50 protein-coding genes and 1 tRNA gene (1 of these 51 only partly in view) are annotated in these 56,898 nt (G+C 67.7%); 20 read left to right on the top strand and 31 right to left on the bottom strand.

The genetic code is table 11. The features are described from left to right. Positions 1–467 carry the 3' portion of a DNA mismatch repair protein MutS gene (mutS, locus tag AC07WJ_RS11990; protein ID WP_494934825.1) on the top strand. The gene continues 2,248 nt to the left of window position 1, outside the view, so only the last 467 of its 2,715 coding nucleotides appear in the window; the start codon falls outside the window, past its left edge; it ends in the stop codon at positions 465–467. On the opposite strand, the gene AC07WJ_RS11985 is transcribed toward mutS, so the two are convergent. The 5 genes from AC07WJ_RS11985 to hpf all read right to left on the bottom strand — a co-directional run bounded on the left by AC07WJ_RS11985 (position 454) and on the right by hpf (position 3,916). After that, positions 454–1,236, bottom strand: a complete 783-nt coding sequence (locus tag AC07WJ_RS11985; protein ID WP_494934824.1) for a hypothetical protein — start codon at positions 1,234–1,236, stop codon at positions 454–456. The two genes, mutS and AC07WJ_RS11985, sit on opposite strands and share 14 nt — an antisense overlap. A 68-nt stretch (positions 1,237–1,304) precedes the next feature. Then, the gene (locus AC07WJ_RS11980; RefSeq protein ID WP_494934823.1) at positions 1,305–1,862 is read right to left on the bottom strand and encodes a tetratricopeptide repeat protein; all 558 of its coding nucleotides are present in this window, start codon (positions 1,860–1,862) and stop codon (positions 1,305–1,307) included. Positions 1,863–1,971: 109 nt separating this feature from the next. Next, positions 1,972–2,778 (bottom strand): ABC transporter substrate-binding protein, encoded by an 807-nt coding sequence (locus tag AC07WJ_RS11975; protein ID WP_494934822.1) that lies wholly within the window; start codon positions 2,776–2,778, stop codon positions 1,972–1,974. Then, positions 2,775–3,239, bottom strand: coding sequence for a PTS IIA-like nitrogen regulatory protein PtsN (gene ptsN, locus AC07WJ_RS11970; protein ID WP_494934821.1), 465 nt, complete (start codon positions 3,237–3,239; stop codon positions 2,775–2,777). Before ptsN ends, AC07WJ_RS11975 begins: the two co-directional genes overlap by 4 nt. A 74-nt stretch (positions 3,240–3,313) precedes the next feature. After that, on the bottom strand, positions 3,314–3,916 hold the full coding sequence (hpf, locus tag AC07WJ_RS11965; protein WP_494934820.1) for a ribosome hibernation-promoting factor, HPF/YfiA family: 603 nt from the start codon (positions 3,914–3,916) through the stop codon (positions 3,314–3,316). A 204-nt stretch (positions 3,917–4,120) separates the two neighbouring features. Here hpf and AC07WJ_RS11960 point away from each other — a divergent pair, with 204 nt between their 5' ends. Continuing rightward, positions 4,121–5,407 carry an adenylate/guanylate cyclase domain-containing protein gene (locus tag AC07WJ_RS11960; protein ID WP_494934819.1) on the top strand — a complete coding sequence of 429 codons (1,287 nt, stop codon included), beginning with the start codon at positions 4,121–4,123 and terminating at the stop codon, positions 5,405–5,407. Here the strand turns inward: AC07WJ_RS11960 and AC07WJ_RS11955 are convergent, their stop codons facing one another. The 12 genes from AC07WJ_RS11955 to AC07WJ_RS11900 form a co-directional block, all read right to left on the bottom strand. Continuing rightward, complete coding sequence (locus AC07WJ_RS11955; protein WP_494934818.1) at positions 5,408–6,121, bottom strand: Crp/Fnr family transcriptional regulator; 714 nt, start codon at positions 6,119–6,121, stop codon at positions 5,408–5,410. A gap of 94 nt (positions 6,122–6,215) precedes the next feature. After that, on the bottom strand, positions 6,216–6,530 hold the full coding sequence (locus AC07WJ_RS11950) for a hypothetical protein (protein ID WP_494934817.1): 315 nt from the start codon (positions 6,528–6,530) through the stop codon (positions 6,216–6,218). 395 nt (positions 6,531–6,925) lie between these two features. Beyond that, complete coding sequence (locus AC07WJ_RS11945; RefSeq protein ID WP_494934816.1) at positions 6,926–7,843, bottom strand: ABC transporter permease; 918 nt, start codon at positions 7,841–7,843, stop codon at positions 6,926–6,928. Beyond that, on the bottom strand, positions 7,843–8,919 hold the full coding sequence (locus AC07WJ_RS11940) for an ABC transporter permease (RefSeq protein WP_494934815.1): 1,077 nt from the start codon (positions 8,917–8,919) through the stop codon (positions 7,843–7,845). Before AC07WJ_RS11940 ends, AC07WJ_RS11945 begins: the two co-directional genes overlap by 1 nt. Continuing rightward, entirely contained in the window at positions 8,916–10,421 is a 1,506-nt protein-coding gene (locus tag AC07WJ_RS11935; protein ID WP_494934814.1) for an ABC transporter ATP-binding protein, read from the bottom strand. Before AC07WJ_RS11935 ends, AC07WJ_RS11940 begins: the two co-directional genes overlap by 4 nt. After that, the gene (locus tag AC07WJ_RS11930; protein WP_494934813.1) at positions 10,421–10,912 is read right to left on the bottom strand and encodes a nucleoside deaminase; all 492 of its coding nucleotides are present in this window, start codon (positions 10,910–10,912) and stop codon (positions 10,421–10,423) included. Before AC07WJ_RS11930 ends, AC07WJ_RS11935 begins: the two co-directional genes overlap by 1 nt. Before the next feature lie 106 nt (positions 10,913–11,018). After that, entirely contained in the window at positions 11,019–12,227 is a 1,209-nt protein-coding gene (locus tag AC07WJ_RS11925) for a CaiB/BaiF CoA transferase family protein (protein WP_494934812.1), read from the bottom strand. Positions 12,228–12,314: 87 nt separating this feature from the next. Continuing rightward, positions 12,315–13,394 (bottom strand): amino acid ABC transporter permease, encoded by a 1,080-nt coding sequence (locus tag AC07WJ_RS11920; protein ID WP_494934811.1) that lies wholly within the window; start codon positions 13,392–13,394, stop codon positions 12,315–12,317. After that, positions 13,391–14,554 (bottom strand): amino acid ABC transporter permease, encoded by a 1,164-nt coding sequence (locus tag AC07WJ_RS11915; protein ID WP_494934810.1) that lies wholly within the window; start codon positions 14,552–14,554, stop codon positions 13,391–13,393. The genes AC07WJ_RS11920 and AC07WJ_RS11915 overlap by 4 nt, the downstream gene beginning before the upstream one ends. Positions 14,555–14,671: 117 nt before the next feature. Continuing rightward, positions 14,672–15,706 carry an amino acid ABC transporter substrate-binding protein gene (locus AC07WJ_RS11910; protein WP_494934809.1) on the bottom strand — a complete coding sequence of 345 codons (1,035 nt, stop codon included), beginning with the start codon at positions 15,704–15,706 and terminating at the stop codon, positions 14,672–14,674. A gap of 146 nt (positions 15,707–15,852) precedes the next feature. Next, a complete protein-coding gene (trpS, locus tag AC07WJ_RS11905) occupies positions 15,853–16,890 on the bottom strand; it encodes a tryptophan--tRNA ligase (protein ID WP_494934808.1) in 1,038 nt (345 codons plus the stop codon). Between the two features lie 104 nt (positions 16,891–16,994). Further along, the gene (locus tag AC07WJ_RS11900; protein ID WP_494934807.1) at positions 16,995–20,954 is read right to left on the bottom strand and encodes a histidine kinase dimerization/phospho-acceptor domain-containing protein; all 3,960 of its coding nucleotides are present in this window, start codon (positions 20,952–20,954) and stop codon (positions 16,995–16,997) included. A 282-nt stretch (positions 20,955–21,236) separates the two neighbouring features. Between AC07WJ_RS11900 and AC07WJ_RS11895 the strand changes: the two genes are divergently transcribed. The 3 genes from AC07WJ_RS11895 (at position 21,237) to AC07WJ_RS11885 (ending at position 22,728) form a co-directional block, all read left to right on the top strand. Beyond that, entirely contained in the window at positions 21,237–21,623 is a 387-nt protein-coding gene (locus AC07WJ_RS11895; RefSeq protein ID WP_494934806.1) for a phasin, read from the top strand. A 228-nt stretch (positions 21,624–21,851) separates the two neighbouring features. Next, positions 21,852–22,373 (top strand): phasin, encoded by a 522-nt coding sequence (locus tag AC07WJ_RS11890; protein WP_494934805.1) that lies wholly within the window; start codon positions 21,852–21,854, stop codon positions 22,371–22,373. 279 nt (positions 22,374–22,652) lie between these two features. Further along, positions 22,653–22,728 (top strand) — tRNA-His (locus tag AC07WJ_RS11885). Positions 22,729–22,864: 136 nt separating this feature from the next. Here the strand turns inward: AC07WJ_RS11885 and AC07WJ_RS11880 are convergent. From AC07WJ_RS11880 to AC07WJ_RS11850, 7 genes are all read right to left on the bottom strand, one after another. After that, positions 22,865–23,209, bottom strand: a complete 345-nt coding sequence (locus tag AC07WJ_RS11880; protein WP_494934804.1) for a hypothetical protein — start codon at positions 23,207–23,209, stop codon at positions 22,865–22,867. Continuing rightward, a complete protein-coding gene (locus AC07WJ_RS11875; RefSeq protein WP_494934803.1) occupies positions 23,203–24,060 on the bottom strand; it encodes a colicin E5-related ribonuclease in 858 nt (285 codons plus the stop codon). Before AC07WJ_RS11875 ends, AC07WJ_RS11880 begins: the two co-directional genes overlap by 7 nt. A gap of 153 nt (positions 24,061–24,213) precedes the next feature. After that, complete coding sequence (locus AC07WJ_RS11870; RefSeq protein ID WP_494934802.1) at positions 24,214–25,899, bottom strand: TolC family protein; 1,686 nt, start codon at positions 25,897–25,899, stop codon at positions 24,214–24,216. A gap of 24 nt (positions 25,900–25,923) precedes the next feature. Further along, positions 25,924–28,008 carry an FUSC family protein gene (locus AC07WJ_RS11865; protein WP_494934801.1) on the bottom strand — a complete coding sequence of 695 codons (2,085 nt, stop codon included), beginning with the start codon at positions 28,006–28,008 and terminating at the stop codon, positions 25,924–25,926. Continuing rightward, positions 27,983–29,044, bottom strand: a complete 1,062-nt coding sequence (mdtN, locus tag AC07WJ_RS11860) for a multidrug transporter subunit MdtN (RefSeq protein WP_494934800.1) — start codon at positions 29,042–29,044, stop codon at positions 27,983–27,985. Before mdtN ends, AC07WJ_RS11865 begins: the two co-directional genes overlap by 26 nt. Continuing rightward, positions 29,044–29,370, bottom strand: a complete 327-nt coding sequence (locus AC07WJ_RS11855) for a YtcA family lipoprotein (protein WP_494934799.1) — start codon at positions 29,368–29,370, stop codon at positions 29,044–29,046. The genes mdtN and AC07WJ_RS11855 overlap by 1 nt, the downstream gene beginning before the upstream one ends. 217 nt (positions 29,371–29,587) lie before the next feature. Beyond that, positions 29,588–30,676: a TRAP transporter substrate-binding protein gene (locus AC07WJ_RS11850; protein ID WP_494934798.1), complete on the bottom strand. Its 1,089-nt coding sequence runs from the start codon at positions 30,674–30,676 to the stop codon at positions 29,588–29,590. Positions 30,677–30,958: 282 nt separating this feature from the next. On the opposite strand from AC07WJ_RS11850, the gene AC07WJ_RS11845 reads away from it, so the two are divergent. The 14 genes from AC07WJ_RS11845 (at position 30,959) to AC07WJ_RS11780 (ending at position 47,413) form a co-directional block, all read left to right on the top strand. Next, complete coding sequence (locus tag AC07WJ_RS11845) at positions 30,959–31,762, top strand: helix-turn-helix domain-containing protein (protein ID WP_494934797.1); 804 nt, start codon at positions 30,959–30,961, stop codon at positions 31,760–31,762. Between the two features lie 95 nt (positions 31,763–31,857). Further along, positions 31,858–33,021 (top strand): acyl-CoA dehydrogenase family protein, encoded by a 1,164-nt coding sequence (locus AC07WJ_RS11840; protein ID WP_494934796.1) that lies wholly within the window; start codon positions 31,858–31,860, stop codon positions 33,019–33,021. A 14-nt stretch (positions 33,022–33,035) separates the two neighbouring features. Continuing rightward, positions 33,036–33,695 (top strand): glutathione S-transferase family protein, encoded by a 660-nt coding sequence (locus AC07WJ_RS11835; RefSeq protein WP_494934795.1) that lies wholly within the window; start codon positions 33,036–33,038, stop codon positions 33,693–33,695. A 347-nt stretch (positions 33,696–34,042) separates the two neighbouring features. Continuing rightward, on the top strand, positions 34,043–35,665 hold the full coding sequence (locus AC07WJ_RS11830; RefSeq protein WP_494934794.1) for an acyl-CoA carboxylase subunit beta: 1,623 nt from the start codon (positions 34,043–34,045) through the stop codon (positions 35,663–35,665). Positions 35,666–35,676: 11 nt separating this feature from the next. After that, positions 35,677–37,692, top strand: coding sequence for an acetyl/propionyl/methylcrotonyl-CoA carboxylase subunit alpha (locus AC07WJ_RS11825; protein ID WP_494934793.1), 2,016 nt, complete (start codon positions 35,677–35,679; stop codon positions 37,690–37,692). 10 nt (positions 37,693–37,702) lie between these two features. Further along, on the top strand, positions 37,703–38,491 hold the full coding sequence (locus AC07WJ_RS11820; RefSeq protein ID WP_494934792.1) for an enoyl-CoA hydratase/isomerase family protein: 789 nt from the start codon (positions 37,703–37,705) through the stop codon (positions 38,489–38,491). A 94-nt stretch (positions 38,492–38,585) separates the two neighbouring features. After that, on the top strand, positions 38,586–39,449 hold the full coding sequence (locus tag AC07WJ_RS11815) for a beta-keto acid cleavage family enzyme (RefSeq protein WP_494934791.1): 864 nt from the start codon (positions 38,586–38,588) through the stop codon (positions 39,447–39,449). A gap of 82 nt (positions 39,450–39,531) precedes the next feature. Further along, a complete protein-coding gene (locus AC07WJ_RS11810; RefSeq protein WP_494934790.1) occupies positions 39,532–40,407 on the top strand; it encodes a branched-chain amino acid ABC transporter permease in 876 nt (291 codons plus the stop codon). Positions 40,408–40,411: 4 nt separating this feature from the next. Next, positions 40,412–41,488 (top strand): branched-chain amino acid ABC transporter permease, encoded by a 1,077-nt coding sequence (locus AC07WJ_RS11805; protein ID WP_494934789.1) that lies wholly within the window; start codon positions 40,412–40,414, stop codon positions 41,486–41,488. Continuing rightward, on the top strand, positions 41,485–42,273 hold the full coding sequence (locus AC07WJ_RS11800; RefSeq protein ID WP_494934788.1) for an ABC transporter ATP-binding protein: 789 nt from the start codon (positions 41,485–41,487) through the stop codon (positions 42,271–42,273). Before AC07WJ_RS11805 ends, AC07WJ_RS11800 begins: the two co-directional genes overlap by 4 nt. Further along, positions 42,270–43,043: an ABC transporter ATP-binding protein gene (locus AC07WJ_RS11795; protein WP_494934787.1), complete on the top strand. Its 774-nt coding sequence runs from the start codon at positions 42,270–42,272 to the stop codon at positions 43,041–43,043. The genes AC07WJ_RS11800 and AC07WJ_RS11795 overlap by 4 nt, the downstream gene beginning before the upstream one ends. A gap of 6 nt (positions 43,044–43,049) precedes the next feature. Continuing rightward, entirely contained in the window at positions 43,050–44,909 is a 1,860-nt protein-coding gene (locus AC07WJ_RS11790) for an AMP-dependent synthetase/ligase (protein ID WP_494934786.1), read from the top strand. A 117-nt stretch (positions 44,910–45,026) separates the two neighbouring features. Continuing rightward, positions 45,027–46,205 carry an ABC transporter substrate-binding protein gene (locus tag AC07WJ_RS11785; protein WP_494934785.1) on the top strand — a complete coding sequence of 393 codons (1,179 nt, stop codon included), beginning with the start codon at positions 45,027–45,029 and terminating at the stop codon, positions 46,203–46,205. A 71-nt stretch (positions 46,206–46,276) separates the two neighbouring features. Further along, a complete protein-coding gene (locus AC07WJ_RS11780) occupies positions 46,277–47,413 on the top strand; it encodes an acyl-CoA dehydrogenase family protein (protein ID WP_494934784.1) in 1,137 nt (378 codons plus the stop codon). Between the two features lie 9 nt (positions 47,414–47,422). Here the strand turns inward: AC07WJ_RS11780 and AC07WJ_RS11775 are convergent, their stop codons facing one another. After that, positions 47,423–49,282 carry an extracellular solute-binding protein gene (locus tag AC07WJ_RS11775; RefSeq protein ID WP_494934783.1) on the bottom strand — a complete coding sequence of 620 codons (1,860 nt, stop codon included), beginning with the start codon at positions 49,280–49,282 and terminating at the stop codon, positions 47,423–47,425. A gap of 91 nt (positions 49,283–49,373) precedes the next feature. Beyond that, positions 49,374–49,835 (bottom strand): Lrp/AsnC family transcriptional regulator, encoded by a 462-nt coding sequence (locus AC07WJ_RS11770; protein WP_494934782.1) that lies wholly within the window; start codon positions 49,833–49,835, stop codon positions 49,374–49,376. Positions 49,836–49,988: 153 nt separating this feature from the next. Between AC07WJ_RS11770 and AC07WJ_RS11765 the strand changes: the two genes are divergently transcribed. Further along, entirely contained in the window at positions 49,989–52,382 is a 2,394-nt protein-coding gene (locus tag AC07WJ_RS11765) for a thiamine pyrophosphate-binding protein (protein WP_494934781.1), read from the top strand. A gap of 94 nt (positions 52,383–52,476) precedes the next feature. On the opposite strand, the gene AC07WJ_RS11760 is transcribed toward AC07WJ_RS11765, so the two are convergent. The 5 genes from AC07WJ_RS11760 to AC07WJ_RS11740 form a co-directional block, all read right to left on the bottom strand. Next, positions 52,477–53,172 (bottom strand): ribonuclease T2 family protein, encoded by a 696-nt coding sequence (locus AC07WJ_RS11760; protein WP_494934780.1) that lies wholly within the window; start codon positions 53,170–53,172, stop codon positions 52,477–52,479. A 95-nt stretch (positions 53,173–53,267) separates the two neighbouring features. After that, entirely contained in the window at positions 53,268–53,804 is a 537-nt protein-coding gene (locus AC07WJ_RS11755) for a hypothetical protein (protein WP_494934779.1), read from the bottom strand. A 94-nt stretch (positions 53,805–53,898) separates the two neighbouring features. Next, positions 53,899–54,483, bottom strand: a complete 585-nt coding sequence (locus AC07WJ_RS11750; RefSeq protein ID WP_494934778.1) for a Smr/MutS family protein — start codon at positions 54,481–54,483, stop codon at positions 53,899–53,901. After that, complete coding sequence (mltA, locus tag AC07WJ_RS11745; protein WP_494934777.1) at positions 54,480–55,817, bottom strand: murein transglycosylase A; 1,338 nt, start codon at positions 55,815–55,817, stop codon at positions 54,480–54,482. Before mltA ends, AC07WJ_RS11750 begins: the two co-directional genes overlap by 4 nt. A 90-nt stretch (positions 55,818–55,907) precedes the next feature. Further along, positions 55,908–56,630: a Tim44/TimA family putative adaptor protein gene (locus tag AC07WJ_RS11740; protein WP_494934776.1), complete on the bottom strand. Its 723-nt coding sequence runs from the start codon at positions 56,628–56,630 to the stop codon at positions 55,908–55,910. Positions 56,631–56,898: the final 268 nt, after the last annotated feature.

Here is a 56,898-nt window from a genome sequence, read left to right as displayed (position 1 = left end):
CGGTCGAGCACCTGCATGAGACCAATCGCTGCCGGTCCCTGTTCGCCACCCATTTCCACGAACTGACCGTGCTGTCGAAACGGCTCAAGCGCCTGCACAACGCCACCATGCGGGTGAAGGAATGGCAGGGCGACGTGATCTTCCTGCATGAGGTGACCGAGGGTGCCGCCGATCGGTCCTACGGCATCCAGGTGGCCAAGCTCGCCGGCCTGCCGCCTTCGGTGATCGAGCGGGCCAAACATGTGCTCGGCGAACTGGAGGCGACCGACCGGGCGGCGCCGGTCCGGCGGCTGGTCGACGACCTGCCCTTGTTCGCGGCGGCGCCGCGCCCGCAGGCGGAACCGGCGAAACCGGACCCGGCGCTGGACCTGCTCGATACGATCGACCCCGACGACATGACGCCACGCCAGGCGCATGAGGCGCTTTATGCGCTGAAAGCCAGGCGAGCCAGCCTCAGGAAGGCTTGAGACGGTTCGCCGCCAGCAGCGCGAAGGACCACAGCACCGGGACGACGAAGCCAGCCAGCAGGCCGGCCCAGACGTGGCCGGCCCGGGCGAACAGATGGATCGCCAGCAGGAAGCCGACAAAACCGATCAACATGACCAAGCCGTTGACGACCGCGGCGGCGACCACCGGGCCGCCGAGCCGGCGGTGCATCAGCAGGATGAAGCTCGAATAACTCGCCGGGAACAGGACCGCGACGCCGGTGACCGCCGGGCCGATCCATTCCGACACGGTGACCACCAGCACCACCAGCGTGACCACCAGCGCCGCGCGCAACGGGATGTCATACCAGCTGCGACGCGGCGGCGGCCCCATCTTCGCCTTGCGCCACGCCCATGTGACGGGGATGGCGACGCCGAAGGCAACGAGGTTCAGCAGCAGCGCCGGCACCAGCGGCCAATCGGCCATCCGGACCAGCAGGGCGGTGACGAGCCAGGCCGACAGCAGGGCGCTGTACGAGGCCGTCAGGCCGAAGCCGCGCCGGGCGAACAGCGCATAGGCCACAGCCGCCGGCACGATCGCGACATTGGCCGAGAGACTGGACAGGCTTGCCGAGGCGATGAACGACGCATCGTGGTCGAGTGCCAGCAGGACATAGGCCGGGCCGGTGGAAACCGGCAGCGACAGAACCATGGCCGCCAGGAACGGCCGGGTCCGCTCGGCGACGACGGCGGCCGAAACGACGATCACGGCCGTCGACAGCGCCTTCAGCGCGAGGGGAAGCAGGGACAAGGAAATTCAAGCCGATGCGAATGCGGGACGACCCATGTAGCCGGTTCGCCGCCGCCGAGGCAGCCCGGTCAGTGCAGGACCCGCCCGCCCTTGGCGTGCATCTCGGCGACCAGCGCGGCAACACCTTCGAGATGCGGGTTGATGCCGAGCGCGACCTCGAAGGCGGCCAGCGCATCGGCTTCACGTCCGTGGCGCAGGCAGATCTGGGCGAAACCAGAGATCGCGCCGAAATGCCTGGGCTCGCGTTTCAGCGTTTCCATCACATCGGCGACGGCATTGGCATCGTCGCCCCGGATGAAATGCAACGTCGCCCGCTTGTTCCAGGCCTCCGACCAATCGGGCCGGGCGTCGACCAGCGCGTCGAGCACCAGATGCGCCATGTCGTAATGCTTGACCGCCATGGCGTTGATCGCCTGTTCCATGGCTTCGTCGGCATGGGGATCGCGATGATTGGTCCAGATCGCCCAGATCAGGTCCTGCAGCTCATAGGCCGGCCGGCGCGGCTCGAAGCGCGACAGATCGCGGAACAGGCCGTCCAGCCGTTTCGGCTGGGCCGATGCCGGCGTCGCCGCATCCAGCGACAGCACAAGTTTGAGGCAGTCCTCGAAGGCGATCGGGTCCGACACGACGTCTCCGCGCAATTGACCGGCGAACTCGAGGGTAGCTAAGCACTCGCCTCGCCCAGGCCAAGAGCTGAAACAACAACCATGGTGGAATTGCGCCGATGAACCGGCGTCAGCGGGTCGCAGCCGTGCGCGCGGCGGCGAGGCGCGCGATCGCCTCGACCAGTCCCGGACCAGGACAGACCGTCAGCACGTCGGGAACGACGATCCGCCGGCCGGCCGGATAGAGGCGGGCGAGCGCCGGATGGGTCAGCAGCGCCGTTCCCTGATCGTCGGCCCGTCCCGGCGCGGCGTTCAGCACCAGGACATCGGGCCGAAGCCGCACGATGGTCTCCAGGCTGACGAAACCGCCGAAGCCGATGTCCGGCCTGGCATGACGGAAGCCGGCACGGACCAGCGCGTCGCCCAGCATGGTGGTCGGTCCCGCGGCATAACCGCGTCGCTCGTAGGGCAGCGCGGTCGGTGCGGGCCCGGGCCCGGCGCGGGCGGCATCGAGGTGGGCTGCGAGCGCCTCGCCGCGTTCGGCATGGCCGAGGATCGCGGCGGTGCGGCGAATGATCGCCTTGGCGTCGTCGAGCGAGGTCGCGAGCGGCATGCGCTCGACGCGGATGCCGCGTCCGTCCAGCAACTGACCCGTGGCGAGCCGGTCGCGCGGGCCGAGGAAGACCAGGTCGGCGCCGAGTGCCAGCGCCTCTTCGGCCGATCCCGATGTCACCGGAAAGGCTTGGGCCGCGGCGGCCGCAGCCGAAATTCCGGGGTTGCGGGCATAAGGCGAAAGCGCGGCGATCTGGCCGGGATCGGCCAGAGCCAGCACCAGCTGATCGGCGCAGAGATTGAAGGAAACCACCCGTCGGGGCGCGGCCGCGGCCGCCGGGAGCAGAGCCAACAGCGCGAGCGCCGCCGCCCAGCCCCGCATCATGCGGCGTTCGAGGTGACCGGCTGGGCCAGCAGCAGGCGCAGGGACGCCTCGTCGCGGGCGGAGCGCAGCTTCTGGACATTGCCGGGGTCGCGGGTCAGCCGGGCGATCCGCGACAGGGCTTTCAGATGATCGGCGCCCGCACCTTCCGGCGCCAGCAGCGCGAAGACCAGGTCGACCGGCTGGCCGTCGATGGCATCGAAATCCACGGGGCGGTCGAGGCGCGCGAACAGGCCGGTGACGCGCTCGAGCTTCGGCAGCTTGCCGTGCGGAATAGCGATGCCGCTGCCGGCGCCGGTCGACCCAAGGCGCTCGCGCTCGTTCAGGGTGTCGTAGATCTCGCGCGCCGAACGGCCGGTCAATTCCGCGGCCTTCGCGGCAATCTCCTGGAGCAGCTGCTTCTTCGAGTCCACGTGGAGGAAGGGGATGATCGCGCCTTCGGCGATGATGTCATGGATCGGCATTGGCTGCCTTCTTGGGATAGCGTGTTGGACGCGGGCCTCTATCTCGGCCCATGCAATGACGATGCCATGACGGATCAGGTAGGTCCGCCAAGCGCCGCCGCAGCCGGAGGATCCACCCAACCGACATGCCCGTCGGCCCTCCGGTACACGACATTCACCCTTCCGTGGACAGCGTGATGAAACACGATGGTCCGCGCCCCCGTGACGTCCAGCTCCATCACGGCATCGGCCACCGTCATGCGCTTCAGGCTGGCGGTCTGCTCCGCGATGATCACCGGCTCGAATTCGCCGGTGCCGCCGTCATCCTCGCCCACCCCGTCGAGCGGCGATTCGATCACATAAGACCGCGCCTCGACGGTGGCGGACTGCACATGATTGCCGCCGGCCCGGTCCTTCAGCCGCCGCGCATAACGCCTCAGCCGCTTCTCGATGCGCTCCGCCGCGAGGTCGCAGGCCGCATAGGCATCGGCCGCGAAGGCCTCGGCCTGCAGCGTCGTGCCACTTGCCAGATGCAGCGCGTAGACGGCGCGGAAGCCGTGGGCTTCCTTCTCGACGGTCACATGTCCGGTATAGCGGCCATCGGCATATCGTCCGGTGGCATCTCCCACGCGCGTCGCGATTCGTTCACGAAGCGCTTCACCGATATCGAGGTTCTTGCCAGAAATGCGCAGAGCCATAAGGCTCCCCCGATCGTCTGTTCGGAAGGCGGGCCGGTGGGCCGTCCCGCTTCCATCTTCTTATGTAGGTGACGGTTACGGATTACGAAATGACAAGTCAATGCGACATCGGCACGGATCCCCCCGCGCGGGCCGGATCCGGCCTCGCCAATATGCGGCTTAATATCTGATAAGACTGATGGATTACCCAGGAATGGAGCGCTCGTGACGCCGGATGCTGAGCTGTTCCCAAAGCCCGGGAGACGGGCCATCGCGCTGCCGGCCTGGGTCGAGCGGGCGATTTCGATCGGCATCGTGAGCACCGACAAGGAGGTCGCCCGGCGGCAGCGGCTGGCCAATGTCGCGACATTCGCCGCCATGGCCAATGCCGGGTCGCACCTGGTCACCAATGCGCTGCACGACCTCGACGGCATGATGGTGATCCATCTCTACAACGCCTTGATGGTGATCGCGGAACTGTTCATCCACCGGCTGCACCGACGCGGTCCCAATGCCGGCGCGGTGGCGCTGCTCGGCCTGGTCATCGCCGGCAATTGCTTCGTCGTCGCCATGCTCGGCCGCGACAGCGGCCTGCAGGTCTATTTCACCCTTGCCGGCGGCATCCTGTTCCTGGTCGGCATCGACAATTGGCGCCTCTGGCTACCGTTCCTGGCCGCGACCTTCGCCGCCCTGATCGCCGCCCTGTTCCTGGTTTCGCCGCAAGGCCTGATCGTGCCCGAGGACATGGCGATCCGCCGCTCGCTGGCGATCCAGGGCATGCTCAACGCCATCCTGATCAATGCGGTGATGATCTTTTATGCCCTGACCGCGCTGCGCCGGGCCCAGAACGAGGTCGAAACCGCACTCGCCCGCTCCGATTCGCTGCTCGACATCCTGCTGCCCAGCCTGATCGCCGAACGGCTCAAGGCCAATCCGTCGCAACCGATCGCCGATCGCCTCGACGACGCGATCATCCTGTTCGCCGACCTCGTCGGCTTCACCGCCGCCTCGCACCGGCTGCCGCCCGATGTGATCGTGGCCTATCTCGACGATCTGGCGCGCGCCTGGGACGACAATTGCGCCGATCACGGCGTCCAGAAGATCAAGAGCATCGGCGACAGCTACATGGTGGCGGCCGGCATCGGCGAGGCTGGCCAGGACGGCGCGCTCCGCATGGGCCGGTTCGCGCTCGCCATGATCGAGACGCAGAAGGCCAGGCCGGCGCTCGCCGGGCACCGGCTGGACCTGCGCGTCGGCATTCACCGTGGCGTCGCCACCGCCGGCGTCATCGGCCGCACCCGCATGGGTTACGACCTCTGGGGGGATGCGGTGAACACCGCCTCGCGGATGGAGAGCAGCGGCGCGCCCGGCCGCATCCATGTCAGCCGGGCGTTCCACGATGCGACGGAGGCGGCATTCCTGTTCGAGGCGCGCGGCATGGTCGCGCTGAAGGGCATCGGCCAGGCGGAAAGCTTCTTCCTCGTCGGCGAAAGGCCGGCGTCGGTGCCGTGATCAGCTCGCGGCGCGGGTGATCACCTGCGGCCGCTCCAGGCAATAATAGCCGGCGAGCCGGCTGATATCGCCCTTGCGCAGCCAGTCGTTCAACATGCGGCTGGCGGTCTCCCGGGATACGCCCGCCATGGCGGCGATGTCGGCCTGGCCGAGCCTGACCTTGATCAGGGTCCGGCCGGATCCGACGTCCTGGCCGAAACCCTCGGCCAGCGCCACCAGGGCGAGTGCCACCCGACCCTTGACCGCCATGAAATTGGCGGTGGCCAGCGCCAGATTGGTGTCGCGCAGGCGACCGGCGAGCAAGGCGGCAATGGCCCGAAAGATAGCGTTGTCACGCGATGCCAGGTCGTCGAAGGCGGCGCGCGAAATGAACCGCAGCCGTGCCGGACGCAGCGCCGAGACCGAGGCCGAGCGCGGCTGGCCGTCGATCAGCGACAATTCGCCGACCACCGAGCCCGGCCGCAGCAGCGCCAGAATGCGCTGGATGCCGGTTTCCGAAGCGAGTTCGACCTTCAGGAGCCCGTCATCGATCAGGTAGCAGCCGTCGCCCGGATCGCCGACCAGGAACAGGGTCTGTCCGGGATCGAGCCTCACGGTGGCGGCGCGCTCCAGCAGGCGCGTCGTCATGTCGGCCGGCAAGGCGGCGAAAAAATGGGGCCGGCCCGCCGGCGCGGCTGTGGCGAAATCGTCGAGGCGCGGCGCGGCTTTCGGCATGACGGGTGACGCTGGCATCCTGACGGCCAAAGCACAAGGCGAACGGGGGCGGCTTTCGCCACCCCCGCAGGTCGCACTGGGCGATCGGCCCGGCTCAGAAGCAGACGCGCATCTGACGGTAATAGTCCCATTCGCAGGACGGACCACCGTAATAGCCGAAGCGATAGTGGCCGCGATGCCAATGGCCATGGCGATGGAAGTGACCGTGGCGATGGAAATGGCCGTGCCGGTGGAACCCGCCATGGCCGCCGCGGAAACCGCCATGGCCGCCGTGGCCGCCATGGAACCCGCCGCCGCGCCCGCCGCCGCCATGGCCACTGCGGGCCTCGGCATCGGAGGTGGCAATGGCGACCGAACCGGCGAGGGCCAGGGCGGCGATGGCGAGGAACCTGATCGTCTTGCTGGTCATGAAACTCTCCTGGGCTTGGCCGAAGCCTGATTGCTCTCGGTGAAGCCAAGGTGCCAGGAAGGGCTGTCCCACGATGTGACGGCCATCACGGAATGGCCGATTGGTCGATTGGAGGGAATGGCGGATTGGGCCGTTTTCGGTGCGAGCAAGCCGTGGCTATCAGGGACGCGCGCGGGACCGGGGGAGCAACCCTCGTCTTGGCCGGGCTTGTCCCGGCCATCCACGAATTGTCTTGGCCGGGAGGAAGACGTGGATGTCAGGGGCAAGCCCGGGCAAGACGCCGTGAGGATCGCCGCCCGCTAATGATCGGCGGCATTCTGCCTTCGCTTGGATTACCGGACAGGCCCCGGCCCCCCGTTCCGCTCCGACCAAAGGACAATCACCGATCAGCACGGCTAGCGGTCCGGCACGAAGGGCGTGCCCAGCGCCGCCGGCGCCTGGCTCGCCACCCGGCCGGTCCGGCTGATCAGCACCAGGACCAGGATGGTGGCGAGATAGGGCAAGGCCGACATGAGCTGGCTCGGGATGCCCAGACCCCGGGCCTGGGCATGCAGCTGCAGGATGGTGACGCCCCCGAACAGATAGGCGCCGATCATGGCGCGCCCCGGCCGCCAGCTGGCGAAGACGACGATGGCAAGGGCGATCCAGCCGCGTCCGGCGGTCATGCCGGGCGACCAGAACGGCGTATAGGCGAGCGACAGATAGGCACCGGCGAGCCCGGCGCAGCCGCCGCCGAACAGCACCGCCAGGAAGCGGATCTTCAGCACCGAATAGCCGAGCGCATGGGCCGAGCCATGGCTCTCGCCGACGGCGCGCAGGACGAGGCCGGCGCGCGAGCGATAGAGGAACCACCAGACGCCGCCGCCGAGCAGGAGCGACAGGTAGACTACCGGGTCCTGCTGGAACAGGAGCTTGCCGACCCCGGGCAGATCGCTCAGCCAGGGCAGGCTCAGCTTCTGCATGGGATCACGCCGGGCGCCGATGAAATCGGCGCCGATCAGCCCGGACAGGCCGAGGCCGAGAATGGTCAGCGCCAGGCCGGTCGCCACCTGGTTGGTGGCAAGACCCAGCGCCAGCCCGGCGAACAGGCCGGCCATCACCATGCCGGCGGCGATCGCGGCGAGGCAGCCGACCAGCGTCGAGCCGGACAGGACGGCGGCAGCGAAGCCGGTCGCCGCGCCGATGATCATCATGCCCTCGACGCCGAGATTGAGCACGCCCGCGCGCTCGGTCACCAGTTCGCCGAGAGCGGCGATGAACAGGGGTGTCGCGGCGGTGACGACGGTCAGAAGGATGGCTTCGACAATCCCCATCAGGCGACCCTTTCGCGACCGACCAGGCGCAGGCGATAGAGAATGAAAGTGTCGCAGCCGAGCACGAAGAACAGCAGCAGGCCCTGGAACACACGGGTGAGATCGAGCGGTATGCGCAACGCGATCTGGGCGTTCTCGCCACCGATGAAGGTGAGCGCCAGGAACAGGGCGGCGACCAGCGCGCCGACCGGATTGAGCCGGCCGAGGAAGGCAACGATGATGGCGGTGAAGCCGTAGCCGGGCGAGATCGACGGCTGCAGCTGGCCGATCGGTCCGGCCACCTCGATAATGCCGGCAAGGCCCGCCAGCGCACCGGAGACCGCGAAGACGAACAGGGTGGTGCGCCGGTCGTCGAAGCCGGCGAACCGCGCGGCGCGCGGCGCCGAGCCGACCAGGCGGATCTCGAAACCCTTCAGCGTGCGGCCGACCATGAAACTCGCCGCGACCGCCACGACCACGGCGATGATGAAGCCGATATGCAGGCGGCCACCGCCGAGAAGCAGCGGCATCACGGCCTCGGGCTCGAAATTGACCGATTGCGGGAAATTGAAACCCTTCGGATCGCGCCAGGGGCCGCGCACGAGATAGTCGAGCGCGAGTTCGGCGACATAGACCAGCATCAGGCTGGTCAGGATTTCGTTGGCGCCGAAACGGATCTTCAGCAGCGCCGGAATCAAGGCCAGCAGCATGCCGCCCAGCGCGCCCATGGCCAGCATGGCGGGCAGTACCCAGGGACCGTTGGTGACACCGTGGGTCGAGAGCGCCACCCAGGAGCCGAAAATGGCGCCGGCCACCAATTGGCCCTCGGCGCCGATATTCCAGTTGTTGGAGCGGTAGCAGAGGCTCAGGCCCACCGCGATCAGCGCCAGCGGCGTCGCCTTGACGGCGAGTTCCTGCAGCGCCCAGCCGTCCGACAGGGGATCGAGGAAATAGACCTTCAGAGCGGCCAGGGGGTTCTTGCCCATCAGCGAGAACAGGATGGCGCCGGCGGCGAGCGTCAGCAGCACGGCGGCCAGCGGAGAAGCCAGCGACAGCCAGGCGGCGGACCGGTCGCGGCGTTCGAGCTGCAGCCTCATGCCGGGGCTCCGTGGATGCCGCCCATCAGGAGGCCGACCTGTTCGCGTGAAAAATCGGCTGCCGGCCGGGCTTCCGACAGGGTTCCGGCGGAAATGACGGCGAGCCGGTCGGCCAGTTCATAGAGCTCGTCGAGATCCTGGCTGATGACCACGACGGCGGCGCCGCGCACGGCCAGATCGATCAGCGCCTGGCGAATGGCGGCGGCGGCCGCGGCGTCGACGCCCCAGGTCGGCTGCGCCACGATCAGCAGCATCGGCTCGCGCAGGATCTCGCGGCCGACCACGAATTTCTGCAGGTTGCCGCCGGACAGGGCCTTGGCCATGGGATCGCCGCCGCCGGCGCGGACGTCGAAGGCCTTGACCACCCGCGCCACCCAGCGGCCGATGGCGGCGCGATCGATCAGGCCGCGCGCGACGAAGCCATTGGTCGCGTGGCCCGACAGAAGCGCATTGTCGGTCAGTGAGAAATCCGGCGCCGCGGCGTGGCCGAGCCGCTCCTCCGGGACGAAAGCCGCGCCGTGCCGCCGCCGCGTGGTGATGCCGTCGCGGCCGGCCGGCTTGCCGTCGATCAGGATCGCCTCAGGCGGGCTCGGCCTTTCGCCCGACAGGGCCTGAAACAGCTCGTCCTGGCCATTGCCGGCGACCCCGGCGATGCCGAGGATCTCGCCGGCCCTGACGTCGAGCGAGATCCGGTCGAGCGTCACGCCATGGCTGTCGGCGGCGGATAGCGACAGCTCCCTCACCTCCAGCCTGAGCGGCCCGACGGCATGGGTCACGGCCTTGAGCGGAGCGACATCGGTACCGACCATCAGGCGGGCCAGGCTCGCTGCCGTCTCGGCGCGCGGATCGCAGGCCGCCACCACCTTGCCGCCGCGCAGAATGGTCGCGCGGTCGCACAGCCGGCGCACCTCGTCCAGCTTGTGCGAGATATAGAGCACGCTGCGGCCCTCGGCTTTCAGGGCCTCGAGGGTGGCGAAGAGCTGTTCGACCTCCTGCGGGGTGAGCACCGAGGTCGGCTCGTCGAGAATCAGCAGTTTGGGGTTCTGGATCAGGGCACGGACGATCTCGATGCGCTGGCGCTCGCCGACCGACAGCGACCAGACCTCCCGCTTGGGTTCCAGCGGCAGGCCATAGGCGCGCGACAGTTCGGCCACGGCCGCCTCGATCCGCGGCATGGCGGTGGCGCGCGGCAGGGACAGTGCGACGTTCTCGGCAACGGTGAGCGCCTCGAACAGCGAGAAATGCTGAAACACCATGCCGATGCCGAGCGCGCGCGCCTCGGCGGGATTGGCCAGGCGGACATTCCGGCCGGCCCAGGCAATGCTGCCCTCGGCCGGCTGCAGCAGGCCGTAGAGGATCTTGACCAGGGTCGATTTGCCGGCTCCGTTCTCGCCGAGCAAAGCGTGGATCTCGGCCGGCTCGACGGTCAGGTCGACATGGTCATTGGCGGTGAGCGCGCCGAACCGTTTGACGATGCCGCGGGCCTCGATCAGGGCAGCCATCAATACGCGACCTTGTCGGATTTGGCGGCCCAGTCCCGGAACACCGCCAGCGCCGCGCGGTCCGGCTGATGCTGCATCGCGACCATGGTGGTCGACGGCGCGCGCGCCACCTCGTCATAAAACGGCGCGTCGTCGAAATCGACCGCCGCGGCATCGGCACGGGTATTGGCATAGACGATGCGGTCGAGCCTCGCCCAGAGCGCCGAGGCCAGGCACATCGGACAGGGTTCGCAGCTGGTATAGAGCGTCGCCCCCCGCAGGTCGAAGCGGCCGAGCGCGGCGCAGGCGCGCCGGATCGCCACCACCTCGGCATGGGCGGTCGGATCATGGGTCGAGGTGACCTGGTTCCAGCCCTCGGCCACGACCGTGTCACCGATCGTCACCACCGCGCCGAAGGGCCCGCCTTCGCCCTTCTCCATATGCTCGCGCGACAGCGCCACGGCGCGCGCCATGAACAGGGAATCGAGAGAGGCGGAGGCTGGGTCGGTCATTGGACGATCACACGCGGACGCGGGGCTCAAGTCAATTCGCAAGCCCGATTCGAAAGCCGGATTCGCCGGCCCGGTTCGGGCCCGTGCCTTGTCCGGCAAGCCGATATCAGAGCACCCCATCCTTGCGCAGCGCGGCGATCTCGTCGGCCGCGTAGCCCGCCGCCGCCAGCACCGCGTCGGTATGTTCGCCGAGCCGCGCCCCCGGCCAGCGGATCTTGCCCGGCGTGCGCACCAGTTTCGGCACCACGCCCTGCATGACCATCGGGCCGAATTCGGCGGTCTCGACCTCGACCACCATGTCGCGGGCGCGGAAATGCGGATCGGCGGCGACCGCCGCCGCGTCATTGACCGCGCCGGCCGGGACCGAGGCCGCGTCCAGCAATTTCAAGAGCTCGTCACGCGGCTTCGTGCCGGTCCAGTCGGCGATGATCCGGTCGATCTCGTCCTGATTTTCCGGCCGGCCGCGCGCGCCATGGGTGGCGAAGCGCGGGTCGCGGGCGAGTTCCGCCATGCCCATGACCTCGACCAGCCTGCCGAAGATCGTGTCGGCATTGGCGCCGATGACGATGTGATGGCCATCCAGGGTGGGATAGATGTTGGACGGCGCGAAGCCCGGCGCGGTCAGGCCGGTGCGGCCGCGGACATGGCCGGTGACCGAATATTCGGCGACGATGCCTTCGCTCGCCGCCAGGATCGCATCGGTCAGGCCGACGTCGATGACCTGGCCCTGGCCGTCACGGCCGCGCTGGTGCAGCGCCGCCAGGATGCCGAAGGCCGTGTAGATGCCGGCCAGCGTATCGCCGATCGACAGGCCGGTGCGGGTCGGCAGGCGGTCGGGATAGCCGTTGATGACGCGCATGCCGCCGATCGCCTCGGCCACGGCGGCGAAACCCGCCTTCTCCGCATAGGGTCCATATTGGCCGTAGCCGGAGACCCGCGCGATGATCAGCCGGGGGTTCATGGCTTGTAGGGCCGCGGCGGTCAGGCCCCATTTCTCCAGCGTGCCGGGCCGGAAATTCTCCAGCAGCACGTCGGCCTCGGTGATCAACCGGCGCAGCACCGCCTGGCCCTGCTTCTTCCTGAGATCGACGGTGATGCTGCGCTTGTTGCGGCCGATCACCGGCCACCAGACCGAGGCGCCGTCCTTCTTGGCGTAACCCCATTGGCGCATGGCGTCGCCCTTGCCGGGATCCTCGAACTTGATCAGGTCGGCGCCCATGTCGGCCAGGAGCTGGCCGCAATAGGGCCCGGCGATGAACGAGCCGAGCTCGATCACCCTGATGTCGGCAAGGGGGCCGGCTGACGATTCGGACATGGCGATTTCCGTCGGCTGAAGATCGCGGAGAACTAGCCGCGTGACCGCGGCCCGGCAATGGCCGAACCACGATGCCGATGCCGCCCGCTAATAGCTCGTCTTCTTGCCTTCCAACCGGCGGGCCCAGCGCGACAGGCCAAAGCAGATGATCCAGTAGACCGAGCCGGCGAAGACATAGGCCTCGTTGTTCATGCCGACCCAGTTGGGATCGGCCAGCGAGGCCTGGGCGATGCCCAGCAGGTCGAAGATCGAGACGATCGACACCAGCGACGTGTTCTTCACCAGGGCGATGAACTCGTTGGTCATGGCCGGCATGGCGATGCGCAGCGCCTGCGGCAGGACGATCAGCCGGGTGGTGGTCCAATAGCCGAGGCTCGCCGCGGCGGCGGCCTCCCACTGGCCCTTGGGGATCGCCTGCAGGCCGCCGCGCACCGCTTCCGCCATATAGGCGGCGATGACGAAGGCAAGGCCGACGACGGCCCGCACCAGCCGGTCGATGTCCCAGCCGACCGGCATGATCAGCGGCAGCAGGAGCGAGGCCAGGAAGATCACCGTGATGATCGGCACACCGCGCCAGAACTCGATGAAAATGGTCGACAGCATGCGGATGACCGGCAGTTCCGACCGCCGGCCGAGCGCCATGACGATGCCGAGCGGCACCGCCAGCACGCCGGCATAGACCGACAGGAAGACGGTCAGCATCAGCCCGCCCCATTGCCGGGTTTCGACCAGAGCCAGGCCGAGGCCCCCCCGGAGCAGCCAGACGCCGACCACCAGGACGACCACCCACATGAGCGGCACGACGCGGGCGCGCTGCGGCATGGCCTTCCAGAACGACAGGGCGACGGTGGCGAGCAGCAGGAGGCCGGCCAGATTGATGCGCCAGCGCTCCTCGATGGGATAGAGCCCGTACATGAACTGGCCGAACCGGGCGCGGATGAACACCCAGCAGGCGCCGCCGCCGGTGCAGTCGTTGCGCGTCGTGCCGACGAAATTGGCGTCGATCAGCGCCCAGCGGACGACCGGCACGAGGATCGCCACCAGGGCGACGATGCAGAGCGCCGAGACGATGGCGTCGAGCGGGGTCGCGAAATAGTCGCCGCGCAACCGCCGGAGGACCGACGGGGCACGCGGGCGGGCGAGATCGGAGCTGGCCACTTGGGTCATCGGGTCACCAGCGCTGTCTTGGCGTTGTACCAGTTCATGAAGCCGGATACGGCGAGCCCGATCGCCAGGTAGATGGCGAGCGTGATGGCGATGATCTCGATCGCCTGCCCGGTATTGTTGAGCGCGGAACCGACAAAGACGCTGACGAGATCGGGATAGGCGATGGCCGCGCCGAAGGACGAGTTCTTCAGCACGTTGAGATATTGGCTGGTCATCGGCGGGATCATCACCCGCATGGCCTGCGGGATGACGACGAGATTCAGCGCCCGGTTCGACCTGAGCCCAAGCGCGTAAGCCGCTTCCCATTGGCCCTTGACCACCGCCTGGATGCCGCCGCGCACGACCTCGGCGATGAAGCCGGCGGTATAGACGGTCAGCGCCAGGAACAGCGCGACGAATTCCGGCACCAGCACGAAGCCGCCGCGGAAATTGAAGCCGCGAAAGGCCGGCACGTCCCAGGTGGTGAGGAAACCGGCGGTGCAAAAGGCGAGGATCGGCAGGCCGATGAGCAGGCCGAGGCCGGTGGCCCAGGCCGGAAAGATCTGACCGGTCTCGTCGCGCCGGCGCTTCGCCCACAGCGCGATCGCCGCCTGGGCGACGATGCCGGCGATCACCACCAGGGCGGCGATCCTGAAGGCCGAGGTTTCGGTCGGCACCGGAATGGTCAGGCCGCGATTGTTCAGGAAGGCGACGCTGAAAATGCCGATCGACTGGCGCGGCGCCGGCAAGGCGTTGATGACCAGCGAGTACCAGAACATGACGAAGAACAGGAGCGGGATATTGCGCACGATCTCGATGAAGGCGCCCGCCATGCCCGACAGCAGCTTGTTCTTCGACAGCCGGGCCACGCCGATCACGAAGCCGAGCAAGGTGGCCCCGATGATCGACACGATGGTGACCACCAGGGTGTTGACCACGCCGACCCAGAGCAGACCCAGAATATTAGAATTGCTGGTGTAACCGGTCAGCACGAAGGGCACGTCGATGCCCGAGGTGCGCCACAGGAAGTCGAAGCCGGAGGCGATGCCGGCATTGACCATGTTCTGCGACGCGTTGCGCACGATGAACACGGTGACGACGACGAGGGCGAGCAGGATCACGACCTGCCAGAAGATCTCGCGGACACGCTTGTCGTAGATGAGCCGGGTCAGTTCAGCCATGGCACACGACGTCAGGAGGACGGTGGGCCTCTCCCGCGACGGCGAGGAGAGGCCGCGATGGCGGCGGGACGGTCAGGCCGGCGCGCCCGGGCAGCCCCGGGCGCGCCGGCCGTCAGGTCATTGGAACGGCGGAGTGAACAGCAGTCCGCCGCGCGTCCAGAGCTGGTTCTGGCCGCGCTCGAGGCCGAGCGGCGAGCCCTTGCCGACGGTGCGCTCATAGCTCTCGGCGTAATTGCCGACCTGCTTGATGGCGTTGAACATCCAGTCGTTGGACAGGCCGAGCATGGCGCCGAAGCCGCCATCGGCGCCGAGCAGGCGGCGGATCTCGGCGTTTTTCGAATTGGCGCGCATGTCGTCGACGTTCTTCGAGGTGACGCCGAGATATTCCGCGGCGATCACGCCGTTCAGCACCCAGCGGACGATCGCCTGCCAGCGCTCGTCGCCCCAGCGGGTCACCGGCCCCTGCGGATCGTTGGAAATGGTCTCGGTCATGATCGTGTGTTCGGCCGGGTTCTTCAGCTTGATGCGCTGGCCGGCGAGCGCGCCGAGGCCGGCGGTGTAGCTGTCGCAGCGGCCGGCGTCATAGGCGGCGATCGCGTCGTCGTTCTTCTGGAAGTTGATGATCGAGACCTTGAGATTGCGCTCGCGGAAATAGTCGGCCGCCATGCGCTCCTCGGTCGAGCCGGCGGCGACGCAGATCGAGGCGTTCTCGAGATCGGAGGGCTTCTTGGCGCCCGAGGCGGTGCGCACGATGAAGGTCTGGCCCTCGTAGAAATTGATGCCCTGGAAATTCACCCCGAGCGTGACGTTGCGCGAATAGGTGATGGTGGTGTTGCGCGAGAGCACGTCGACCTGGCCGGATTGCAGCACCGGCCAGCGCTGCTGCACCGAGGTCGGCGTGAACCGCACCTTCGTGGCATCGCCGAGGACGGCGGCGGCCAGCGCGCGGCAATAGTCGACATCGAGGCCGGTCCACTCGCCCTTGTCATTGGCGAAGGAGAAGCCCGGCAGGCCGAGATGCACGCCGCATTCGAGATGGCCGCGGGCGCGGATGGCGTCGAGCGTCGGGCTCGGGGCGAGCTGCTGGGCGCTCGCGGCGCCGGCTCCGCCCAGGATGGCGGCTACCAGCGCGCCACGGAACAGATATTTCATGGATATGGCTCCCATTCCCCCCGCGCGGGAAAATCCGCGCGGATATTCTTGGTGGCCACAGTTCCGAGCGGCGAGCCCGGAGTCAACAGGCAAGACGGAGACGGCCGGGGACAAGCTCCCGGCCGCTCGGCGCAACCGCCGGGCGGTCAGGACCGGACGAAGCCGACGATGTCCTTGACCGCGGCCATGACAGGGGCCGCGATGGCGCGGGCGCGCAGCGATCCCTCCGCCAGGATCCGGTCGATTTCGGCGGGATCGGCGACCAGCCGCTTCATCTCGCCGGTGATCGGCGCGAGCTTGGCGACCGCCACGTCGGCCAGCGCCGCCTTGAAGCCGGAGAACTGGCCGCCGCCGAATTCGGCCAGCACGTCGGCCTTGGTCCGGCCGGACAGGGCGGCAAAAATGCCGACCAGGTTGTCCGCCTCGGCACGGCCCTCCAGGCCCTTCTCTTCCGAGGGCAAAGCCTCGGGATCGGTGCGCGCCTTGCGGATCTTCTGCGAGATCGTGTCGGCATCGTCGGTCAGGTTGATGCGCGAATAATCCGACGGATCCGATTTCGACATCTTCTTGGTGCCGTCGCGCAGGCTCATGACGCGCGTCGCCGGCCCCATGATGACCGGCTCGGTGACCGGGAAGAAGGCATCGCCATGGCCGAGCTCGGCGATGCGCGGGCCAAAGTCATTGTTGAATTTGATGGCGATGTCGCGGGTCAGTTCCAGATGCTGCTTCTGGTCTTCGCCGACCGGAACATGGGTCGCGCGATAGACCAGGATGTCGGCCGCCATCAGGCTCGGATAGGCGAACAGGCCGAGCGAGACGTTCTCGCGGTCCTTGCCGGCCTTTTCCTTGAACTGGGTCATGCGGCTCATCCAGCCCATGCGCGCGATGCAATTGAACACCCAGGCCAGTTCGGCGTGCTCGTGCACCTGGCTCTGGTTGAACAGGATCGAGCGCTTCGGGTCGATGCCGGCGGCGATATAGGCCGCGGTCACCTCGCGGATCGCCTTCTGCAGCTGGGCCGGGTCCTGCCACACCGTGATCGCGTGCATGTCGACGACGCAATAGATGCAGTCGTGCGTCTCCTGCATGCGCACCCAATTGACCAGCGCGCCCAGGTAATTGCCGAGGTGCAGGTCGCCGGACGGTTGCATGCCGGAGAAGACGAGTGGCTTGAAGGTCGCCATGGACGCGGATTCCCTTGAAGGGCGGCGCGAAAATGCACCGATAAGGAGGCGCGCTTCCTCGCATGGGAGGCGCGCCGTTTCAAGGTTTCGCGTGGTTCGGGCCGCTATTCCGCCAGCACCCGTGTCGCCGGGAACACCACTTCCACCAGGGTGCCCTGATTGGGCGTGGAGGAAATGCCGAAACTCGCGCGGTTCGCCTCGACCAGGGCTTTCGTCAGGGGCAGGCCGAGGCCGGTGCCCTTGACGCTTTGCGGATTGGAGGTTGCGACCTGGCGGAACGGCTCCATGGCCGCTTGCAGCTCGATATCGGTCATGCCGACCCCGGTGTCGCGCACCCGCAGCACCGCTTCGCCGGCATCCGACAAGGCGGTCGAGACGATGATCTGGCCGCCGGCCGGGGTGAACTTCACCGAGTTCGACAGGAGATTGAGCGCGATCTGGCGCAGCGAGCGGGCATCCGCCACGACATTCGGCAGCTTGCCCATCAGCGACGAGCGGATGATCACCCGTTCGCGATTGGCCTGCGGCTGCATGATCGCCACCGTCGACTGGACGACGTCGTTGAGATCGACGCTGGTGAACGACAATTCGAGCTTGCCGGCCTCGATCTTGGAGAGATCCAGGAGATCGTTGATCAGCGACAGCACGTGGCCGCCGGAAGAATGGATATCCTTCAGGTAGTCGCGGTAGCGCTCGTTGCCGATCGGGCCGAAACGCTCCTCCATCATCACCTCGGAGAAGCCGATGATGGCGTTGAGCGGCGTACGGATCTCGTGGCTGATCTTGGCCAGGAAATCGGATTTCTGCGATGAGGCCTGCTCGGCCTGGCGCTTGGCGGCGACCAGATCCTCTTCCGCCTTCTTCCACTGGGTCATGTCGCGGAACACCGCGGCCAGCTTCGGCCGGGCGCGCGGCCCGGTGCGTCCCATGGTCATGTAGAGCGGGATCAGGCCGCCCTGCTTGAACCGGCCGATGATCTGGCGGCCGTCATTGAGCACGCTGGCGACGCCATTGGCCAGGAGGCCGTCGCAATAGTCGATCGCCGAGCGATGACTCTCGGGCGCGAACAGGGTGGTGAAGCTGCGCCCCTTCACATCGGCCGATTCATAACCGAACAGGGCCTCGGCCGAGCGATTCATGCTCTCGATGGCCCCATCCGGCGCCAGGATGACGATGCCGTCGGTGGCGGTGTCGAGGATCTGCTCGACCTCCTCGAGCCGGCCGCGCAATTCGGTCAGGGTCGCGGTTTCCGCCTCACCGTCAGGCGTCGCCTCGATGCGGGTGAGCGTGAACAGGAAGGCCTGTTCGCCGGCCCAGGCGAATTTCGACAAGCGCGCCTCGACCGGCACCACCGAACCGTCGGCGGCGGTGATGGCCAGCGCCGCGTCGGAGCCGATCTGGTCGCCATGGGTTTCGGTGGCGAAGACCCGCGCCACGCCGCCCGCGGCTTCGAGCGAAGCCTCGTCGGCATAACCGATCCAGTCGAGCAGCGTCCGATTGGCCAGCAGCACCGAATTGCCGCGATGGACCAGCAGGCCGAGCGGCATGCGGTCGAGCAGCGCCCGGGTATTCGCGTCGGTGCCGGCAACCATCGCCGGCAACGGCAGGACCGGCGGCGGCTGGATCAGGGGCGTCGGCGCAGGGCTCTCGCCCGCGGCCGTGCCAAAGGCGCTCGGCAGCGGACCGAACGGCGTTCCGGCATCGACGAAATTCCGGGGCGGCATGATCGACGGCGCATCCGGGATCGCTGGCGCATCCGGGATCGCTGAGGCGTCCGGGATCGCCGGTGCATCAGGGATCGCCGGCGTCACCAGTTCGGCATGGGCGGGCGCGACCGAAGCCTCCGGCAAGGGCGGATCGGCTTCGACCGGCACGACCTCGTCGATCGCGGCCTGCGCGGCGGTGTCGACAGCCTGCGGTTCGTGGGCGGCGTCCGCCACCTCCGCCTCGATCGCGCTGGCCGCCGCCGGTTCAATGGCCGCAGCGGTCTCAACAGCCTTGTCGGCCGTCTCGACGGCCGTCAGTTCGGCGGATGTCACCAGCTTGGCCACCGGCGCCGTCGGAGCCGCCAAGTCCGGCGTGGCCAAGTCCGGAGTGGCCAGGTTCGATGTCGCCAAGTTCGATGTGCCCAGGTCCGGAGCCGTCAAGTCCGGCTCGGCCAACTCCGGCGCCGCGGTCACTTTCGGCTCGGCTGGTTCCGGCGCCACGGTCGCCTTCGGTGCGGCGGCCGCATCATCGGCATCGGCCCTGGCGCCCAGCGCCTTGGCAATCTCGCGGAAAGCGTTGCGTTCGCCCGGCGACAGCGTGGCGATGCGCTTGGCGTCCTGGCCGGCGGAGCTGCGCAGGGCGACGACATTCGGCGGATTGGTATGCACTGTCAGCACCGGGCGCTGCTCCTCGAACGGAGCGGCCACCGGCGTTCCGGCATCCTTGGCATCGGCCTGCTTCGGCTCGTCATGCGTCGGCTCGCCGTGCTTGGCATCGCGGGATCTGGCATCGGCGGCATCATTTGCATCGTCACGCAGCGACTCCGTCGCCGAGGCGGCGATTTCCGGGGCCGGCTGGGTAGCAGTCCCCGACCGGCTGGCGACAGCCTCAACGGTCGGTTCGGTTAACGAGACCTGGACCGAATGATCGACAGGAGCGGTCTGGTCGGCCGGTGCCACAATGGCCTCGGACAGATCGGCGGCAGCCGCCGTCGGCGTCGCCGCCATATCGGCTTCGTCTCGTTCCGGCTGGGCCTCCACCGGCCCGGACGCAACATTGCCGGTTTCGGGCGCGCCGTCCCCGGCGGGCTCGTCCGGCCCAATCTCCTCCGGCGCGGGCGTGGTGTCGATAGCCGGCACCACGGCCGGCGCCAGCTCGCCGGTGACCAGGCCGAAACCGGAATAACCCTGGACGGCGCCGTCTCGCAGGCTCGGAAAGGCGGCCAGGGTCACTGACAGCCGGCGCGTCCCGCCGAGCGGCCAGACGGTGGCGAGGCCGCTGAACGGCTTGGCCGCGTCGAAGGCCGCGGCCAAGCGGCCCTCGGGGTCGAGACCGAAGCGATCCGCGGCTTCGCTTATGGTCAGGCCGTCCGGCCCGGCGACGACGGCCGGATCGATCGCGGCGAAGCGGCGGGCGGCGTCGAGCCGCCAGGAGAAGCGCGCCGGCGTTTGGAGCGCGGCATCGGCGGCGGCGGGGGCGGCAGCCGTTTCGACGGGCACAGCGGCGGGCGTTTCGACAAGGGCGGCTTCGACGACCGGCATGGGCACGGGCGCCGGGGCAACCGGCGCCGCGCCGTCCGCGGCGTCGATCTGCGGAGCCGCGGGCGCGACGTCCTGATCGGCCGGCGACACGGGGACAGCCACGGGTTCCGGGCTCGCCGGCCTTGCCGACGATGCCACCAGCCTCAGGCCCGGCTCGGGTTCCTGGCGCTCGCGAGCACCGAGGAAGGCGACCAGCGCGCCGGCCGCCGGCAGGGCCGATACCACCAGCGAACCGGTGACCAGATCGACCCGCGCCAGACCACGCTCCGCCAAGGCCGCCGTGACCTGCGGCGCCTCGACGCCGATCAGGGCGTTGAGATCGACACCGGCGAAAACCTTGGCGACCGCGCTGACCCCGAGCGGCGCGCCTTGGTCGTCGAACAGGGCAGCCGGCACCTGAAGGTCCTGAATGAACGACAATGCGGCGGCGCGTGGCGATGGTCCCTTGGCCGCCGCGACCAGCGTCACGACCACCATGGCCGCCGCGCCGACACGCACGAGGCGCGCCTGGGCGAGCGCGTTCTCCGATCCGAAGCGGCCGAACAGGCGCAGCCGCTCGAGCCGCGGCACCCCGTCCGCCGGCAGGTTCGGCGCGAGGCGGGCGATCTGTCCGGCCAATGGATGGCTCGTCGCATAGGCCCGCTCGGTCGCGGCCGCAGCGCCGGCGAGACCCATGGCGCGCGCGCCGGCGGCATTGGTGGCGACCAGCCGCGTCGCATCGGCCGACCACAGCCACCAGGGGGCGGCTTCGGCGATAAGGCCGGCGATCGCCGGCTCCGCGAGCACCGTCGCGACATCGGGCGGCAGGGATGTCATCCGGGCGATCCCCTAAACGGCGGCACGCGGTCGCGCCACCAACATGATGAACGAAATCTTGACGGATAGTGTCGGAACCGACGCCGCCCGTCCACGCCGGCCCGCCGCTCCGGACACTCAACCCTTCGTTAGGGTTAATGTAGGCGCCGTCGGCGCATCCGCAATCGCCGCCGCTGGGGACTTGGACCGTGACTTGGACCGGAAGCGCTTCCGCTTTGCGCCGATATGGGCAATGATTCGCAGCAAGGGCGTCGGTTTGCAAACTGAGTCGGGGAGGGCCGCATGGTCGCCAAAGCACCCGTTGCCTACGAGATCCCGCTGGAGATGCGCGAGTTCGCGGACAAGAGCGTCGAGCAGGCGCGCAAGGCCTTCGACGGCTTCGTCGGAGCCGCGCACCGCACCGTGACGGCCATGGAGGGCTCGGGCGAAACCGTCCAGTCCGGAGCCCGGGATGTCGGCCGCAAGGCCATCGAGATTGCGGAAATCAACGTCGCGGCGAGTTTTGCCTTCGCCCAGAAACTGGTGCGGGCGACCGACATGGTCGAAGTGATGCAACTCCAGGCGGAGTTCCTGAAGAGCCAGATGCAGGCCATGCAGGCTCAGGCGAAAGAGCTCGGCGCCACGCTGACCGGCGGCGCGGGACGGACGCAGCGCAACGGCAAGGCCTGACACTGCTTACGAAAACGCGGGCGGATCAGCGGGCTCCGGCGACCGAATGGACATCTGCGCCTTGTGCATTGCAGTAAAATGTTGCGTCGCACAATGAATTGCGCTATGGCCATGGGCAACGCCGATCTCCAAGCAGTCAAACTGCGGGTCGGTTCGCCCGGGGAAGCCTCATCTAGGGGGAAGGCTTCACGGGACCTCGATGTTCGATTCCCCGTGAGGAAATGCGACATGAGCCAAGTTGCCAAACCGGCCAAGACCGAAACCAGCACCGCCACCGCTTCGCCGTTCCCGGCCTTCGACCTGACCAAGTTCGAAATGCCGAAGTTCGACGCCGCCGCTTTCGACCTGTCCAAGGTCGAGGTTCCGGCCGCGCTGCGCGAAACCGCCGACAAGGTCGTCGTCCAGCTGAAGGACGGCTATGCCAAGCTGAAGGCCGCGGCCGAAGAGACCACCGACCTTCTGGAAGACACCTATGCCACCGCTTCGACCGGCGTGAAGGACTTCAATCTGAAGGCGCTGGAAGCCACCCGCATCAATCTCAATGCCGGCTTCGATCACGTTCGCGACCTGATGGGCGTGAAGACGCTCGCCGAAGTCGTCGAGCTGCAGTCGGCTTACCTGCGCAAGCAGTTCGAGACCTTCCAGGGCCAGGCCAAGGATCTCTCGGCGATCGCCCAGAAGGTTGCCACCGACACCGTCGAGCCGGTCAAGGAGAAGGTCGAGAAGGCCTTCAAGACCGCCGCGAAGTGATCGCGCGAACCTGATGATCCGGGTCCGGCCGGCGCCCGTCGCGCCCGCCGGCCTCGATGCCGCCGGTGCCCCGGCAGGCAGACCCCTCCTCCCAGGACCGCGTCATGCAGCACGCGGTCAAGCCTCCAAGCCCGGGCCTCGGCCCGGGCCTTTTTTTTTCGACCCGGCGGCGGAAAAACGAGAATCGATGATTTTCGTCACCCGTGGCCGTCTTGCAAAGACCGGCCCTTCAGACTACTAGGGTCCGCGTCGACCGGGCGTCCCGCCGCGATCGCATGTGCAGCCGTAGCTCACTTGGTAGAGCGCCAGATTGTGGCTCTGGAGGTAGCTGGTTCGAAACCAGCCGGCTGTACCAAACCTCCCCCGGCCAGAACCCATTCCCGAACGACCCCGGCGCACGGTCGCGGTCCTTGCCCGCGCGCTGACGAATGGCTCGGGCCGGCGCGTCGATCGACAAGCCGCATCAGGCGGCCCGGCGCCAAGAAATTCGGTCAGGCCTCGGCCAGCACGAATTCAAGCAGCACGCCTTCCCTCGGCACGAGCTTGAGGAATGCCTCGCCGTAGCGAATCGACCTGCCGACCCGCTCGCCACGATCCGAGACGGCCAGGACCGAGGAAAAGTCGGCGATATAGTTCATGTCGGGAATGCGATTGACGCCGTCCAGGCGGAAGCCCTCGATACCGAGCACGGCGATGGCGTGGCCGCGGCAATGCGCCAGCAGCCGGTAGCTGTCGGTCTTGCTGAACAGCGCCACGCCATGCAGGCGAATGGTCGGCCGGCCCAGCGGATCATCGCCACGGCCGCCAGCCTCCGCCGCTGCGATGAGCCTCACCACGGCGCCTTCCATCCCGGCTCGCGCTTGTCGGACACCTGCACGACCGCGCCTGTCCGCTCATTGCGCACGACATAGGAGCCGTCTCGCGCGGCATAACCCATGGCGGGATCGTCAAGGCGTTTTCCCTGTGTCTCGTCAAAGCGGGAATGGCGTGTCGCCACGGTCCGGTCGGGATGCGCGATCAGGTCCTCGATGGCTTGCCTGGTCCAGCCGCGCTGGCCCATCTGGGCTTCGATCTTGGGCTCGATGGTGGTGGGCACGGAGGCCGCATCCGGGGCGAAGCCGGGGGCGGCCCCGCGCCGGAACGATATGCCGCCCCGGGCACCGTCGACGAACAGCCGCGCCCCATCGGAATCCGGCGCGGGATCGGAGGGCCGGCGCGCGGCATCCGTGCCGACCGACGGCGGCGGCGGCGAGATCGGTGAAGCCTCCTTCACGCCGTCGGTGAGATAGGCCCGCCTCGCCCGTTCCACCGTTCCGGCGTCGAGCCTCTGGGACCGCTCCGCGCCCCCCTGCAGCATCTCGTGGTATCGCGCATAGTCCACCGAGGCCACGCCATGCACGCCCCCCGCACCGTCCTGGGACGGCGTGGCCGGCCTGCCGGACCGGCGCCCACCGCCGGACGGCCCGGCTTCGGCGCCGCGCGCCGCGACGGCCGCGCCGGGCCGCAGATAGCCCGGAAATACGGCCGGCTCGGCCGTTCCGCCCGTCGCATCCGGACCGGCGACGCCATTTGAACGCGGCGCGGAGGACGCCGTGATGCCCGAATTCGTCACGTTGCTTGCCGCGTAACCGGAAACGGTGCTCCGGTTGGCAGACCGGACCGCTGCGGCGGATACCGGATTCGTCATGGAGCCCCTCCCAGACTCGCTCGCATATGGCGGCCACAGCCTGGATGCGGATCCCCTGAGGCTCCGGGCGAATCCCTGCGCATGCCGCTGCGCCGACTGTGGAGGCCGAACTGTAGCAGCGTGATGACCGACGCCTCGCCGGAGGCGCCATCGTCAAAGCCGCGCGGGCGACAGGCGGTTGGTCAGCATGCCCGTGGCGAAGGCAATGGTCGCGGCGGCGACCAGCGCGTCGCTATGCGCCTTGGCCCTGGCGAGGCGGGCCTGGAACAGCGCGGTCTGCGCGATGGTGGCGTCGGTCAGCGTGCCGAGCCCGGTTCGATAATATTCGAGCGTCGCCGTGCTCGTGGTCTGCGCCGCGCTGGTCAGTTCGGTCGCCGCGGCATGGGCCGCCAGGCTGGTGCGCAGCACGTCATAGGCGACCACGATCTGGCGTGCCGCCATGTTCTCGACCTGGCGCAGGTCCTGCTCGGAGGCCGCCGCCTGTGCTTCCGCCGCCTTCAGCTGGGCGTCGCGCAGGCCGCCGTCGTAAAGCGGCATGCTGACGCCGAGCAGCAGCGACAGATTGGGCGAATTGACGCCGACGGTGGCGCTCGAGCGCAGCCGGCTGTCGGTCACGGTGAGCGAGCTGATGTTCTGGTTGGCGGTGCCGAGCAGGGCCACCTGCGGCATGAAATCGGCACGTGCGCGCGCAATGCCCTGGCGGCTCGCGGCCAGCCTGGCGAAGGCGACCTGGACATCCGGCCGGCGCTTCAGCGAAGCCTCGATCAACCGGTTGAGATCCGCCGGAAAGACCCGCGGCAGGGGCCGCCCGCTGATATCCTGGATCTGGATAGTCAGCGTCGGGGCAACCCCCATCGCCTCGAGCAGGGAATGATAGGTGTCGCGTGCCTGGCCCTCGGCCTGGGTCAGCGCCAGATCGGCCTGGGCTACCTGCTGGCGCGCCTGGGCCACCTCGATGGTGGTGCCGATGCCGCGGCCGAGGCGCGCCTTGGCCGCCTCGTGGACGAGCCGCGCCGCCTGGGCGCTGTCCCGGCCGACGCGCAGTTGGACGCGCGTCGCGTTCAGGGCGAAGAAGGCCCGGCTGACATCGAAGATCAGTTTCTGGTGGGTACCGTTGAAGCTGACATTGGCGGCCGTCGACAGCTGGCGCGCGCTTTCGACCACGGCGTCGCGGCGGCCGAAATCGAACAGCAGCCATTTGACGGTGAGCGAAGGAATGACCTCGCGGCCCTGTGCGGTCACGGTGCCGCCGGGCACGATGAGCGAGGTTGCGACGCCGCCGCTGGTGACGTCGATGCCGGGCCGGGTCTGGGAATTGACCTCGAGACCGGGAACCGCCTGGGTGGCGCGCTGATAGCCGGCGATCACGTCGGCGGTCAGGATCGGCAGATAGGTCGCCCTGGCGGCGCCGACCGTCAGCGCCGCCTCGCGCGCCCGCTCCCAGGCGCCACGGGTGACCGGATTGGCCATTTGCGCGATATCGATCAGCTCGGGCAGCGTATAGACGTGGCGCGGATCGATATCGGGACGCGCGATGCCGATCGGCAAAGCCGGGTGGGGCGGCAGCGCGAAATCGGGCCCGCGCGTGCCGGGCGGGACAGGTCCCGGCTCGGGCGGCGCGCCGGGGCGGGCGGGGATCACGGCCGGCGCGTCCACCTGGGCCTGGGCCGCCGGCTGATCGCCGCGCCAGGGCGTCTGCGGGCTCTCGGGCGCCAGGGCGATGGAGGATGCGGCGCAGCCCGCGAGCAGGCCCGCGAGACCAAGGGCGGTCGCGAGCCGGCGAACATCGCAGGCGCCCGCCCGTGCCGTCCGCCCCGTCGACTGTCCATCCGAACGCATCAGCCACTCACCGCAACCGGCCGGCTATCCAGCCTTCTCAGCGCCAAACCGTCTCAGCTGGCCGTCCAGGCTTCGGTAAAGGGCCAGGCGCCTGGCAATCTCGGCGCCGGTGTCTGCCGACAGGCCCTTTGCCTTGGCGAAGGCGGCCTCGACACCCTCCGTCGAACCGGACCAGCGTGGGCGGTCCGCCGCAGGGCGCCCGTCCTTGATAGCCGCGGCATAGGCCGAGAGCCAGTTTGTCACCGCCTTCTGGTAGGCAAGAGCCGCGTCTTGCACAGGTTTCGGTGCATGAGCCTGCCAGGTCAGCGACGGCGGCTGGCCGGCGAGCACGAAAAACGGCGCCGAGAGCGTGAGAATATCGCGCATGGCCGAATCGGTTTCGGCGACGGCCGCCGCATCCATCCGCACGGCTTGCGGTTCGAAACCGAGATAGCCACGGCTCGAACGGGCCTTGGCGAGGCCGGTGTGGAAGCGCTCGGCGGTCGCCGCCAGCGCAGCGGGCGCCAGCGCGGCCGGCCGGACCAGGGTCGCCAGGGTGTCCAGGCAGCCGGCAAGTCCGGCGCGGATCGCCGGCCCGATGCTCTCCGGCCAGATATTGGCGAAGACCAGGGTCATCACGACATTGCCGATCAGGATGCCGATGACGCGGTCGCGCGCAGTGGCGAGGTCGAAGCTCGGCCCGAAGCCATGCAAGGTGCAGAGAAAATAGGCGAGCGCGATCTGCCAGCCCATATAGGAGATGCGCTCGCTGCCGACCGAGATCCAGGCGGCCAGGAAGGCGACCGCGCCGATCAGCAGCGCCAGTTCGCCGACATCCTGCATATGCGGCATCAGGAACACGATCGAACCGATGCCGAGCGCCCCGCCGACCAGGGCGCCGGCGATCCTGAGCGTCAGCTTGTGAATGGTCTCGCCGAGGCTCGACAGCGCCACATAGAAACAGGTGATCAGCGCGGTGTGGACGCTGAACCAGTCGAGCGAGGTATAGATCAGGTAGCAGATCACCACGGCGAGCGTCGTCTTCAGCGCGAAACGCGTATAGGCCGGGTTGCTGAAGGCGTCCGCGGCGAGCAGCGGCTCGCCGGCCTCCGCGCCGGCATCGACCGGCTCGCGCTCGGTCGACAAGGCGCGTCCGACATCACGCACGAGCGCCGCGATGTCGGCGAGGACCGTCGGCTGGGCGCCGGCATGGAAGCCGAAGAACGGATCCTCCGGCGTCACCGCCACCGTCGCGCCGGGCGCGGCGCCGGTGCGCACCGCCTGGGCGGCGGCGGCGCAGGGGCCGGCGAGCACGGCGAGCACGGGCGGCAATGGCGAGGCAGGCCCGGCCTCGTCGACCAGAACCTCGGCCGCCACCATCAGCCGGTAGGTCAGCCCGAGCAATTCGCCGAGCCGGGCCACCTCGCGCGGCGGCAGGGCGGTCACCAGCCCGGCCATCTTCTGCAGCTTGCGGGCCTCGCCATTGCCCTGGCCGAGAAGCCGGATCAGCCGGTCGCGCGCCGACGGCGTGTCGTCACGGAACAGCGCGGCCAGGACCTCGAGCCGCTCGGCCACCGCCTCCTTGAGCAGTTCGGCGGGGCTGCGGCCGCCGATCAGGTTGACCAGGATCAACATGGCCATCGGCACCAGCACGACGATCCACATCCACATCAGCGCGCGCACCAGCAGCTCGGGGATCGGCACGTCGTCGAACAGCGTCATCACGAAGGCCAGCGCGAAGCCGACCGTGCTCGCCACCGGTCCGAGCCGGGTGGCCCGCGAGAAGAACATGCCGGCAAAGGTGAACAGGGCCATGAAGGCCAGGCGCACGGCCGGTTCGTCGGCGGAGATCATGACGAAGACGACGCCGATGGCGATGCCGACCGCCGCGCCGACGATCAGCGCGACGCCCATGGCCGTGCTGGTGCCGGCATCGACCTTGGAAGCGAAGAAGATGAGGTAGCAGGAGAGCGCCGCCTCCGGCACCTGGAAGGCCATGGAGACGATCACCACGGCCATGCACATCAGGGCCATGCGCAGCGACAGGCCGAGCCGGCCGGGCGTGGGCTTGAGCTCCGCGCCGAGCACGCTCAGCAGGGACGCCTCAGTGACCGGACGGTTCGGAGCCATGGCCCGCCTGCCCGCTGGTCAGGATGACGACCGCCGAGGCTCCGATGCGCATCAGCGCGTCGGGCGGCTCGTGCAGGTGGATATAGACGGGATAGCGGCGGGCGACCCGGACCCAGTTGAGCGAGCGCGAAATAATCGGCAGGCCGAGGAGCGTGATCGCCTCATCGGAGCGCACGCCCCAGCCAATGGCGCGGACCGTGCCGCGGATCAGCCGCTTGCGGTCGGCCATGACGAAAACCTCGGCTTCGGTGCCGGGGCGGATATTGCCGAGATCGGTCTCGCGGAAATTGGCCACCGCCTCCCAATGCTCGGTATTGATCAGCGTGAACACCGCCTGGCCGGTCAGCACATATTCGCCGGCCGAGCGGGTCAGGCCGACGATCTTGCCGTCGAACGGCGCGCGGATCACGGTGTTGCGCAGGTCGCGCTCGGCAATGGCGGCGACAGCGGTGGCGGTGGCGAGCTGGGCCTGGCGGGTCTCCAGCGTGCCGATGATCTGGGTCGCCGCCTTGGATTGCTGCAGGGCCTGCTGCAGGCTGACATCGGCGTCGCGCCGGGCGGTGCGCGCCTGGTCGACCTGCTGGGCCGACACGAAGCCGCGCGGCAGCAGTGGCTCCAGCCGGCTCAGGGTCTGCTCGGCCAGCGCGAGATTGGCCCTGGCCCGCCGGATCTGCTCGTCCGCGATCTCGGCATTGGTCTTCTGGGTCGCGATGTTGCGGCCGCCCTGGGCGACCTCCGACTCGGCCGCCCGGACTTCGGCGCGCGCCTGGTCGAGACGCAACTGATAGGGTTCGGGATCGATCTCGAACAGGACGTCGCCGCGCTTCACCGCGGCATTGTTGTCGACCTTGAAGGCGATGATCCGGCCGGGAACGTTGGAGGAGACGTTGATGACCGGCGCTTCGATCTCGGCAGCGTCGGTGCGCGGTCGCCGGTCCATGTCGTCGAGCACGAAATAACCGGCGGCCAGGCCGCCGGCGATGATGGCCCAGCCGATCGCCTTGGCGGCGAAGCGGCGTGCCGGAGAGGCGGCCATCAGCGTGGCCCTCCGCCGAACCAGAAGAACCACAGCCCGACCGCCGCGATCAGCGCCAGGCTGGCATAGACCAAGAGCTTCACCGGGAGGGCCTCGTCGAGCCCGGCCACGATGAAGATCTTGCGCATGGCGACCGCCGCGACGACGCCGAGGCCGGTGCAAATGATCCAGGCCGGGAAATACGAGCCGAAGAAACTGAAGGTCGGCGCGGCCGGGCTGCGCTCGCAGCCCGCCAGGACCACCGTCGCGAGGATCGCCGGGACGGCGCGCGCCAGGACGGGCCGAAGAGCCCGAGGCCGCCTGATCTGGTCCCCGGCACTGGTCATCAAACGGCGCTTTGCCCCCCGGCTGAGAATCACCAGGGTCATTTTTAGTCAATGATCGCAGGCCGCGCCATGGCCGAAACGGCCGGTGGGTGCGGCGGTCCGCATCTTTGTATGGCCCGGCCGGCTGCCGGGGCGCCGGACGAAAACGGGCCGCATCCCGGAGGATGCGGCCCGTCGACGAGAAGCTCGCGCCGCCGCCCGCGGGCGGCGCCGGTGCTCAGCGCCGCGCGCGCTGGCGGATCATGAAGGCGTCATAGGTGAACTCGGCCACCTGCCACCAGAGATACTGGTCGTTGCGCGAGGCCTGCATGGCCTCGATCGCCTTCTTGAAGTCGGCGTTCTTGGCGCTGATCTCGGCCCACAATTCGTTGGTGGCGTTGTAGCAGGCTTCCATCACTTCCTGCGGGAACGGCCGGAGCTGGGTGCCGGCCGCCACCAGCCGGCGCAGGGCCGGCGGGTTTTGCAGGTCGTATTTCGCCGTCATGATGGTGGTGGCGTTGGCGCAGGCATTGGTCAGCACAGCCTGGTAGGCCTTGGGCAGGGAGTTCCACTTCTCCAGATTGATGAAGGAATGGACCGCCGGTCCGCCTTCCCACCAGCCGGGATAATAGTAGAAGGGCGCGACCTTGTTGAAGCCGAGCTTCTCGTCGTCATAGGGCCCGACCCACTCGGCGCCGTCGATCGTGCCGCGCTCGAGAGCCGGATAGATGTCGCCGCCGCCGATCTGCTGGGGCACCACGCCGAGCTTCTGCAGCACCTGGCCGGCAATGCCGCCAATGCGCATCTTCAGGCCGTTGAGATCGGCGACCGTCTTGATTTCCTTGCGGAACCAGCCACCCATCTGGGCGCCGGTATTGCCGGTCTGAATGCCGTGAAGATTGTATTTCTTGTAGAATTCGTTGAACAGCTCGTTGCCGCCGCCGCTCTGCAGCCAGGCGTTCTGCTGGCGCGCGTTCATGCCGAAAGGCACCGACGAGGCCACCGCGAAGGTCGGATCTTTGCCGACGTAATAATAGGACACGGTGTGGCACATCTCGACCGAGCCGTTCGACGCGGCATCGGCTGCGGCCAGGGCCGGGGCGATTTCGCCGGCGGCGAAGACCTGGATCTGGAACTTGTTGTCGGTCATCTCGGCGACCTGCTTGGAGACCGTCTCCGCGGCGCCGTAGATGGTGTCGAGCGATTTCGGGAAGCTCGAGGTCAGGCGCCACTTCACTTCGGGAGCGGACTGGGCGATCGCGGGGGCGGCGACCGCGCTGGCGGCGAGGCCAACCCCGGTAGCGGCGATAAAGTGGCGGCGTTTCATCGGCATTCCTCCTGGGATATTTGTCGGCGGGCCGCGGGGCAAACGCCGGTTGCGCCATAGATCATTCGATCCCGGCGCAAATCAAGGCCCTGCCCATGGTTCCGGCCCGTGATTCGATAAAATTACCTATGCGCACGAAACCTATCTGGAACTGGATGAAGGCCGGGCATAACCGCCGCTTCGCCCCGGGCGCGCTCCGCGTCCCTTTGCCAGGGTGGAAGGCCGGCGCGGAAAGCCTATAGTCCTCCCATAACAAAAACACAGCGGATGGGAGGAACCTGCATGAATGACGGCAAGCCCTGTTCGGAGCGGTTCATGCTCTACGGCCCGGACCGGGTGTTTTATGCCGGACTGCTCGGCCGGCCGCGCAAACGCACCTCCGGCGCGCTGATGTTTTATGCCTCCATGCGCGGCAATCTCGACCTGACCGTCGACGGCCAGGCGACACGCACGGTCGAGGCCGCCCTGGTGCTGCCCGACACCGTGCACAGCATGACCAGTGAATATCCGGCGGTGGCCTGCGTGCTGATCGAACCGGAAACGGTGGACCGAGCGGCGCTCGACCATCTCGCCCGGACCGGCGACGCCATGTGCCAGCTGGTGCTGGCCGAGCGCATCCGGACCGCCTATCGGGTGTTTTTCGAGACCGCCCGCAAGCACGAGATCACCACCGCCGAGTTCGATGAGCAGGTGTTCGGAGCGCCGCTCGCGCAGCGCCGGCTCGACCCGCGCATTGCCCGCGTGCTCGACGAGATGCGCGCCCAGCCCGGCAGCATCCTGCCGGCGAGCACCTGCGCGTCCGCCGCCAATCTCTCGGTGTCGCGCTTCCTGCACCTGTTCAAGGACGAAACCGATGTGCCGTTCCGGGCGCTGCGCGCCTGGAAGCGGGCCCGTCATCTTTTGAATTTCGCCAATGAGGCGATCAACATGGCGCATCTGGCGCTCGATATCGGCTATCCCGACTCGAGCCATTTCAGCCATTCGATCCGGCGCTTCTACGGCCTGAAACCGCGCGCCATCTTTTCCGGCTCGCGCGAGCTGGACATTTTCAGGAGCTCCGCGGCAAGGCGCGGCGATCTGGCGTAACCACTGGACGCAAGCCGGCGGCCGGTGTTCGGCGGCAAGCTCGCCCGGATCGCCACCCATCACGTCCAGACGCTCCAGGGGATACGGAACCGGCCATGCTCGATACGTCAGAACACGAAGAGGTCCGGCGCAGCCTGCAGAAATTCATCGCCAGCGAGATCAACCCTTTGGTCGACGACTGGGAAAAGGCCGGCATCTTCCCCGCCCACGAGCTGTTCAAGAAGCTCGGTGATCTCGGCTTTCTCGGCCTCAACAAACCGGTCGACTATGGCGGCCAAGGCCTCGACTACTCCTTCGCCCTGCTGATGGCCGAGGAGCTCGGCGCCATCCGGTGCGGCGGCGTGCCGATGGCGATCGGCGTGCAGACCGACATGGCGACGCCGGCGCTGGCGCGCTTCGGCTCCGACGCGCTGCGCCGGGAATTCCTGGCGCCGTCGATCAGCGGCGATTTTGTCGCCTGCCTCGGCGTGTCGGAACCGGGCGCCGGCTCGGATGTCGCCTCGATCAGGACCCAGGCCCGTTCCGACGGCGACGACTATGTCATCAGCGGCGGCAAGATGTGGATCACCAACGGCACCCAGGCCGACTGGATCTGCCTGCTGGCCAATACCAGCGACGGCCCGGTGCATCGCAACAAGTCGCTGATCTGCGTGCCGATGAAGACGAAAGGCGTCGAGATCGCCCGCAAGCTCGACAAGATGGGCATGCACTCCTCCGACACCGCGCAGATCTTCTTCGACAATGTGCGCGTGCCGAAACGCAACCGCATCGGCGAGGAGGGCCAGGGCTTCACCTACCAGATGCTGCAGTTCCAGGAGGAGCGGCTGTGGGGAGCGGCCGCCGGCCTCAAGTCGAACGAATATCTGATCGAGGCGACCATCGACTATACCCGCCAGCGCAAGGCGTTCGGCCAGTCGATCCTCGACAATCAGGTGGTGCATTTCCGGATCGCCGAGTTGCAGACCGAGGTCGAGCTGCTGCGCTCGCTCGTCTACCGCGCCGGCGCGCTTTACCTGAAAGGCGAGGATGTCACCCGGCTCGCCACCATGGCCAAGCTGAAGGCCGGCCGGCTCAACCGCGAGCTCAGCGACGCGCTGCTGCAATATTGGGGCGGCATGGGTTTCATGAACGAAACCCCGGTCAGCCGCGCCTATCGCGATTCCCGGCTCACCTCGATCGGCGGCGGCGCCGACGAGGTCATGCTGTCCGTACTGTGCAAGATGATGGGCACCTTGCCGGGCCAGACCAACAAACCCTGAGAAACCGCGTCGCCATGATCACGCTTTATCACTGCGCCAGTGCCCGCTCGTTCCGCCCCTTGTGGATGCTGGAGGAGCTCGGGCTGGCCTATGACCTGAAGATGCTGCCGTTTCCGCCGCGCGTGCTCGCCAAGGACTATCTGGCGATCAATCCGCTCGGCACCATCCCCTTTCTCATCGATGGCGAGACGCGGATGACCGAGTCTTCGGGCATCTGCCACTATCTCGCGGTCAAATACGGCCCGACGCCGCTCGCCGTGGCGCCGGACGAACCGGACTACGGCGCCTATCTGAACTGGCTGCATTTCGGCGAGGCGACGCTGACTTTCCCGCAGGCCCTGGTGCTGCGCTATTCCAGGCTCGAGCCTCCGGAGCGGCGGAGCCCGCAGGTGGTGGAAGACTATTCGCGCTGGTTCCTCGGCCGGCTGCGCGCCGTCGACCGGGTTGTCGCCGAGAGCGATATGCTCTGCGCCGGCCGGTTCACCGCGGCCGATGTCTCGGTCGGTTACGCGCTGATGCTCGCCACCAATCTGGGGCTTTCGAAGGATTTCGTGCCGGCGACGTCGGCCTATTGGCAGCGCCTGTCCGAACGACCGGCGTTTCGCCGGGCGCTGGCGGCGCAGGACGAGGCCGGCCGGGACATCGGCGCGGACCCGACCAAGAAGGCGGGTTGAGTTCGGCTGTCGTGATCAGAGGGTGATTGCGCGCGGGCAAGTCATGGATGCCCGGGACAAGCCCGGGCAAGACGATGTGTCACGCCACCGCGCTGGCTCCGCGCCACCGGTCGACCCGGCGCCCGTCACTCCCAGCCCATTCTCGTCTTGGCCGGGCTTGTCCCGGCCATCCACGAATTCCGCTTTGCCACTCGAAATGCGTCGCCTCGCCGATCCGGTCAAAAGGGACATGGCCACCGCGCGGCGGCACCGGCCGGAACAGCCACTCGACACAAGACGCCGAGGCGGGCGGCCGGCAGTCTCGATCGCGGGCCCTTCTCGGCTCTGCTTCAAGGGATTGCGTGCCGATGGCCGTCATCGAAACCATGCTGTCGCCGGGCGGCGAGGCCTTTGCCGCCAATCGCGCGGGCATGCTGGCGCTGATCGAGCGGGTGCGGCTGCTGGAGGAGCGTACGCGCGCCGCCTCGGCCGCGGCCAAGGCGCGTTTCCACGAACGCGGCCAGCTCCTGCCGCGCGAGCGCATCGCGCTGCTGCTCGATCCCGGCTCGCCCTTTCTCGAACTGTCGACGCTCGCCGGCTACATGATGGACGTGCCGGATCCGCAGAAGAGCGTGCCGGGCGGCGGCGTCATTTCCGGCATAGGCTTCGTCTCGGGCGTGCGCTGCATGGTCAGCGCCAGCGATTCCGGCATCGATGCCGGGGCCTTGCAGCCGATGGGCCTCGACAAGCAATTGCGCGTGCAGGAACTGGCGCTGGAGAACAGGCTGCCCTTCCTGCAGCTGGTCGAAAGCGCCGGCGCCAACCTGATGCGCTACCGGGTCGAGGATTTCATTCGCGGCGGCAATATCTTCCGCAACCTGGCGCGGCTGTCGGCGGCGGGCCTGCCCGTCGTCACCGTCACCCATGGCTCGTCGACCGCCGGCGGCGCCTATCAGACCGGCCTGTCGGACTATATCGTCATGGTGCGCGGCCGCACCCGGGCCTTCCTGGCCGGGCCGCCGCTGCTGAAGGCGGCCACCGGCGAGATCGCGACCGAAGAAGAACTCGGCGGCGCCGAGATGCATACGGCCATTTCCGGCCTCGGCGACTATCTGGCCGAGGATGATCGCGATGCCCTCAGGCTCGCCCGCGGCATCATGGCCGGGCTCGGCTGGGACAAGGGCGTCGCGCCGCCGGCCGCGCCTTGCTTCGACCCGCCGCGCTACGATGCGGAGGAGCTGATCGGCATCATGCCGATGGACGGCAAGCGGCCGGTGGACATGCGCGAGGTGATCGCGCGTATCGTCGACGGCTCCGATTTCCTGGCCTTCGGCGAGAATTACGGATCGGGCACCCTTTGCGGCCATGCCACGATCGAGGGCCATCCGGTCGGCATCATCACCAACAACGCGCCGCTCGACCCCGCCGGCGCCAACAAGGCAACCCATTTCATCCAGGCCTGCTGCCAGTCGAGGACACCGATCCTCTATCTCAACAACACCACCGGTTTCATGGTCGGGCGCGCCTATGAGGAAGCCGGCATGATCAAGCACGGCTCGAAGATGATCCAGGCGGTGACCAGCGCCACCGTGCCACAGATCACGCTCTATTGCGGCGCCTCCTACGGCGCCGGCAATTACGGCATGTGCGGGCGCGGCTTCCACCCGCGCTTCTGTTTCTCCTGGCCCAATGCCCGGACCGCGGTGATGGGCGGCGAACAGGCCGCCGAGACCATGGCCATCGTCACCAAGGCCGCCGCGCTCAGGCGCGGCAAGCCGGCGGACGAGGAGCAGCTGGCCAAGCTCAAGGGCGACATCATCGACCTGTTCGAACGCCAGACCGATATCTTCACCACCAGCGCCAAGCTGCTCGACGACGGCGTGATCGACCCGCGCGACACGCGCGCCGTGCTCGCCGAGGTGCTGGCCATTTGCCGCGAGGCGGACCGAAGGCAACCGGTCGCCATGCAATTTTCGGTGGCCCGGCCATGACCGAGCCGACCATGACCGAGCAAACCATGGCCAGTCCGACCGCGATGCCGCAGACCCCTGCGGCGACGCCGTTCAGGTCGATCCTGATCGCCAACCGGGGCGAGATCGCGCTGCGCGTCATGCGTACGGCGCGCCGCCTGGGCCATGGCGTGGTGGCGGTTTATTCCAGCGCCGACGCCGACGCCCGCCATGTTCGCGAAGCCGATCGCGCCGTGCATATCGGCGAGGCCTTGCCGCGCCAGTCTTATCTGGCAATCGACCGGATCATCGCCGCCGCAAGGGCGACCGGTGCCGAAGCCGTGCATCCAGGTTATGGCTTCCTCGCGGAAAATGCCGATTTCGCCCGCGCCTGCCGCGATGCCGGCCTGGTTTTCATTGGCCCGTCGCCCGAAGCCATCGACGCCATGGGCAACAAGGCGGGCGCCAAGGCGCTGATGGCGCAAGCCGGCGTGCCCGTCGTGCCGGGCTATCAGGGCGACGACCAGAGCGACACGCGCCTTGCCGCGGAAGCGGCCCGGATCGGCTTTCCCGTCATGGTCAAGGCGGTGGCCGGCGGCGGCGGCCGCGGCATGCGCGTCGTGCCGGATGCGGCGCGGCTTCCGGAGCTGCTCGCGAGCGCCCGGTCGGAGGCGCAGAACGCCTTCGGCGACCCAACCGTGATCCTGGAACGGGCGATCGCCAATCCGCGTCATATCGAAATCCAGGTGTTCGGCGACCGCCATGGCGGCGCGGTCCACCTCGGCGAACGCGATTGCTCGGTGCAGCGACGCCACCAGAAACTGATCGAGGAAGCGCCTTCGCCCGCCGTCTCGGCCGCCTTGCGGGCCGAAATGGGAGCGACCGCCGTCAAGGCGGTGAAGGCGCTCGGCTATGAGGGCGCCGGCACGCTCGAATTCCTGCTCGAACCGGGGGGGGCCTTCTATTTCATGGAAATGAACACGCGCCTGCAGGTCGAGCATCCCGTCACCGAACTGGTCACCGGGCTCGACCTGGTCGAGTGGCAGCTGCGCGTTGCCGCCGGAGAAAAGCTGCCGCTCGGCCAGGACGAGATCGGCTTTGCCGGCCATGCCATCGAGGTCCGGCTCTGCGCCGAAGACCCGGCTCATGATTTCATGCCGCAATCCGGCCGGATCGCCCATTGGGACATGCCGGAGGACCTGCGCGTCGAGACCGCGATCGGCTCCGGCACCACGGTGCCGCCGTTCTATGACTCGATGATCGCCAAGCTGATCGCGCACGGCGCCACGCGCGACGAGGCGCGACGCAAGCTGATCGGCGGGCTCGAGCGGGCAGCGGTCCTGGGCATTGCGACCAATCAGGGCTTCCTGGCACGCGCGCTCGCTCACCCGGTTTTCGCGGCCGGCGAAGCGACCACCGCTTTCGTCGCCGAGCATGGCGACGCGCTGAGAAGCCGGCCCGCGCAAGGCCTGCCGCCGCCGGTGCTCGCGGCGCTCCTGCTCTACGTCACCGATACCGCACCGGCCCATCGCGGCGCGGCCCGTCATCTCGGACCGCCGCTGCCGGTCCCGATGCTCGTCGCGCTCGACGGCGCGACGGCGGAAGTCGGCATCTATCGCGACCGCGACGGCAGCTATCGCATCCAGTTCGACGGCGAAGACCGGAGCATCGCGGTCGAGAGCATCACATCGCAGTCGCTGCGGTTCCGGCATGCCGGCGTCACCGATACCCTGGTCTTTGCGCGGGTCGGCGCGGACCTGTTCATCCGGCAAGGCGCCGACACGCTGGCCATTCGCGACCTGACCCGCGCGCCGGCCGAAATCGCCGGCGCCGATGGCGGCGACGGGCGCCTGCTGGCGGCGATGAACGGCCGGATCGTCGCCGTCCATGTCGCCGCCGGCGACCGGGTCGAGGCCGGTCAGGCGATCGTCACGCTGGAAGCGATGAAAATGGAACATGTCCATACCGCGCCGATCTCGGGCATCATCGCCGATATCGGCGTCGCCGCCGGCGAGCAGGTGACCACCCATCGCCTCATCGCCCGGATCGAAACGGCCGCCGCTGTATAAGGATCCGCTCATGACCGCACAATCGCCATCCGACGCCGTGCTGATCGCCAGGCGCGACCGGGCCTTGTGGATCACCATCAACCGGCCGGACAAGCGCAATGCCATGAACGGCGACGTCGTCGCCGGCATTGCGCGCGGTTATGCCGAGGCCCATGGCGACCCGGAGATCCGGGTCATCGTGCTGACCGGTGCCGGCGACAAGGCATTCTGTGCCGGCGCCGACCTGCAGCTCGGCAAGGGCTTCTTCCAGGATCTGGCCAAGCCGAACGGCGATTATGCCGACCTGCTCCGGCTGTCCCAGAACGCCACCAAGCCGTCGATCGCCCGGGTCAACGGCGTCTGCATGGCCGGCGGCATGGGGCTCCTGTGCATGACCGACATGGCGGTCGCCGCCGACAGCGCGATCTTCGGCCTGCCGGAGGTGAAGGTCGGGGTGTTTCCGATGCAGGTGCTGAGCCTGCTGCAGGACCTCGTGCCGCGCCGCCTCGTCCACGAATGGTGCCTGACCGGCGAGCCCTTCGACGCCCGCGAGGCCAAGGCCGCCGGCCTGGTCAACCATGTCGCGCCGGCGGCCGAACTCGACGCCAAGGTCGACTGGCTGATCGGCCGTGTCGTCGACAAGTCGCCGACCGCTATCCGGCGCGGCAAATATGCCATGCGCGCCATCGCCGCCATGTCGTTCGACCAGGCCATTGCCTACACGGAAGCGCAGATCGCGCTGACCGCCGCCACCGAAGATGCCAAGGAGGGCATCGCCGCTTTCTCCGAGAAACGCAAACCGGTCTGGACCGGGCGGTGATGGCGCGATCCCGGCGCCCGCTAGCTGCTTTACACAAGACGCCGCTCGGCGCGGCTGAAACCATGACGTCCAACGTCATGGAGCCCCGCCCGACATGAGCGACAAGGCGATCATCACCTGCGCCCTGAACGGCGTGCTGACCGATCCCCGGCAGCACAGCGTTCCCGTGACGCCGGCGGAGATGGCGGCCGAGGCGCGGCGCGCCTATGACGCCGGCGCGTCCGTCATGCATATCCACCTGCGCCAGCAAGGCGAGGGCCGGGGCCACCTGCCGTCCTGGGATGTCGCACTCTCGGCCGAGATACAGGCGGCGATCCGCGCCGCCTGCCCTGATGTGATCATCAACCACACCTCCGGCGTCGTCGGCCCCGACTATGCCGGCGCGCTCGCCTGCATCCGCGAGACGAAACCTGAAATGGCTGCCTGCAATGCCGGCTCGCTCAATTACCTGAAGGTCAAGGCCGACGGCTCCTGGGCCTGGAAACCCATGCTGTTCGACAATCCGGTCGAGAAGATCCAGGCCTATCTGGACGTCATGGCGACCGCTGGGACCTTGCCCGAATTCGAATGTTTCGACGTCGGCATCGCCCGCTGCGTGGCGATGTATGCCGAAACCGGCATGGCCAAGGGGCCGCTTCAGTACAATTTCGTCATGGGTGTCGAATCCGGCATGCCGGCCGACCCCGACCTGCTGCCGATCCTGATCCGGCTGAAGGCTCCGGCGGCGAACTGGCAGGTCACCGCCATCGGGCGGGCCGGCATCTGGCCGCTGCACCGGGCTTGCGCGGAACGTGGCGGCCATTTGCGCAGCGGACTGGAAGACACCTTCTACCGGGAAGACGGCAGCAAGGTGAACTCGAACGGCCCGCTGGTCGAGCAGCTCGCCGCCTATGTCCGGCAGGCGGGCCGCCAGGTCGCCAGCCCGGACGAGGCGCGCACGATCCTGAAGCTTCAATAGCAGTCTTCGCCGAAGGCCGGATCAACCGGCCTCGCGACCAGCAGTGCATGGGGAACGCCGGCAGCCCAAGGGGGAGAACCGTTTGCAGATCGTTCAGCTGGTGATCAGCGGGCTCGCGCAGGGCTGTATCTATGGCCTGATCGCGCTCGGCTTCGTGCTCATCTACAAGGCCACCGAAACCGTCAATTTCGCCCAGGGCGAATTGATGATGATCGGTGCCTTCGCCGGCCTGTTCGCCGCCACCACGCTCGGCCTGCCCTATTGGCTGGTGATCCTGGCGGCCATGGCGGCGACCGCGCTGGTCGGGCTCGCCATTGAGCGGGTGGTGCTCCGGCCGATCCTCGGCCACCCCGCCTTCTCGATCGTCATGGTCACCATCGGGCTGAGCTATATGGCGCGCGGCCTGGTCACCATGATCCCGGTGATCGGCACCGACACCCATGCGCTGCCGGCGCCGTTCCGCGGCGAGGTGTTCCGCCTGGGCACATTGGTCATCAGCGCCGAGCATATCGTCATCATCGCCGCCACCATCGTGTTGTGCGGCCTGCTCGCCGCCCTGTTCCGCTACACCAAGGTCGGCATCGCCATGCAGGCCATGTCGCAGAACCAGCTCGCCGCCTATTACATGGGCATCCCGGTCAAGCGCCTGTCCGGGCTGATCTGGGCGATCAGCGCGGGCGTCGCGGCCATCGCCGGCATCTTGCTGGCGCCGCTCACCTTCATTCACGCCAATATGGGCCTGATCGGCATCAAGGCGTTCCCGGCCGCCGTCATCGGCGGCTTCACCAGCCTGCCCGGCGCCATTGTCGGCGGCCTGATCATCGGCGTGGTCGAGTCGCTTGCCGGCTTCTACCTGATGGAAGGCTTCAAGGACGTCGCCGCCTTCGTCGTCGTGCTGCTCATGCTGGTGTTCAAACCCACCGGCCTGTTCGGCGAAACCGCCCGAAAGAAGGTGTGACGCCATGCGATACATCTTCAAGACCCGCTACGAGCAGGACATCAACCTGGTCAAGCATGGCGGCCAGCTGTTCTGGTACGGCCTGCTGATCGTCGCCCTGCTGGTCGTTCCGGCGGCCGCCTCACCCTATCTGCTGACCCAGATGTCGCAGATGCTGATCTACACGATCATCGCCTTCGGCCTGATGCTGCTCGCCGGCTTCACCGGGCAGATGTCGCTCGGCCACGCCGCCTTCATGGCGGTCGGCGCCTATACCGAAGCCGTGCTCGCCATTGCCGGCTGGCCGTTCTTCCTGTCGATCGCGAGTGCCGGCCTGCTGGCGGCGCTGGTCGGCGTGGTCATCGGCCTGCCGGCGCTCCGGGTCAAAGGCCTTTATCTCGGCATCGCGACGCTCGCCTTCGGCACCATCGTCGAGGAGATCATCGCGCGGGCCGAACATGTCACCGGCGGCAATGCCGGCCTGGTGGTGCCGCCGATCCAGCTGTTCGGGCTGCGCTTCGCCGACGGGCCGCCATTCTATTATCTCTGCCTCGCCTTCGCGGTGGGGGCCGCGCTGGTGCTGATCAACCTGCTGCGCTCGCCGACCGGCCGCGCCTTCGTGGCGATCCGCGATTCCGAAATCTCGGCGCAGAGCATGGGCGTGCATCTGGCCACCTACAAGACGCTGTCGTTTTCGATCAGCGCCGCTTTCGCCGGCGTCGCCGGCGGCCTTTATGCCCACAATATCCGCTTCCTGTCGCCCGACCAGTTCACCGTCGTCCAGTCGATCGAGCTCCTGATGATGGTGGTGATCGGCGGCCTCGGCTCGATCCATGGCGCGGTCTATGGCGCGGTGTTCCTGATCGCGCTGCCGCAGGTGGTCAGCGCCATCAAGCCGCTGCTGCCCGCCGCGCTGTCGGAGGCGACCGGCCTGCAGCCGACCATTTTCGGCCTGATGCTGATCCTCACCGTGCTGTTCGAGCCGCTCGGCATCTACGGCGCCTGGCTCAAGCTGAAGGCCTATTTCGACCTGTTCCCGTTCTACCGGAAAGGCATGTTCCGCCGGCAGAAGGCTTTCCAGAAATCGGACCGGCTGAAATGAGCGTTCCCCTGTTCGAGGCCAAGGGCATCTCGGTCCAGTTCGGCGGCCTGCGTGCCGTCGACAATGTCAGCTTCAGCGTCGACAAGGGCGAGGTCTTCACCATTATCGGGCCGAACGGCGCCGGCAAGACCACCGTCTTCAACATCATCAGCCGGATCTACGACCCGACCAGCGGCGCGGTCGAGCTCGAAGGCCGGCCCTTCACCGATGTCGCGCCGCACCGGGTGGCCGGGCTCGGCATCGCCCGCACCTTCCAGAATATCGAGCTGTTCGAGCAGGCGACCGTGCTGCAGAACCTGTTGATCGGCGCCCATATCCATCGCACCACCAATCCGCTGACCGAGGCCCTGTTCCTGCCCTCGGTCCGGCGGGCGGAGGTGGCTCTGCGCGCCCATGTCGAGGCGATCATCGACCTGCTCGACCTCGCCGTGCACCGCGACAGCATGGTGGCCGGCCTGCCCTATGGCGCGCGCAAGGTGGTCGAGCTCGGCCGGGCGCTCGCCACCCGGCCGAAGCTCCTGCTGCTCGACGAACCCTCCTCCGGCCTCAATGTCGAGGAGACCGAGGACATGGCCTTCTGGATCGAGGACATCACCAAGGACCTCGGCATCACCGTGATCATGGTCGAGCACGACATGACGCTGGTGTCGCGTGTCTCCGACCGGGTGCTGGCGATGAACCAGGGCCGCGTCCTGGCGCTCGGCAAGCCGGAGGAGGTCCAGCGCCACCCCGCCGTGATCGAAGCCTATCTCGGCCGCCCCGCCCTGGAGGCGGTGCCGGCATGAGCGAAGCGATCCTCACCCTGGCCAATGTCGAGGCGGCCTATGGCGCGGTGAAAGCCATTCGCGGCGTCTCGCTGTCGGTGCCGAAGGGCGCCATCGTCACGGTGCTGGGCGCCAACGGCGCCGGCAAGACCACCATCCTGAAGACCATTTCCGGCATTCTCGATCCGCAAAAGGGTTCGATCACCTTCAAGGGCCAGCCGATCGACCGGCATGACCCGGCCGAGATCGTGCGCCGCGGCTTGAGCCACTCGCCGGAGGGCCGCGAGGTCTTCCCGCTCCTGTCGGTGCGCAACAACCTGCTGATGGGCGCCTTCACCCGCTCGGATCGCGACGAGATCGCGCGCGACCTCGAACTGGTCGAGAGCTATTTCCCGATCCTCCGGGAGCGCGCCGATCAGGAAGCCGGGCTCCTGTCCGGCGGCCAGCAGCAGATGCTGGCGATTTCACGGGCGCTGATGTCGAGGCCCGACCTGCTGCTGCTCGACGAACCCTCGCTCGGGCTGTCGCCGAAGCTGACCCAGGACATTTTCTCGATCGTCAAGCGGGTCAACCGGGAGCGCGGCGTGACCATCCTGCTGGTCGAGCAGAATGCCGCCATGGCGCTGGAAACGGCCGATTTCGGCTACATCCTGGAGCATGGCCGCATCGTCATGGAGGATAGCTGCGCCAGGCTGCGGGAAAAGGACGACGTCAAGGAATTCTATCTCGGCATGAAGGATGTCGGCGTGCGCGGCCAACGGCGCTGGAAGAAAAAGAAGATGTGGAGATAGCCCGAGATGTTCGAGATCTGGCCATTCCAGGACATCCGCCGCCCGGCGATCCCGGCGGGCGAAACCATCGCCGAGATCCTCACCTCGGCCATCGCCCTGCGCGGCGACCGGATCGCCGTGCGCCAGAAGGACCTGGGGCTGTGGCAATCGACCAGCTGGACCGAAATGGGCGTCATCGTGCGCGAAATCGCGCTCGGGCTCGCGGCCCTCGGGCTCCAACCCGGCGAGGTCGTGTCGATCCTGTCCAATACCCGGCAGGAATGGTCCTTCGCCGACTATGCGGTGCTCTGCGCCGGCGGCGTCTCCAACGGCATCTATCCGACCGACGCGCCCGAACAGTGCGAATATCTGATGACCGATTCGGCGACGCGCTTCGTCTTCGTCGAGGATGAGGAACAGCTCGACAAGATCCTGGAAATCCGCGCCCGCACGCCCGATCTCGCCAAGATCATCGTCTTCGACACCGAAGGCCTGATGCGCTTTTCCGACAGCCAGGTGATGAGCCTCGCGGCCCTACGCGCGCTCGGCCGCGAGGCCGATGCCGGGGATCCCGGGCTCTGGGCACGGCGGCTCGCCAGCCGGACACCCGGGGATCTCGCCATTCTCGTCTATACCTCGGGCACAACGGGCAAGCCGAAAGGCGCGATGATCACCCATCGCAACATTCTGGCCGCCATTTCGGTGATCACGAACGAGACGCTGCGCCAGAACGAAGACGACCAGCGCATGGCCTTCCTGCCGCTCTGCCACGTCGCCGAACGGGTCGGCGGGCAGTTCCTGGCGCTCTATTCCGGCGCCACGCTGAATTTCGTCGAGAACCCGGAAACCGTCCCGGAAAACGTCCGGGAGATTTCGCCGACCATCTTTTTCGCAGTGCCCCGGATCTGGGAGAAATTCTATTCCGGCGTGATGATCCGGCTCGCCGAGGCGACCGCCCTGCAACGGTTCGTTTATGGCTGGTCGATCGAGCAGGGCCGCAAGGCCGCCGACCTCTATATCGACGGCCAGCCGATCCCGCTGGCCTTGCGCCTGAAGGTGCATCTCGGCCGCTGGCTGGCGCTCAACAATGTGCGCAAGGCGATCGGCATCCATCGCTGCCGGTTCCTGGCGACCGGCGCCGCCCCGGTCTCGCCCGACCTGATCCGCTGGTATTTCGCGCTCGGCGTGCCGCTGCTCGAGCTCTGGGGCATGACCGAAACCTCGGGCGCCGGCAGCGTCGTGCCGTTCGAACGGGTGAAGCCGGGCTCGATCGGCCGGCCGACCAGCGCCATCGAGATGAAGATTTCGCCCGAGGGCGAGATCCTGGCACGCGGCCCGACCATCATCGCGGGCTATCTCAACCAGCCGGAAAAGACGGCCGAGGCCATTCGCGACGGCTGGCTGCACACCGGCGATGTCGGCCTCGTCGACAATGAAGGGTTCTTCAGGATCACCGACCGGATGAAGGACATCATCATCACCGCCGGCGGCAAGAACGTCACGCCGAGCGAGATCGAGAACGAGCTGAAATTCTCACCTTATGTCACCGATGCCGTGGTGATCGGCGACCGGCGGCCCTATCTCACCGCGCTTGTCATGATCGACCAGGAGAATGTCGAGAAATTCGCCCAGGACCGCGACATTCCCTTTTCCAACTATGCCAGCCTCTGCCGCGCACCCGCCGTGCAGGCGCTGATCGAAACCGAGGTCGAGCGGGTCAACAAGAAATTCGCCCGCGTCGAGCAGGTGAAGAGCTTCCGGCTGATCGAGCAGCAATTGACGGCGGAAGACGAGGAGCTGACGCCGACCATGAAACTCAAGCGCGGCTTCGTGCAGAAGAAATATGCCGACCTGATCGACAGCATGTACCGGAGTTCGGCGGCCTGACGCGCGGCGAGCCCCAAGATCACGGATTGGATTGATCTCGCAGACAAGACGCATCTATCGTCCGGATTCAAGAAGATCGCCGCGGAGCAACTGCGGGTGACCCAGATGGAGGAACCAATGACGGCACGACTTTCGACCAGCCTGGCGCTGGCGCTTTGCCTCACCGCCGGCACCGCATGGGCGCAGACGCAGGGGATCACGCCCACCCAGATCACGCTCGGCACCATCCAGGACCTGTCCGGGCCGATCGCGGCTTACGGCAAGCAGACCCGCAACGGCCTGCAAATGTATTTCGACGAGCTGAACGCCCGTGGCGGCATCAATGGCCGCCAGGTGCGCCTGCTCGTCGAGGACAGCGCCTATGATCCGCGCAAGGCCTTGCTGGCGGCGCAGAAACTGGTCAATAGCGACCGCATCTTCATGATGGTCGGCCATATCGGCACAGCGCAGAACATGGCGGCCATGCCGGTGCAGTTCGAGCGCAACGTGCCGAACTTCATGCCGGTGACCGCCGCCCGCGAAATGTACCTGCCGGCGCAGCCGCTGAAGATGGCTTTCGCCACCGCCTATTACGACCAGCTGCGCACCATGCTTCCCGAGATCGTCAAGGAGCGCAGCCTGAAACGGGCCTGCGTGGTCTATCAGGACGACGAATTCGGCCTGGAGGTGATGCGCGGCGGCGAGGCCGCCCTGGCGACGCTCAACCAGAATTTCGTCGAACGGGCCTCCTACAAGCGTGGCGCGACCGAATTCTCCTCCCAGGTGGCGCGGCTCAAGGCGGCCAATTGCGATCTGGTCGTCATGGGCACGATCATCCGCGAGACGGTCGGCGTGCTGGCAGAGGCCAGGAAGGTCGGCCTCGACGCCGTCTTCGTCGCCACCAGCGCGGCCTATACCCATCTCATCCCGCAGCTCGGCGGACCGGTCGCCGAGGGCTTTTACGCCGTGACCACCACCGCCCATCCCTATCCCGACGATCCGAACCCGGCGATCCGCGAATGGGTCACCCGTTACAAGGCACGGTTCGGCGAGGATCCGACGGTGTTCTCCGCCTATGGCTGGCAGATCGGCAACCTGTTCTACGAGGCGGCGCTGAAGGCCGGCCAGGACCTGACCGTCGAGAGCTTCCTGCGTGCCATGGAAACCCCCTACGGCACCGACCTGTTCGGCAGCCAGGGCTGCGCCATCACCGCGCAGAACCGGCTGTGCAACAATGCCGCGCGGCTGTCGCAGGTGCGGAACGGCCGCTGGGTGATCACCCGCGATTGGGTGCACGGCGCGATCCCGACGAACTGAGCCCAACAACGAAACGCGCCGCCGGGCAGCCGGCGGCGCGCTCTTGCGTCTCCGCCCATGAGGACCGAGCCATGGCCAGTCCGTTCTATACGGCCGACCACGAGGCCTTTCGCGACCTGGTCCGCCGGTTCGTCGCCCGCGAGATCGAGCCTCATGCCCAGGCTTGGGACGAGCAGGAGGAATTCCCGCGCGAGCTCTACCGCAAGGCCGCCGAGATCGGCCTGATCGGCCTCGGCTTTCCCGAAGCCTATGGCGGGGTCGCGGCCGATCGCTTCATGTGGCTCATCGCGGTGCAGGAGCTGGCGCGGCCGGGATCCGGCGGCATCAGCGCCAGCCTGATGAGCCATGCCATCGGCACGCCGCCGATCGCGCTCGCCGCCCGCCCCGAGGTCAAGGCCCGCGTGCTGCCGGAAATCCTGAGGGGTGAGAAGATCTCGGCGCTGGCGATCACCGAGCCGAGCGGCGGTTCGGATGTCGCCAGTCTCAGGACCACGGCGAAACGCCAGGGCGACCACTATGTCGTCAAGGGTGAGAAGACCTTCATCACCTCGGGCATGCGCGCCGACTATTACACCGTGGCGGTGCGCACCGGCGGCCCCGGCGCCGGCGGCGTCAGCCTCATCCTGATCGAGCGCGACAGCCCGGGCTTCGCGCGCACGCCCTTGAAGAAGATGGGCTGGTGGGCCTCGGATACCGCGACCCTGCATTTAGACGACGTCCGGGTGCCCGCCGAAAACCTGATCGGCGAGGAGGGCCAGGGCTTCAAGATCGTCATGCGCAATTTCAACCACGAGCGCCTGACCATGGCGGCCGGCTGCACGGCCTTCGCCGCGGTCTGCCTCGACGAGGCGACGGCCTATGCGAGGGAGAGGCAGACCTTCGGCAAGCCGCTGACCCAGCACCAGGTGATCCGGCACAAGCTGGTCGACATGGCGCAAAGGGTGGCGGCGAGCCAGGCCTGGCTGGAAATGCTGACCTGGCGGCTCGAGCAGGGCGAAAGCCCGGTCGCCGAGATCTGCATGCTGAAGAACCAGGCGACCCAGACCATGGCGTTTTGCGCCTCCGAAGCCGTGCAGATCTTCGGCGGCGCCGGCTTCATGCGCGGCGGCAAGGTCGAGCGGATCTACCGGGAGGTCAAGGTCAACGCCATCGGCGGCGGCACCGAGGAGATCATGAAGGATCTCGCCGGCCGCCAGATGGGGCTTTGAGCGCGGCCATCACCCCTGGCCGATGCGCGCGGCCTTGACCGGATCGAACCACCAGGTGGCCGGCGCGCCACGGCTGTAGCGCGGCTTGGTCTCGGGAAAGCCGAACATGTCCCAATAGGCGATCTTGTGGGCGCCCTGGTACCAGTTGGGCACCCAGTAGCGGCCGGCGCGCAGCACCCGGTCCATGGCCTTGCAGGTCGTCGTCAGCTCGGGCCGGCTCTTCGCCACCAGGGCCTTCTCGATCAGTGCATCGAGCACCGGGTCGGCGATGCCGGCGAGGTTGTTCGAGCCCGGCTGCCGGCCGCTCGCCGAGCCGAAGAAGGTGCGCATGGATTCGCCGGGCGTCAGCGACAGCGAATAGCGCCGGATGGTCAGGTCGAAATCGTAGTCCTTCAGGCGCGTCTGATATTGCGCGGAATCGACGCGCCGGATGTTGGCCTCGATGCCCAGGCGCCGCAGATTGGCGACGAAGGGCTGGGTGTGGCGCTCGAGCGAATTGTCGAAATCGACGAATTCGATGGTCATCGGCTGGCCGCGGGTATCGACCAGCTTATTGTCGCGCAAGGTGAAGCCGGCCTCGCGCAGCAACGCGGTGGCGCGGCGCAACAGGTTGCGGTCCTGGCCCGAGCCATCGGAAACCGGCGGCGAATAGGGCTCGCCGAACACCTCCGCCGGCAGCTTGTCGCGGAACGGCTCGAGCAGGGCCAGCTCCTCCGGCGAGGGCGGTCCCGAAGCCATCATCGGCGAATTCTGGAAAAACGAATGGGTGCGCTTATAGGCGTCGAACATGACGTTCTTGTTGGTCCATTCGAAATCGAAGGCGAGCCCGATCGCCTCCCGCACCCGGGGATCGCGAAACTTCTCGCGCCGTGTGTTGATGAACCAGCCCTGGGCGCCCGACGGCGTTTCGTCCGGCAACTCCTTGCGCAGCACCCGGCCCTCGCGCACCGCCGGGAAATCATATTGGGTGGCCCAGGCACGCGAGGTGAACTCCTCGCGGAACGTATAGGTGCGGCTCTTGAAGGCCTCGAAAGCGACGTCGCGGTCGCGGAAGAATTCCAGCCGGACGATGTCGAAATTGTTCAGGCCGACGGAAACCGGCAGTTTCTCGCCCCACCAATCCTTGACCCGCTCATATTCGATGAAGCGGCCGGGCTCGAAGCGGCCGACCTTATAGGCCGACGAGCCGAGCGGCAGGTCCATGGTGGAGGCCTCGAAATCGCGGTTCGCGTACCAGGCTTTCGACAGGATCGGCATGCCGGCCACCGTCAGCGGCAGATCGCGCGAGCGGCCCTCGGCGAAGGTCAGCTTGACCAGCTTCTCGCCCTCGGCCTCGGCGCCGGCGAGATCGCGCAGGATCACCCGCAGCAGCGGGTGGCCCTTTTCCTTCAGCGTCATCATCGACCAGGCGACATCGGCGGCGGTGATCGGCGTGCCGTCGTGGAATTTGGCGATGTCGCGCAGCACGAAGCGATAGGTCTGGCCATCGGCCGAGATGCGCACCCGCTCGGCGGCGAGGCCGTAGAGCGAATCCGGTTCGTCGCCGCCGCCGGTCATCAGGCTGGCGAAAATGCCGTCGAGCTGGGGCGGCGCATCGCCGCGCAGCACGAAGGTGTTCATCGTGTTGAAGGTGGTCGGGTTCTGGTTGAAGCCCCAGCTCGCCGGGCTGTGAATGAAGCTGCCGCCTTTCGGCGCCTGCGGATTGACGAAGTCGAAATGCTTGAAATCCGGTCCGTATTTCAGGTCGCCGAAAGACGAGATGCCATGGGTCTCGCGCTCTCCCTGGGCCAGTGCGGCGGGGGACAGGAGACCGGTGCCGGCGCTGGCCGCGGCCAGGGTCAGGACAGTTCGGCGGGACGGGCGAAACATGGCGAACCTTCCGGATGGGACTGATCAGGAGATAGTCCAACAGAGCATTGCGGCAAAGACGGGAAAATCAGGCAAATCAGCGCGGGCCGGGTCAGGCGATGGGCAGCACATTGGTGTGCTTGACCTGGGCGAGCGCGAAGCTCGATTCGATCGAGGCGACGCCGTCGAGGCGCGTGAGCTTCTCCTTCAGGAAGCTCTCATAGGCCGGCAGGTCGGCACAGACGACGCGCATGAGATAGTCGCGCTGGCCGGTCATCAGATAGCACTCCATCACCTCCGGCCAGCGCGAGACGGCGGCGGCGAACCGGTCGAGCTCCTCCTCGCGCTGGCGCTCCAGCTTGATCGAAATGAACACGCTGACCGGCAGGTCGACCGCCTTCTGCTCGACCATGGCGACATAACCCCGGATCACGCCGGCCGCCTCCAGAAGCTTGACGCGGCGCAGGCATGGCGTCGGCGACAATCCGACCCGCTCGGCGAGCGCCTGGTTGGTGATGCGGCCGTCGCGCTGCAGCTCGGCGAGAATGCGGCGATCGATGTGGTCCAGGGCCATGTTGGAAGATTCGACTTGGATGATGCGAGATCTTAGCGCTAGCTGCCAAACGGGCGGGCGTCCATGGCCAAATTTGGCAGGCATGACGCGCGCTCCTTTGGCAAGATCGGCCGATATGCGCGCCGCCGGGACAGAGCGCGCCTGAGGAACGCCATGACCGACCGCCGCCTGACCGCCTTGTCCGCCCTCGAACAGAAGGTGCTGTGGCTGGCCTCCTGGACCATCCACAACGCCAATCATCTGCGCGACAGCGCCGACGGGCTGAAAGTCGGCGGCCACCAGGCCTCGTCCGCCTCGCTCGCGACCATCATGACGGCGCTCTATTTCGCCGTGCTCCGGCCGGAGGACCGGGTGGCGGTGAAGCCGCATGCCAGCCCGAACTTCCATGCCATCCAATATCTGTTCGGCAATCAGAGCCGCGCCAAGCTGGAGAATTTCCGCGGCTACAAGGGCGCCCAGAGCTATCCCTCGCGCACAAAGGACGGCGACGACGTCGATTTCTCGACCGGCTCGGTCGGCCTCGGCGTGGCGCAGACGCTGTTTTCCTCGCTGGTGCAGGACTATGTGAAGGCCCATGGCTGGGCCGGAACCCAGCCCGAAGGCCGGATGATCGCGCTGATCGGCGATGCCGAAATGGACGAGGGCAATATCTACGAGGCGCTGATCGAGGGCTGGAAACACGGCCTGCGCAACACCTGGTGGGTGGTCGACTACAACAGGCAAAGCCTGGATGCGGTGATCCGCGAGGGCCTGTGGGAACGTTTCGAGGCGATGTTCCGCAATTTCGGCTGGGACGTGGTCATCTTGAAATATGGCAAGCTGCAGGAAGCAGCCTTTGCCGAGCCGGGCGGCGAGCGCCTGCGGACCTGGATCGACACCTGTCCGAACCAGCTTTTTTCGGCCCTGTGTTTCCAGGGCGGGGCTGCCTGGCGCAAGCGGCTGACCGACGATATCGGCGACCAGGGCGCGGTCAGCCGGCTGATCGACAAGCGTTCGGACGACGAGCTCGCCCGGCTGATGACCAATCTCGGCGGCCATGACCTGCCGAGCCTGGTCGAGGCCTTCGAGCGGATCGACCACGACCGGCCGGTCTGTTTCATCGCCTATACGATCAAGGGGTTCGGCCTGCCGCTGCAGGGCCACAAGGACAACCATGCCGGCCTGATGACGCCGACCCAGATGGACAAGCTGCGCGGCGCCATGAACGTCCGCGCCGGCCACGAATGGGACCGGTTCGAAGGCTTGGCGCTGGCGCCGGCCGAGCTGGAGAGTTTCCTCGGCAAGGTGCCCTTCGCACGCAAGGGCCCGCGGCGCCTGACCGCGCCGAAGATCCCGGTTCCGGAAACCCTGGCCTTGCCGGCCCAGGCCGCCATGTCGACCCAGCAGGGTTTCGGCCTGATCCTCAACGAGATCGCCCGCTCGGAAACGGCGCTCGCCGACCGGATCGTCACCACCTCGCCCGATGTCACCGTGTCGACCAATCTCGGCGCCTTCGTCAACCGGCGTGGTCTGTTCGCCCGCGAGTCGCTCGCCGACACATTCAAGCAGGAGCGCATTCCCTCGACCTTCAACTGGGATTTCTCACCCAAGGGCCAGCATATCGAGCTGGGCATCGCCGAGATGAACCTGTTCATCATGCTCTCGGCGCTCGGCCTGTCGCATTCGATCCATGGCGAAAGGCTGCTGCCGGTCGGCACGCTCTACGACCCGTTCATCCAGCGCGGTCTCGATGCGCTCAACTATGCCTGTTACCAGGACGCCCGCTTCATGCTGGTGGCGACGCCCTCGGGGGTGACGCTGGCGCCCGAAGGCGGCGCCCACCAGTCGATCGCCACGCCCCTGATCGGCATTGCCCAGGACGGCCTTGCCGCCTTCGAGCCGGCCTTTGTCGACGAGCTCGCCACCATCATGCGCTTCGGCTTCGACTATATGCAGCGCGACGGCGGCGACGACCCGGACGAGGCCAACTGGCTGCGCGACGAGACCGGCGGCTCGCTCTATCTGAGGCTGTCGACCCGCACGATCGACCAGCCGCAGCGGGCGATGACCGCCGAATTGCAGCGCGACATCGTCAACGGCGCCTATTGGATGCGGCGGCCCGGGCCGAACTGCCAGGTGGTCATCGCCTATACCGGCACGGTGGCGCCGGAAGCGATCGCCGCCGCCGGGCTGCTCGCCGAAAGCCACCGCGATGTCGGCGTGCTGGCGATCACCTCGGCCGACCGGCTGAATGCCGGATGGACCGCCGCCGAACGCGCCCGCCAGCGCGGTGTCGGCAATGCCGTGAGCCATATCGAAAGGCTGATCGCGCCCTTGTCACGTGAATGCGGCTTCGTCACCGTCATCGACGGCCATCCGGCGACGCTCGCCTGGATCGGCTCGGTGCATGGCCACCGCCTGAAATCGCTCGGTGTCGAGCATTTCGGCCAGACCGGCACGATCGGCGACCTCTACCGGCATTTCGGCATCGATACCAACGCCATCCTGCATGCCGCGCAAGCGGTGATTTCCGGCCGGCCGGTGCGCTATCTGGCGGCGCTGCCCTGAGCAGGCGGGCAGGACAAGAGCCACGGCGGCCGCCGGATGATCCCGGCGGCGTCATCGGGGCATATGTTCAGGCCGGGAACCACGCCGGCGTGGTTCAGCTTCGTCCCGGCCGGACCGGCGGCAGCGCCAGGCGATCACGCCGGCAGGCGCGGCGCTCGGCCTCCTCGCAGGCGGTGAAGTTCATGTCCCGGCCGATGCAGATGCGCACCTCGCGCAGCCGCTGCGCGTCGCATTGCACGCTGATCATGTCGCGGGCGAGACCCGGATTGACGCGCACGAAGGCGTCCTCCACCTCGTCCGGCGACACCATCTTGATCTCGCTGATGTTCTCGAACTCCTGCGGGATCCGGATCTTGGCCCGGGCCTGCCGCACGGTCTCGAAATAGGCACCGGCCGAGCGCGCGCCCGAACAGGTGCCGTGCTTGGCCCATTGCTGCCGGACCAGGCCCGGGGCCGGCATGATGTCGAGCATGCCATTGACCACGCGCCGGTCGAGCTCGGGCGCCGGAACCTGGCAATATTCCGGGAAGCCGCGGGTGAATTGCGGCCAGAGCCCGTGCACGACGAAGCTGAACGGCCGGTCGCCGGCGCATTGCATGGAGCGGCTGGAGCGCTCGCCCTGCGCCTCGCAGAAGGACGGCGACCAGGACAGCGCCAGCACGTAGAAATCAAATTCGCCCGGTGTGGCGCCGTGACGTGCCTGGCCGAAGGCCGAGCCGGCGCCGGCCGCGGCCAGCAAGGCACTGCCCAGAACAAGTGCGCGCAGGCGCGCCGACATCGCAAGCAACATGATCAACCTCCCGTTGAACTGGCCGGAAGGCTAGTCAGCAAACGAGAACAAAGAAAGAACGTATTTTAGCGGATGGCCCTCCGCCGGCCTGTCGATCAGGGACGGGCCATGCGGCAATTGGGAGCAAAGCTCCAGCCGCGGTCGAGGCCGCGCACGCACCATTCGACGCCCCAGGTGTAGCCGATGACGCTCTGGTCTTCCATGATCGCGTAATCGACCGTGCGGGCGCGGCCATCCGACATATGGGCGCGGGCGGAGCAATAGATCCGCGGAATATTGTTGCGGCCCCACGGATTGATCGAGACCTGGCGGATGTGATCGAAACCGGCAATGGCGAGCGAGGAGTTCCAGAACTGGCCTTCCTTCTCGGCGAAACGCCGCCTGACCGTGTCGAGCGCCTGCGGATCGTCGCAGGGCAGCAGCACGTTCTGGAACCGCGGGTCCTTGAAGACGGTCATGCTCAGCGGATTGCTGAAGCCCGGCGTCGCGGCAATGGCATTGTTGGCCGGGTCGATGCGGCTGGTGGTCAGCGTCGAGCCGCCGAGCCCGCGCGGCCTGTCCTGTCCGAGGGCGGCGCCGTGAAGCGCGATCGTCAGTCCGGCGGCTGAAGCGAGAAGGGCGGGAATCCGCATGGCTTGCACTCCGAATAAGGTCGCTGGACGATTGATCGGCTGTTGCGTCAGGTCAAGAGCCGGGCGGCCACAGGGGAAACGAAATCGCCGCCGGTCAGCCGGCCGGCCGGCGGATGCGCACGTAAAGCGCGCCGGCGCCGCCATGGCCGATCGCCGCCTCCTCGAACCCGATGACCAGCGGGCGCATCTCCGGCAGGGTCAGCCATTGCGGCACCATGCGCCTGAGCACGCCGCGCCCGGCGAAAGGATCGGCATCCCAGTTGCCGTCGTCGAAGGCCGCGCTCCGTTTCGGCGCGCCCTTGCCGGTGATGACGATCACCACGCGCAGGCCGTCGAACTGGGCCTGGCGCAGAAAGCCGAGCAGGCGCCGGTGCGCCGCGTCCTGGGTCAGGCCATGCAGGTCGAGCCGGGCGTCGACCTCGGCCTTGCCGCGGCTGAGCCGCTGGCGCAGCCGCTTCTCGAGCGGCGCGAGCGGCGGCGGTGGCGGCGCCGTCGACTTCATTGGCTTGGCGGCGGCCGGCTTCGGCGCCGATTTCGGCGCGGGCGGCGCGACCTCTTCGGGCGGTTCGGCCAGGATATCGGCGGCGCGCGCCGGATCGAGCGGCGTGACGCTGCGCGCCACATGCGTCCACAGCGTCCTGTCCTCGGCCGAGAGCGTCTTGCGACGGCGGCTGGTCATCGTTCCGGCCGCGGCAGGGGCACGGGCACATTGGCGGCCTCCGGCGACAGCGGCGCCGGGAGCAGCACATACCAGTCGGCGCGGTGGCGGATACGGCCGGCGGTCGAGCCGGCCTCGGGCCCGGTGCCGAGGAACAGGTCGCCGCGTGCCGGGCCGACGATGGCCGAACCGGTGTCCTGGGCGATCATCAGGCGGCGGTAGGGCTCGCCCGATTCCGAGGAGCCGGTCGGCAGGTTCGAATCGATATAGACCGGCGTGCCATAGGCATGGACGTTGCGGTCGACGGCGATCGAGCGCCAGGCGGTGATCGACACGCCCTGGCCGCCGATCGGGCCGTCCTCGGTGGCGAGCTCGGATTTGACGCGGAAGAACACATAGGACCGGTTCTGCCAGCGCACGTCGCGCGCGGCCTCCGGGTTCTGGCCCATCCAGGTTCTGATGAAATCCATCGACATCTGCTCGCGGGTGGCGATGCCGCGCTCGACCAGAACCCGGCCGACCGGCACATAGCGGTGACCGTTATGCGCCGCGTAGCCGATACGCAATGTCGATCCATCGGCAAAGCGCAGCCGCGCCGAGCCCTGAATCTGGGTGAACAGCACGTCGATGGGGCTGCGCACCCAGGCGATTTCCAGCCCGCGTCCGTCAAGCGCGCCGGCTTCGATCTCGCCGCGGTCGAAATAGGGCAAGAGCCGGCCGGAGACCCAGCGGCCGGCGCCGCCGCGGGCATCGAAGCCGCCCGAGGTCGCGCCGCGGCCATTGGTGAGATCGTCGGGCCGCGACAGGAAGGCGACACCGAATTCGGCCGAACGCTCGCGCGAGGCCTCGACCTCCGGCTCGTAATAGCCGGTGAGAAAGCCCGCGGGATCGGTCATCTTGGCGATCCGGACGGCCCGAAACTCGGCCTCGAAAAAAGCCTTGGCCGCCGCCCGGCTCACCGGCTCCGGCAATGCGAGGGCACGTGGGCAGATCTCGCGCAGTGCGAACCAGATCGGCTGGGCCACCCGCGGCGCGTTGCGCGCCTGCAGGATCTGCCGGCAGGAGATGACGAAGGGCTTGAACGCGAGGTCCTGGCGATCCTCGTCCCAGCCCGGGATATCGGCGAATTTCACCGCCTCCAGCCGGGCCTCGGCAAAGACGTAGGGAAAACCCGAGGCCTCCGTTTCGAGCGCCGGCGGCACCAGCGGCAATTCGGCCGGCGCCGCGTCAGGCGGCGGCGCCTCGGCGGCCGGCCCGGGTGATGGCGGCGCAGGCAAGGCCGGTATGGTCTCGGTCGGGGCTTGCGGCCGCAGCAGGAGCAGCAATTCGGACGAGGCCCGCGCTGGTCTGTCCAAGCAGAAGAGCCCAGCCATCGCCAGGACCGCGAGGCCTCCGGCGCGGACCTTGCGGCTCGTCATCGACAACCTCCGTTTCGGCGGGCGGGTTCAGCTGCCGGCTTCGGTGGCGATCAGGCGCCAGTTGGGATCGCGATCCGTGACATTGCGCGCGAAGGTCCAGATATCAGTGACATCGGTGACCCGGTCGGGCGAGCCATCGACCACGGCACCGGCGCGGTCGCGCGTCGCGGTGACCAGCTGGGAAACGAATTTCAGCGTCACCTGGGCCTGGTCGCCGCGCATCTGGGCGTCGGTGACATCGGCCTTCTCGATCCCGACGAAGCGGGTCTCGACGGTCTCGCCACGGCTCTCGCGCTCCTTGATCGCCGCCTCGAAACCTTCGAACACGTCCTTGGCGAGCAGATCGCGCAAGGTGCGCCGGTCGCCGCCGGCAAAGGCCAGCACGATCATCTCATAAGCCGATTTGGCGCCGCCGACGAAACCGACCGCGTCGAAGGACGGGTCGCGCGCCGCGATCGCATCGAGGCCGCGCGCAACCGGCGAACCGGCGGTGGCGACATTGCCCCAGCGCGGCTCGGACGGTTCGACCTGGGCCACCGGCGCCGGCGGCTGGCCGTTGCGATTCGGCATGGGCACGACTTCGGCCGGCCCTTGGCCGGGTCCGCGCGGAGCCTCGCGATTCTTGTCGCCAGGCTGGAACGGGTCGCGTTCCTGGCCGGTCTTCGTCCCCAGCACGCTACGCAAGCGGAAGAAGATGAACACCGCCAGGGCGAGGAAGATGATCGTGTAGATGTCGAATGCGTTGTTCATGGTCGCCGACTTTCGGGGGCGGAAACGAGGCGCGACGCACCGGTCCAATCACGAACCATCGCACAACTCGCACTCGACTGCACAAATAAGGCATTTTTCGCGGATCGCCAGATGGCTCCTCGCGTTTCGCCTGCAAACCCCATAGGCCGCACGTGTTTCAATTTGACGCGGCGGCAGCTGTCGGGCGCGTTTCGTCGTGCAAATGGCATGCGGCGAAATGCCCTTCGCCGGTGGCCTTGAGCTGGGGCTCCTCGACCTTGCAGCGATC

It is taken from the genome of Phreatobacter sp. GW821-FHT04C01 (assembly GCF_059420385.1).
Note: the sequence above shows the minus strand (reverse complement) of the source record. Positions and strands in the feature narration are given on the sequence as shown.

Excerpts from the sequence above, each read along its gene's own strand:
- AC07WJ_RS11975 (WP_494934822.1), bottom strand. The coding sequence starts at position 2,778 with ATGATGCGGGGCTGGGCGGCGGCGCTCGCGCTGTTGGCTCTGCTCCCG.
- ptsN (WP_494934821.1), bottom strand. The coding sequence starts at position 3,239 with ATGCCGATCCATGACATCATCGCCGAAGGCGCGATCATCCCCTTCCTC.
- hpf (WP_494934820.1), bottom strand. The coding sequence starts at position 3,916 with ATGGCTCTGCGCATTTCTGGCAAGAACCTCGATATCGGTGAAGCGCTT.
- AC07WJ_RS11955 (WP_494934818.1), bottom strand. The coding sequence starts at position 6,121 with ATGCCGAAAGCCGCGCCGCGCCTCGACGATTTCGCCACAGCCGCGCCG.
- AC07WJ_RS11950 (WP_494934817.1), bottom strand. The coding sequence starts at position 6,530 with ATGACCAGCAAGACGATCAGGTTCCTCGCCATCGCCGCCCTGGCCCTC.
- AC07WJ_RS11945 (WP_494934816.1), bottom strand. The coding sequence starts at position 7,843 with ATGGGGATTGTCGAAGCCATCCTTCTGACCGTCGTCACCGCCGCGACA.
- AC07WJ_RS11940 (WP_494934815.1), bottom strand. The coding sequence starts at position 8,919 with ATGAGGCTGCAGCTCGAACGCCGCGACCGGTCCGCCGCCTGGCTGTCG.
- AC07WJ_RS11935 (WP_494934814.1), bottom strand. The coding sequence starts at position 10,421 with ATGGCTGCCCTGATCGAGGCCCGCGGCATCGTCAAACGGTTCGGCGCG.
- AC07WJ_RS11930 (WP_494934813.1), bottom strand. The coding sequence starts at position 10,912 with ATGACCGACCCAGCCTCCGCCTCTCTCGATTCCCTGTTCATGGCGCGC.
- AC07WJ_RS11925 (WP_494934812.1), bottom strand. The coding sequence starts at position 12,227 with ATGTCCGAATCGTCAGCCGGCCCCCTTGCCGACATCAGGGTGATCGAG.
- AC07WJ_RS11920 (WP_494934811.1), bottom strand. The coding sequence starts at position 13,394 with ATGACCCAAGTGGCCAGCTCCGATCTCGCCCGCCCGCGTGCCCCGTCG.
- AC07WJ_RS11915 (WP_494934810.1), bottom strand. The coding sequence starts at position 14,554 with ATGGCTGAACTGACCCGGCTCATCTACGACAAGCGTGTCCGCGAGATC.
- AC07WJ_RS11910 (WP_494934809.1), bottom strand. The coding sequence starts at position 15,706 with ATGAAATATCTGTTCCGTGGCGCGCTGGTAGCCGCCATCCTGGGCGGA.
- trpS (WP_494934808.1), bottom strand. The coding sequence starts at position 16,890 with ATGGCGACCTTCAAGCCACTCGTCTTCTCCGGCATGCAACCGTCCGGC.
- AC07WJ_RS11900 (WP_494934807.1), bottom strand. The coding sequence starts at position 20,954 with ATGACATCCCTGCCGCCCGATGTCGCGACGGTGCTCGCGGAGCCGGCG.
- AC07WJ_RS11895 (WP_494934806.1), top strand. The coding sequence starts at position 21,237 with ATGGTCGCCAAAGCACCCGTTGCCTACGAGATCCCGCTGGAGATGCGC.
- AC07WJ_RS11890 (WP_494934805.1), top strand. The coding sequence starts at position 21,852 with ATGAGCCAAGTTGCCAAACCGGCCAAGACCGAAACCAGCACCGCCACC.
- AC07WJ_RS11875 (WP_494934803.1), bottom strand. The coding sequence starts at position 24,060 with ATGACGAATCCGGTATCCGCCGCAGCGGTCCGGTCTGCCAACCGGAGC.
- AC07WJ_RS11870 (WP_494934802.1), bottom strand. The coding sequence starts at position 25,899 with ATGCGTTCGGATGGACAGTCGACGGGGCGGACGGCACGGGCGGGCGCC.
- AC07WJ_RS11865 (WP_494934801.1), bottom strand. The coding sequence starts at position 28,008 with ATGGCTCCGAACCGTCCGGTCACTGAGGCGTCCCTGCTGAGCGTGCTC.
- mdtN (WP_494934800.1), bottom strand. The coding sequence starts at position 29,044 with ATGGCCGCCTCTCCGGCACGCCGCTTCGCCGCCAAGGCGATCGGCTGG.
- AC07WJ_RS11855 (WP_494934799.1), bottom strand. The coding sequence starts at position 29,370 with ATGACCAGTGCCGGGGACCAGATCAGGCGGCCTCGGGCTCTTCGGCCC.
- AC07WJ_RS11850 (WP_494934798.1), bottom strand. The coding sequence starts at position 30,676 with ATGAAACGCCGCCACTTTATCGCCGCTACCGGGGTTGGCCTCGCCGCC.
- AC07WJ_RS11845 (WP_494934797.1), top strand. The coding sequence starts at position 30,959 with ATGAATGACGGCAAGCCCTGTTCGGAGCGGTTCATGCTCTACGGCCCG.
- AC07WJ_RS11840 (WP_494934796.1), top strand. The coding sequence starts at position 31,858 with ATGCTCGATACGTCAGAACACGAAGAGGTCCGGCGCAGCCTGCAGAAA.
- AC07WJ_RS11835 (WP_494934795.1), top strand. The coding sequence starts at position 33,036 with ATGATCACGCTTTATCACTGCGCCAGTGCCCGCTCGTTCCGCCCCTTG.
- AC07WJ_RS11830 (WP_494934794.1), top strand. The coding sequence starts at position 34,043 with ATGGCCGTCATCGAAACCATGCTGTCGCCGGGCGGCGAGGCCTTTGCC.
- AC07WJ_RS11825 (WP_494934793.1), top strand. The coding sequence starts at position 35,677 with ATGACCGAGCAAACCATGGCCAGTCCGACCGCGATGCCGCAGACCCCT.
- AC07WJ_RS11820 (WP_494934792.1), top strand. The coding sequence starts at position 37,703 with ATGACCGCACAATCGCCATCCGACGCCGTGCTGATCGCCAGGCGCGAC.
- AC07WJ_RS11815 (WP_494934791.1), top strand. The coding sequence starts at position 38,586 with ATGAGCGACAAGGCGATCATCACCTGCGCCCTGAACGGCGTGCTGACC.
- AC07WJ_RS11805 (WP_494934789.1), top strand. The coding sequence starts at position 40,412 with ATGCGATACATCTTCAAGACCCGCTACGAGCAGGACATCAACCTGGTC.
- AC07WJ_RS11800 (WP_494934788.1), top strand. The coding sequence starts at position 41,485 with ATGAGCGTTCCCCTGTTCGAGGCCAAGGGCATCTCGGTCCAGTTCGGC.
- AC07WJ_RS11795 (WP_494934787.1), top strand. The coding sequence starts at position 42,270 with ATGAGCGAAGCGATCCTCACCCTGGCCAATGTCGAGGCGGCCTATGGC.
- AC07WJ_RS11790 (WP_494934786.1), top strand. The coding sequence starts at position 43,050 with ATGTTCGAGATCTGGCCATTCCAGGACATCCGCCGCCCGGCGATCCCG.
- AC07WJ_RS11785 (WP_494934785.1), top strand. The coding sequence starts at position 45,027 with ATGACGGCACGACTTTCGACCAGCCTGGCGCTGGCGCTTTGCCTCACC.
- AC07WJ_RS11780 (WP_494934784.1), top strand. The coding sequence starts at position 46,277 with ATGGCCAGTCCGTTCTATACGGCCGACCACGAGGCCTTTCGCGACCTG.
- AC07WJ_RS11775 (WP_494934783.1), bottom strand. The coding sequence starts at position 49,282 with ATGTTTCGCCCGTCCCGCCGAACTGTCCTGACCCTGGCCGCGGCCAGC.
- AC07WJ_RS11770 (WP_494934782.1), bottom strand. The coding sequence starts at position 49,835 with ATGGCCCTGGACCACATCGATCGCCGCATTCTCGCCGAGCTGCAGCGC.
- AC07WJ_RS11765 (WP_494934781.1), top strand. The coding sequence starts at position 49,989 with ATGACCGACCGCCGCCTGACCGCCTTGTCCGCCCTCGAACAGAAGGTG.
- AC07WJ_RS11760 (WP_494934780.1), bottom strand. The coding sequence starts at position 53,172 with ATGTTGCTTGCGATGTCGGCGCGCCTGCGCGCACTTGTTCTGGGCAGT.
- AC07WJ_RS11755 (WP_494934779.1), bottom strand. The coding sequence starts at position 53,804 with ATGCGGATTCCCGCCCTTCTCGCTTCAGCCGCCGGACTGACGATCGCG.
- AC07WJ_RS11750 (WP_494934778.1), bottom strand. The coding sequence starts at position 54,483 with ATGACCAGCCGCCGTCGCAAGACGCTCTCGGCCGAGGACAGGACGCTG.
- AC07WJ_RS11740 (WP_494934776.1), bottom strand. The coding sequence starts at position 56,630 with ATGAACAACGCATTCGACATCTACACGATCATCTTCCTCGCCCTGGCG.